Origin of the sequence: Mycobacterium sp. EPa45 (assembly GCF_001021385.1) — a bacterium.
Lineage (GTDB): Bacteria > Actinomycetota > Actinomycetes > Mycobacteriales > Mycobacteriaceae > Mycobacterium.
In genome coordinates, this window is record NZ_CP011773.1 from 5501178 (window position 1) to 5558301 (window position 57124).

The following is a 57124-nucleotide window of genomic DNA, read 5'->3' on the forward strand; positions in this document are numbered from 1 at the left end:
TTGCGCCCGCGGACTTTCGGCGCCGCGCCCGACGAGCACGTGCTGCGCCCGGCGATTGCCAGTTCGCTGTTCCCTCACCTGAGCCAGTTTTCGCGCACACCGTTCAACCTAGGGCTGATCCTCATCGTGGTCGCGATGGCGATCGGCATCCAGTTGGGTCTGCCCGGTGCGTTGGTCACCGTCTCGGCACTCGGGCTGCCCCTACTCTTCGTGATCTATCGTCAGCAATCCGGTGTCTACCAAGACATCCCCCGCAGTACCTTGGTGATCACCGTCTCGCTGGGTATCGCGCTCGGCCTAGGCTGGGTGTTGCTTACCGGCGATCTGGTGATCCGAGAAACGGGCGCACCGTTCGACGCCGGTATCGCCGGCCACCGGGTATTGCGCGAGGGCCTCGGTGTCGCCGAGGGCGGAGCCCTGCTGATGATGATCCCCGCAGCAGTGGTCCGGCTGATCAGACCGGGCACCCGAACATCGCTGAATGGTTTCGTGATCGGCGTGCTGTCAGCGCTGAGCTTCACCGCCGCGGCAACCTTCACCCGATTGGCGCCCCAATTCGCCGCGGCGACGGTGGCCAAGAATCGTCCCGTGGAGTGGCTGCTCGTCGAAGCCGGCATCCGTGGCCTGACCATACCGCTGACCGCCGCGTGCGCAGGCGGATTACTCGGTGCCGCACTGTGGTTCCGACGCCCGGCCGGTCGCGCCACTCTGCGCCGCTCGATGGTGAACACCGCTTTGGTGGTGTTTGGAATAGCGGTGCTCGGTGTCTACGCCATCGTCGGCATCACCGATGTTGCGGGGCTACGGCAGGAGGTCATGCTGGCCTGGCATGTCGCGATGGCTCTGGTGGCACTGCTGGCACTGCGAATGGGCTTGCAGCTCGCACTGCTGCATGAGGAACCGGACCCGACGCCCGCTGCCCCGCAGCTGTGCCTGCATTGCCGAAATGTGGTCCCCGAGATGACGTTTTGCCCGGCATGCGGTGGGGCGACGCGCGCATCGTCGACGAAGTCACGGGCCGAGCGCCGCCAAGTCGTCCCGCAAGCGTCATCGGATACCGAGTCCGCCGGGTGGCCCGGCTACGCGGTAGCGGCGCAAACATATTCGGCGCCACCGTTGTCGCGCGCGACCGGCATCCGCGTGCTGAGCATGTGGACGGGGGTGATCATCGCGGTGACGACGCCGCTCATCGCGTTCTCGGCCGGCATCTCCGAACCGGCGGTCGTCTACAACTGTCCACCCGATTGCGGTCGACCACCCAGCGGCACACCAGTGGCGGCGCTGCCCCGGTTCACCGCTGCCGACCGCGCCTTCTCGGTGTCCTACCCCGCTCCGGGGTCGGCCTACGAGATCGCCTTCGAGGGAGCCGGGGTCGAGGCGCGTTACACCGGCGGCGACGGCGGCACATTGAAGCTGTGGGGCCAGTCCGCCGGCGGGAAATCAGCCAAAGACGTGGCCGAGGCATTCCTGGCCGAGCGATACCCGGATGCCCGCACCGCTTATCAAATCCCGAACGCGATGGTCGGCTACCAGCCCGGCTATGGCGAAGTCGCCGACATCTGGCCTCAGGACGGCGACGCCACCTACCGACATCTGCGCGTCGTCATCCTGGTCGCAGTCAAGCACGACCTCGCGCTGATCGCGGGGGCGATCGGGCCTTACCGTGAGTTCAGCCCCACGTTCGGTCCCGGTCGTCCGTCCGGCACGAACCTGGAACTCGCGATGGACTTGGACAAGTACGTCAACAGCTTTGCCTGGCAAGGTGATCCGCCGCGGTGATGGGCCGATCAGTGGCACCTAGGACGACGGGCTGTTGTTGCTCGGCGGGCACGATAGGTCGACGTAGACCGTCTGGAACCGTCCGCCGGGCGACGGGCCCGACACCGTTGGATGGATCCCCGTCACCTGGCACGCCGACTTCTCGCGCTCGTCGAGGTAACCGGCGTCCTTGGCGATCCCGTTGAAAACCACGCCGTAGCCCCAAGCCTGCAACTGACTGACCGTGTCGCCGGCATACGGTCCGAAACTCGGGATATCGGCGTGCGCGGTATGGGATCCCAGCACAGCGACCGCGACACCGGGGCCGACCACACACACCTTGAGAATCGCCGCGATGACCATCGTTAGCCCCCTTAACGAAAACCGAACGTAAGGTGAACTACAGGTTAACTACAGGGACCTCGCAGGTGGCCTGTTTGACGAAAGACGCGTTCGTTCATGCCGCGGGCGTCAGCGGCCGAGAACTCCCGTCAGCAGCAGGACCGCGCCGATGACAACCAGCGCGACCGCACTGATCTCGGCTTGGCGCCGCTGTATCCAAGCCCGTAACCGCTCCAGTGATCGGTCGAACCGCTTGGCCGCAACGACATGAGCCAGTACCGGCAGCAGTGTTCCCGCACCCGCCACCACGACGAAGTACCCGACGGCGACACCCTGTCCGACCGGCCCCAGCGTAGCGGCATCGATCGCCAAACCCGCTGCGGCACAAGCCACAATGATTTTCGGGTTGAGAATCCCGAACATCAGCCCGATCGACGCGGTGCGGGCCGGGGACCACTTGCCGATGCATCGAGCCAGTGCGCCGATCGGGCTGCCTTCTTCCGCCGTACCCACAACCACACGCCGGTGACGATCAGCGCGGCGCCACCGAAGAGCCGTAGCCGCAACTGCCAGACCGACGACGTGTCGGCCGAGCCACCCAAGAGTCTGGGCACGTTGAGGAACAGCACCGTGAGCACCGTCAGCCCCGCCACCCACCCGGCGGCGAACGCCAGCCCCGCCGCGCGGGGTCGTGTCGAATAAAGCACCAGCAACAGGGCAGGCAGTATCGAGATCGGTGACAGTGCCACCACCAACGCCAGTGGAATCAGCTCGGCGGACACAGCCGCCCAGTCGCTCGACACCAACCACCTCCGCTCAGCAGCGCCAAGTTACGCAGTCCGGTCCGCCGGCGCCATCCTTGCGCGCAACAAGATTGGAGTGCTGTCAGTCCTCGGCGGCGGTGTCCGGCCGCGGACGCGGCTCACTCAGCGGTCGCTGGTCTCCGAGTAGGGGACGCCGCAGCGGCTGATGCCCGTGCACACCTTCGGCATACGCGGTTTCGGCATGCTGGGTGAAGTCCACTCCTGCGGTCTCGTCTTCGGGGCTGACGCGGAAGCCGACAGTTCGGTCGATCAGCTTGGCCAGGATGAACGACATGATGAACGCGTAGGCCGCCACTGCGACCATCGCGACCGCCTGCTTGCCCAACTGGGCCATGCCGCCGCCGTAGAACAACCCCTGTGGTCCGCCCGTCATCACCGCCGTGGCCAAGAAGCCGATCAGCAGCACGCCGACCACGCCACCGACGAAGTGCACGCCGACCACGTCCAGCGAGTCGTCGTAGCCGAACCGGAATTTGAGCCCGATCGCGAACGAACACACGACGCCCGCCGCCACCCCGACGATCGCGGCGCCGAGGGTGTTGACTGTCCCGCACGAGGGCGTGATCGCCACCAGGCCGGCGACCACACCGGAGGCCGCGCCGAACGTCGTCGGGCGCCCGTCGCGGATCTGCTCGACCGACAACCACCCGAGCATGCCCAGGCAGCCGGCCACCAGTGTGTTGAGGAAGATCGCCGCCGCCGTGCCGTTGGCGGCCAGCGCGGATCCGGCGTTGAAGCCGAACCAGCCGAACCACAGCAGCCCGACCCCGAGGAGGACGAAGGGCAGGTTGTGCGGACGCATCGCGTCCACCTTGAATCCGATACGCGGCCCCAGCACCAGCGCGAGCGCCAGCGCCGAGGAACCGGAGACGATCTCGACGACCAGTCCGCCGGCATAGTCGAGCACCCCGAGTTTGAACAACCAGCCGCCGGGAGCCCAAACCCAGTGGGCTACAACGGCATACACCACGATCGACCACACCGGCACGAAAATCATCCAGGCGGCGAACTTGGCGCGGTCGGCGATCGCGCCGCTGATGAGGGCGGCGGTGATGATCGCGAAGCTCAGCTGGAAAGTGGAGAAGAGCAGTTCGGGTACCGAGCCGTGGACGGTACCCGGGCCGATGCCGGCCATCCCGATGTGCGACAGATCGCCGATCACCCCACCCAGGCTGGTTCCGGAGAACGCCAGCGTGTAGCCGAACAGCAACCAGGCCACCGTGACCAGCGGGATCGCGATGAAACTCATCATGATCATGTTGAGCACGCCGGTGGTGCGGACCATGCCGCCGTAGAAGATCGCCAATCCGGGCGTCATCAACAAGACGAGCGCTGTACTGGCCAGCAGCCACGCGGTAGCGGCGGGATCGATCGCTTGCAAGTCCGGCTCCTTCGACGGTCCCGACGAGAATGTCGGCGCGGTGTTTCGTAGGTGCGGCGATCATGTTTCAGGCGTGTTTCGCGACCCGTCGGCCTCACCACCCCATCGAACCGGGCACCCCCTTGAACGGTCCGACCACTCGGCTGGTGATCCAGCCGCCGTAGAACCCGCCCGGCTGCGGTACCACCGTTTCGCCGTCGACGGTGCACCGGTCGACCAGGCTTGCCATCACGGCGATCGCTCCGGCGATCTCAGCGAACGCCGGTGTCGGCGACGGGTAGGTCCATGCCGCTCTGGACGCGACCGACGCGCCGGCCACGAGATCGTAGTAGCGCGCCTGCCCCTTCCATTCGCACATCGACGCTCCCGGCGCATCACGCAGCACACCCGCCTCGAACGCCGCCCGGGGCAGGTAATACGTCGGCGGGTGGCTGGTCTCGAGCACTCGCCAGCTTCGCGTCGTGGAGGCGATCACGCGACCACCGAGTTCGATGGTGATCGCTCCGGCGAAGGGCTCGAGGCGCGGTGGACGCGGGTAGTCCCACACCGACTCCTGGCCCGGGCCGGCTTGCTCTGGTGTTGGCCACGTACTCATGCCCCGACGATACGAAGATGGACGGTGTGTTCAGCGATTGGTGGTTGATTCTCGTCTCGCTCGCCGCCACGCTGGTCCTCGTCTGGCTGGCCCTGGCCATCACGTTATGGCTGATCAAACCCGACGATGTCGGCGTCGCAGACCTCTTGCGCCTGCTGCCCGACACGCTGCGCCTGCTCAAACGCCTGGCCGCCGACTCGCAGCTGCCGCGACGGATTCGCATTGCGCTGGCCCTGCTGCTCGCCTTCCTCGCCTCCCCGATCGACCTGATTCCCGACTTCGTCCCGGTGCTCGGCTACGCCGACGACGTCATCATCACCGCGGTGGTGCTGCGCTGGGTCACCCGTACCGCCGGTCCACAGGCGCTGACCGAGCACTGGCCGGGAACAGCGGACGGACTTGCCGCGCTGCGCCGGCTCTGCCGACTGCCCGAAGCGCTATGACGAACCCTTGGTGACGGCGCTCACAGGCTTCGGTACGCTCTGCTGAGCGACTGCTTAGCCCGTCGCGAGACCGCTCGTCGACAACGCATTGGAGCGAACGCCATGGCCGCACCTGTCACCCGTTACGCGGGAACGCGCGTCCCTCGGGTCGAGGACACTCGCTTGCTCACCGGACACGGGACCTACGTCGATGACATCGTCCGGCCGGGCATGTTGCACGCCTGCTTCGTCCGCAGCCCGTTCGCCCACGCCCGGATCAACAGCATCGACGCCTCCGCGGCGCTGGCGCTGCCCGGCGTGCATGCGGTGCTGACCGCCGCCGACTTGAACAATGACGTCCACGAGGCTTGGCACGCGGTGGCGGGCAAGGACGTCCCGGACACCCCGCGCCCGCCGCTGGCCGAGGGTGAGGTGAAGTTCGTCGGCGATCCCGTTGCGATCGTCATCGCCGAGAACCGCTACCTGGCCGAGGACGCCCTCGAGCTGGTCGACGTCGAGTACGACCCGCTGCCCGCGATCGCCGACTTCACCCAGGCAGTCGGTCACGCGGCCGTGGTCCATGAGGCCTACCCCGACAACGTCGCCGGCGGACTCGCCGGGGCACCACCGGACGAGGAGGCGTTCGCCGCGGCTGACTTTGTCGCCGACGAGCAGATCTATCAGCAGACCCACGTGCCGGTGCCGATCGAAACCCGCGGTCTGGTCGTCGAGTGGGTGGCCGCCACCGGAGAACTCACCCTGTGGGCGTCCACCCAGACCCCGCACGAATTGCGTGCATTCGCCGCGCGTCTGCTCGGTATCCCGGCCCAGGGCGTGCGCGTCATCACCCGCGACACCGGCGGTGGCTTCGGCCAGAAGGTCGTCCCGATGCGCGAGGACATGTGCATCATGCTGGCGGCCCGCAAGGTGCCCGCGCCGCTGAAGTGGATCGAGGACCGCCGCGAGAACCTGATGTCGGCCGGGCAGGCTCGCCACGTCGACGGCCGCGCACGGATGGCGTTCGACGCCGACGGGGCCATCACCGCCGTCGCGATCGACTTCCTCCAGGACATCGGGGCCTACCCGACCCCTTATCCGGTGCTGACCACCGCCGCGATCGGAATGTTCTTCCCGGGCCCCTACCGAGTGCCCAAGTCGAGCTTCAACTACAAGACGGTCTTCACCAACACCAGCGGGCTGGCCGCCTACCGCGGACCCTGGCAGTACGAAACCCTGACGCGGGAAATACTTCTCGACATCGCAGCCCGCAAGATGGGCATCGATCCGGTGGAACTGCGCCGCAAGAACCTGCTGCGCCGAGACGAGATGCCGTTCTTCAACCCCAATGGCATGCCGTATGACCACGTCGCGCCGATGGAGACCTTCGAGCAAGCGGTCAAAATCCTTGACCACGAAGGGTTCCGCAAAGAGCAGGCCGAAGCGCTGGCCCAGGGCCGCTACCTCGGCCTCGGGTTCTCGGCCTACATCGAGCCGACGGGTGCGGCGACCGGACACCTGGCCACCGAGGGCTGCACCATCCGGATGGAGCCCACCGGCAAGATCAATGTCTATGTCAACGGCGGCTCGAGCGGCAACAGCATCGAGACCACGGTCGTGCAACTGACCGCCGACGCACTGGGCGCCGACATCGCCGACGTGTCAACGATTCAGGGTGACACCGCGGTGACCCCCTACGGCGCAGGCACGCAGGGCAGCCGCAGCGGCCCGATGACCGCCGGGGCGGTCAATGAGGCCGGCACGATCCTGCGCCAGCAGCTGGTGGCGATGGCCGCCCACGTGCTCGGTGTCGATGAGTCGGACATCGAACTGGCCCACTCTCGGGCCACGTCACGCGAAGACTCCTCTAAGAGCGTCACTTTCGCCGATCTGGCCTACCGCTCCTACTACGAACCGCAGACTCTGGCGCCGGGGATGGCGGCGACACTCGAGGCGACCGCCCGGTTCACCTCGCAGACGATGATCCACTGGGCCAACGCAACTCACGCGTGCACCTGCGAGGTGGACATCACCACCGGCCGCGTCACGCTGACGCGCTACATCGTCAGCGAAGACGTCGGCCCGATGATCAATCCCACCATCGTCGAGGGGCAGATCGCCGGCGGGACCGTGCAGGGTATCGGTGGCGCACTCTTGGAGAACCTGGTGTACGACGATGAAGGAAACCCGTTGTCCACCACGTTCGTCGACTACCTGCTGCCCACCGCAACCGAGGTGCCGCCGATCGAGTACGGGCACGTCGAGGTGCCCAGCCCCGGGGTCGGCGGCTACAAGGGATGTGGTGAGGGCGGCGCCATCGGCTCCACCCCTGCGGTCATCAACGCGATCAACGACGCCCTGGCCCCGCTCGGGGTGACGGTCACAAAGCTGCCGGCAACACCCGCGCAGATCGTGGCCCTGATCGAGGCGGCCGCGGCCGGTTAGGTTGCGGCCGCGCCTCTTTCGGCGGCTTGGTGGACGGCATTGACGATGCCCTGATACCCCGTGCAGCGGCAGAAGTTGCCGGACAGACCCTCACGGATCTCTTCGTCGGTCGGATGCGGGTTGTCGCGCAGCAGCGCCGTGATCGACATGACGAAGCCCGGTGTGCAGAAACCACATTGCAGTCCGTGGCAGTCACGCAGCGCCGCCTGCACCGGCGACAGCTCGCCGTCGGCCGATGCCACACCCTCCACGGTCGAGACCTCGGCGTCCTCGGCCTGCACGGCGAACACCAGGCAGGAACGCACTGCCGCCCCGTCGAGCAGTACCGTGCATGCGCCGCACGAGCCGTGCTCGCACCCCAGGTGCGTGCCGGTCAGGCCGCAGCGCTCGCGCAGGAAGTCGGCCAGCGTCAGCCGCGGCTCGACGGTCGCCTCAAAGGGGATTCCGTTGACCGACACCCGGATCGAACGATCATGCATCGAATGCCTCCTTGACCGCAGCCCGCCATGCCTGTGCCGCCATGGCCGCCCCGACCTTTCGTCGATAGTCGGCCGAACCCTGAAGGTCGGCCGGAATGTCGTCGAGCCCCGTCATCGCGAGCTCACCGATTTCTTCCGCGGTGATGTCGCCGACCGGCCGGCCGGCGATCGCCTCCTCGGCCGCCGATGCGCGCCGCGGTGTGGCACTGAGCCCCAGCAACCCGACGGCGCTGCGCCGGACCTTGTCGTCGGCATCGAGTTCGACAGCAGCCACTGCACCGGCGATCGCGAAATCACCGTGGCGGCGCGCGAATTCCTCCACCGCGAAACCGCATCGACCGGACCAGACCGGGAACCGCACGCCGACCAAGATCTCGTCGGGTTCCATCGCGGTCTCCCACACGCCGGCGAAGAACTCGCCGGCCGGGATCTCACGCCGCCCGGACACCGACACCGTCTCGATCGTGGCGTCCAGCGCCAACGCGACAGCACCATATTCGGCCGCGGGATCGGCGTGGGCGATCGAACCACCGATGGTGCCCCGGCTGCGGATCTGGAAGTGCCCGATCAGCGGCGTGGCCTTGGTCAGCAGCGGGACGCTGGTGCGCACCTGCTCATCGGCCCCCACCGCGGCATGGGTGGTGCCACCACCGATCCGCAGCGTGTCGCCGTTGGCCTCGATGCCCTTCATCTCGTCGAGTCGCGAGATGTCGATCAGATGGTCGAAGAACGCCAGGCGCATCGACAGCATCGGGACCAGGCTTTGGCCACCGCCGAGCAGTTTGGCGTCGTCACCCAGTTCGGTGAGCATCTGCGCCGCCGCGGCGACACTGTCAGGCCGGTGGTAGTCGAACGGAGCCGGCTTCATCGGGGGCCGCCGCAACGCGTCATGCTAAGCACGTGCTCAGCATAGCGTGCCTCCGTCGGGGCCTCTCGGAGTTGGGCGACTAGACCCGGCCGCACGCGCACGGGGCCACCGACTGTGAGAATCACCGCTGTCCAGCACCTGCAAGGGTGGCTGCCCGACGGTGGACTTCCGGCCGCCGCAAAGCTTTGATCTGCACGGGAGGTTATTTGTACGGCCCCGGGGTATCCAGCCACTTCACCGGAAGGAGACCTGGTCAGCTGGGTCGTCGCCAGCATAAGCCCGCATACTGTCGATCATGGATCCGTCGCCGCCCCCGCGAGCGGCCGCCACGGGCAACCGCCGCGGCCGCCATCGAGAGCGGTCCGCTACCGGGCGCCGGGTGGTGCGAGCGGTCACCCGAACCGCGATCGGCTTGGTCTCGGTCGTGGTGGTGACGCTGACCGGGCTGGCGTATTCACAGGCGCACGGCTTGCTCAGCGGGATCACGGTATCCCAGGCGCTGGGCTCAGACGAGCCGCGGTCCAGCGGTGGCGCGATGAACATTCTGCTGGTCGGACTGGATTCCCGGAAAGATCAGGACGGCAACGAACTCCCTGACGACCTGCTGGACAAGTTGCACGCGGGAGACTCGGACGCCGGCGGCTACAACACCAACACCCTGATCTTGGTGCACATCAGCGCCGACGACCGCGTGGTCGCGTTCTCGATACCGCGCGACGACTATGTGGCCGTCAATGGGATCAAGGGCTATAGCCATATCAAGATCAAGGAAGCGTACGGGCTGACCAAGGCGCAGACCGAACAGAAGCTGGCCGATGGGGGCATCTCCGATCGCAAGGAACTCGAACGTGCGGGGCGAGAGGCCGGGCGCAAGGCGACCCTTCGCGCCGTGCGAAATCTGACCGGCCAGCCGATCGACTACTTCGCCGAGGTCAATCTGGCGAGCTTCTATCACCTGGCCGAAAGCCTTGGTGGAGTGGACGTCTGCCTCAACCATGCCGTACACGACGACTACTCCGGAGCGGACTTTCCAGCCGGGCGCCAAACCCTGAACGCGGCACAGGCTCTGGCGTTCGTGCGGCAGCGGCACGGGCTGGAGAACGGCGACCTCGATCGCACCCACCGCCAGCAGGCGTTCCTGCTTTCGGTCATGCATCAGTTGCAGCAGTCGGGCTCGTTCACCGACCTGGACAAGTTCAAGCAGCTGATGTCGGTCGCCCGTCAGGACATCGTGCTGTCGGAGGGCTGGGGCGAGGATCAATTCCGCAGGATGGCCGCACTGGCCGGCGGCAGCGTCGAGTTCCGGACGCTGCCGGTGGTGCGCTACGACAACATCAACGGCCAGGACGTCAACATCGTGGACCCGGCCAAGATTCGTGCCGAGATCGCGCACGCCATCGGGGGTGATTCGGCGTCATTGACGACTACCGCTGCGCCACAACCACTTCCGCCACCCAATCCGCACACGAAAGTCAGCATCGTCAACGCCAGCGACACCTCGGGCCTGGCCTCGCAGGCGGCGGCCGTGCTGGGCAAGCACGAGTTCACCGTCAGCGAGGTCCGTGACCGGGAGTCGGGCGAGCCCATCGACACCGTGATCACCTACGGCGACGGCGCACAGACCGATGCGCAGTCGGTGGCAACCCTGCTCGGTGTGGAGAACGCGCCGCAAGCCACCGGCACGGTCGCCGCCGACCACATCCGGGTGGTGCTCGGCCAGGGCTACGACCTTCCACTGGAGCAACCGCAGACGCAGGACGCTGTCGCGACATCGACGACCACCCACAAGTGGTCGGAGTTGACGATCACGCCCACGCCCGACCAGGGAGCTCCCATCGACGGCGGCAAGGTGCCCTGCGTCAACTAACCTGAGAGCCGTGCGCATCGGAGTCATCGGGCTGGGCAACATGGGCGCGGGTATCGCCGCGAATCTGATCAAGGCCGGCCACGATGTGACCGTCTACAACCGATCCCGGCCGAAGGTGGATGCGTTGGCGGCGCAGGGCGCTCGCCCGGCCGACTCCGTAGCCGATGCGTGCGCGGGGGACGCCGTGTTGACGATGCTCGCCAACGACGACGCGGTGGCGGGCGTGACGTTCGGTGACGGCGGCATCATCTCCTCAGCCGGGCCCGACACCGTCCACATCTCGTCCAGCACGATCAGCGTCGAGCTGTCGAAACGCCTGGCCGAGGCGCACGCCGCCGCCGGCCAGAAGTTCGTGGCGGCTCCGGTGTTCGGCCGGCCCGAGGCCGCCGCCGCCGCTGCGCTGTTCGTTGTCGCCGCCGGGCCCGCCGACTCCGTGAATTCGGTGACATCGGTCTTCGACGCCATCGGCCAACGAACTTTCGTGGTGGCCGAGGACCCGTCGGCCGCAAACCTGGTCAAGCTCAGCGGCAACTTCCTGATCGGCTCGGTGATCGAATCACTCGGCGAGGCGATGGCTTTGGTGGTCAAGGGCGGCGTGGACCGCCACCAGTACCTGGACATCCTGACCTCGACGTTGTTCTCGGCCCCGGTGTACAAGACCTACGGTGGGCTCATCGCCGACGAGCAGTTCGAACCCGCCGGATTCGCAGCGCCGTTGGGGCACAAGGACATCGGGCTGGTCTTGGCCGCTGCCGAAGAACTGCGGGTGCCGTTGCCGATCGCCAGCCTGCTGCGTGATCGGTTCCTGCGCCTGCTCGCCGAGGGCGGCGAGCGGCTGGATTGGTCGGCGATCAGCAGCCTGGCGGCCGCTGACGCGGGATCCTCAGACCACTCCGCGTAGGCCGTCGGCGCCGTAGGCCGGCTCCAGCATCGCCGAGTAGTCCGGCCCCCTGCGCAGATTCTGTCCACCGTCGACGCCGATGATCTGTCCGGTGATCCACTGGGCGGCATCGCTGAGCAGGAACAGCGTCGCGTTGGCGACGTCGTCGACCTCACCGGGGCGCGGCAGCGGGGTGCATTCGGCGTAGTCCCCGCTGATTTCGGGTGAGTCCAGAACCATCTGCACCAGCTCGGTTCGGATCAGCCCGGGCCGGATGCCGTTGACCCGCACCCACGATGCTCCGAGTTCGTCGGCGGCCAGCTTGATGAGGTGGTCCAGACCCGACTTGGTGACGCCGTACGGCCCGAACCACCGGTGGGTGTTGGTCGAGGCGATCGAAGAGATGCCGACGAAGGAACCGCCACCACCGCGCACCATCTGACGGGCCGAGTGCTTGAGCACGTACATCGAGCCGTTGATGTTGAGATCGACCGTCGCGCGCCATGCTTCGGAGTCCATCTGCGTGATGGGGCCGATGGTCTGCGAACCGCCGGCGCAGTGCACCACGCCGTGCAGCCGCCCGTTCCATGCGGTGGCGGCGTCGACGACCGCCGCGACCTGATCCTCGTTGATGACGTCGGCGGGTTCGTACCTGACGCTGCCCGACGGCGCGGCGGCATTGATCTCATCGGCGGTCGCGGCCAGCCGGTCGGCGCCACGCCCGACGATCAAAACGTTTGCACCCGCCTTGGCCAGCCCTTCCGCCACGCCCTTGCCGATACCACTGCCACCACCGGTGACCAGGTACGTCCGATCATCGAACGAGAGCTGCACGCCGCACTCCTCACACAAAACTGAAACAGGTTCCACGTATAGAACCACGGCCCCGCCCCCCGGCATAGTGCCCGTCCCACCGCCGCGCCCAGCGAATATTCAGGCGCAGCCGAACGGCGTTTAGGCGGCCCGCGAGGATTGGGGATCGGCCGCCTTTGCAACGTGTCGACTAAGGGATTCAATTCGCCCCTCGCCGGGGCGGTTATTCCGACGCTCCTATTTGCGGGCGCCCCAATGCACCCTTGTGAACAGCGGTTGTGCGAGGAGATAATTTTTCCGCGACAGATATTGACCCGGGCGTAACACGCGGTCATTGAATGTCGATAAAACCGCCGAACCACCGCGGAACTCCGCAGGCAGCCATACACTGCCCCACACGGCACTCAGCAAACTACAGAGAAGGCTCCATCATGGCAAACTTCAAAGAATCAACGCGGCGCGTGGCTCTCGCAGGCAGCTTCGCGCTCGCCCTGGCGGCAGCGCCCGCGCTGGCCGTCGTCGCCATCCCGTCAGCCGGACCTGTCGCGGCCTGCCCGCCCGGACAAGTCGTGAATGCGGCGACCGGCGGCTGCGAGGTCCAGCCCGCCACCGGCCCGCAGGGCGGCCTGCCGGAAGTTCAGGGGATTCCTTGCACAGGCGCAAACACTGGTCAGTGCATAGGATTGCAGCAAGAGCAGCAAGCTCCTGTGGTGCAACCCCGCTCAACCGTCAGTCCGTAGAACGGAGGGCCGACCCTCGGAACTCCGTCAACTTCTCGAGAAAGTGTGAAGTATGGCGATTTCCTCCTCAGTCGGCCGCCGCGTCCTCCTCGCCGGTGGTTTCAGCGTCGCCATCGCCACCGCGCCGGCCGTTGCGTTCTTCGCAGCTCCGTCGGGCGCCCCGGCGAGCCCGGCCATCGCGTGTCCAGCCGGCGAGTCCGAGGATCTCTACACCGATCAGTGCATTCCCGAGTTGGTGCCCAACCAGCCGGGCGGCACGTACCCGACGACGTCGAGCGGCGGCGGGAACATCACGTTCTCGACGCCGGGTGATTCCAGCAGCCTGCCCGAGGTTCAGGGGGTCCCGTGCACGGGCCGCAACACCGGCCAGTGCATCGGGCTGCAGGAGGACCAGGTTCCCGCCGTCAGCCCGCACTCAAGCATCTCGTCGAGCCCGTAGCAGGGAGTAGATCAGAGAGGGCAACGATGCCGTTCCTCGTCATCCGAGTGACAAAGCTGGCGACCGCGGGCGTGTTCGCGCTCGCGGTTGTGGCAGCTCCCCTGGCGCATGCCGAGGGTGCGGGCGGGATTCCCGCGCCGCAGCCGGTACCGGGACCCCAGCCAGTGGATTCGCAGCCGGGTGGATCGGCCGGCTGCCAGGCGGGTGAGTCGCTGGACCCGACAACGGGCAACTGCACACCCACCATGACCCCCATCGCCACCACCAACGGGGACCAGGCATTCGACGATCTGCAGCCGCGGACCACCCAGGACCTGACGTCCACCGCCTACACCGGCGTGGGAGCCGACCTCGTCCCCAATATCAACGGAACTCCCTGCACCGGTTATTGGGAGTCGGCGGCCTGCTACGAGACCAGCCAGGACAACGTGGCAGTCCAGCCCAAGTCGACGATTTCCTCGAGCCCGTAGCGGCTCACCGCCCCTTCGCTAAGGTTGAGACATGCCTCCAAAAGCAAATCCCACGGACATCGACGACGTCGAGCCGTTGGCCGACAGCACCGCGCGTCAGGCCCGCCGCGTCGTCGCCGCCTACGCGAATGATGCCGACGAGTGCCGGGTCTTCCTCTCGATGCTCGGCATTGGACCCTCAAAGCTCGAGGCGTAGCCGGTGCCCGGGGGCAACGACGCCGCCCGTTCCGGGAATTCTGACTTCGTGGTGGTCGCCAACCGGCTGCCGATCGACATGGAGCGGTTGCCGGACGGCAGCCTGACCTGGAAGCGCAGTCCGGGCGGTCTGGTCACCGCGCTGGAACCGTTGCTGCGCCGTCAGCGCGGCGCGTGGATCGGCTGGCCGGGCGTCGTCGACGGGCCCGAGGAGCCCATCATCGAAGACGACATGCAGATGGTGCCGGTCCGCCTGTCGGCCGAGGATGTCGCCGAGTACTACGAGGGTTTCTCCAATGCCACGCTGTGGCCGCTGTATCACGATGTTATCGTCAAGCCGATCTACCACCGGGAGTGGTGGGACCGCTACGTCGAGGTCAATCGCCGTTTCGCCGAGGCGACGTCGCGCGTGGCCGCCGAAGGCGCCACCGTATGGGTGCAGGACTACCAGCTGCAACTGGTGCCCAAGATGCTGCGGATGCTGCGGCCCGATCTGACCATCGGATTCTTCCTGCACATTCCGTTCCCGCCGGTGGAACTGTTCATGCAGATGCCGTGGCGCACCGAGATCATCGAAGGCCTGTTGGGCGCCGACCTGGTCGGATTCCACCTCGCCGGCGGCGCCCAGAACTTCCTGTTCCTGTCTCGAAGGTTGGTGGGCGCCAACACATCTCGTGCGTCGGTCGGTGTGCGATCCCGGTTCGGCGAGGTCCAGCTGGGCTTCCGCTCGGTGAAGGTCGGCGCCTTCCCGATCTCCATCGATTCCGCCGACCTCGACACTCAGGCCCGCAATCGTGACGTGCGCCGGCGGGCGAAAGAACTTCGCGCCGAACTCGGCAACCCACGCAAGATCCTGCTCGGGGTCGACCGGCTGGACTACACCAAGGGCATCGACGTTCGGCTCAAAGCGTTTTCGGAGCTGCTCGCCGAGGGACGCGCCAAGCGCGACGACACCGTTCTGGTACAGCTGGCCACTCCCAGCCGCGAGCGGGTGGAGAGCTATCGCGTGCTGCGGGGGGAGATCGAGCAGCAGGTCGGTCACATCAACGGCGAATACGGTGAAGTCGGACACCCGGTGGTGCACTACATCCACCGACCGGTGCCCCGGGACGAGTTGATCGCCTTCTTCGTGGCGGCGGACGTGATGTTGGTGACGCCCCTGCGCGACGGCATGAACCTGGTCGCAAAGGAGTACGTCGCCTGCCGCAGTGACCTCGGGGGTGCCCTGGTCTTGAGCGAATTCACCGGTGCCGCAGCCGAATTGCGTCAGGCGTACCTGGCGAACCCGCACGACCTCGAGGGTGTCAAGGACACCATCGAGGCAGCACTCAACCAGACGCCCGAGGAGGGGCGCCGGCGGATGCGGGCGCTGCGGCGCCAGGTCCTCGCACACGACGTCGACCGCTGGGCCCGGTCATTCCTCGACGCCCTGGCCGGCAAACCCGCCGTCGAAGGCGACTAGATCGGCGTGATGTAGTTGATCAGCCAGCGGCCGTCGATCTTCTGGTAGTCCACCCGCAGCCGGCTGCCGTCGTAAAGGGGCTGGCGGCTCTTATCGGTCACCGTGCGATTCAGATACACCAGCACCGACGCCGAATCACGGCGTGCGTCCATCACGCCCACCCCGACGACATTGGCCTGACTGACGACCTGTCGCTGCCGGGCCTGCGGGATGATGTCGGCGTTGGCGCGCTGCTCGAACTCCTTGCGGTACCCCGGGGTGAGAAGCAGGTAGGCGTCGGTCAGGCTGCGCTCCACGGTCTGGTAGTCGTAGCCGAACACTTCAGGTATCTGCTGCTTGGCGATGCCGGGCAACTCGGCGCGGGTCGACTGCTCGGCGCGACTCTGCACGCGATCCCAGTACAGTGCGCCTGCGACACCGGCACCGCCGATGAACACCGCGGCCAACACCGCCGCGATGCCGCTGATGAGCCAACGCATCAGTTGCCTCCGTCGGGATACTTCAAGTCGTATCCGGTCATCCGGCCGCTGTCGTCCTCGTGGACGATGACCCGCATCCGGTAGGGCGCCGAGGGCTTGTTGACCCCCTGCATGTCGGTGACCGTGACCCGAACCGCGACCAGCACCGAGGCGTTGTTGCTGACGTTGTCGACGCCTTCGAGTGCGGCGCCGTTGATCACCGCTTCGGAACTGGCGTTGGTGTCTCGGAACATCGCCTTGAGGTTGTCGACGTTGTTGTTCTGGCTGAGCATGTCGCGCAGCGGGCCGCTGGTGTCGCCGACAAACCTGTTCACGCTTTGATCGATGTTGTCCTGCGTGAAGCTGAACATGTTGATCACGGTCTGCTTGGCGGTGTCGATGAAGCGTTGATCGCGGTCCTGGGTGGCCGCAATATCTCTGTGCTGCACGGCAAGCCACGCGACCGCCCCGACGGTGCCCGCTGCCAGGAGGACCCCGACGAGCACGCCGATGATTGCGACGCGACGCGCGTTGGCCCTCCGCCGCGGTGGCGGCCCGACCGGCGTGACGGATGTCGGCACCGTCCGAGGTGCGGACTTCAGAGCCACCGTGGTGACCGCAGCGGCGGTGTCGGCAGTGGGTCCAGCGGCCCGTGATGCGCGCCGGCGCACGGGCCGTTCGGTCGTGGTCGTATCTGAGGTCATCACACCTGCCTTGGGTCGAGCATGAGGTCCACCCAGTTCTCGGCCGGACGAAGATTCGGGTCCGCCGGGGCGAACACGCCGGTACCGCCCGCCGGGTCGACGAAGGTTCCGTTGTGCTGATCGTAGATCCCATACCGGGCACCGGCCTGCGGCTGCGGGGCGGCGTCGGCCGGGCCGGTGCCGACCGGCGGTGGCGGCGGCGGGATCGTGGCCGGGTACGGCAGCATGGGGTTCTGCGGCGGGTAGGGACCCGGCGGCAGATACGGCAACGGCACCGGAAGCTGACCCGGGTCGTTGGGCGGCGGCTGCACAGGCCATGGCTGATGGGGCGCGGGCCCCGGCCCTTCGGGGACGCCGGGCGGCAACGGCCCCACCACCGGCGGTCCCGGATCCGGGTCATTCTCCGGCGGGATGTAGGGATACTTGTTGGGCGGCAGTATGTTCCGGCCGTCCGTCACCGGTGTCCCGGCCGGGATCGGCGGACCGCGCCAAGGATTGTTGCCGATCGGGATGTAGCCCTTCGGGTCCCGGCAGAGCTGCACGGTCGGTGCGCGCTTACCCGGGAACTCCTGGCACGGGTAGTTCCGCGCACCGCGGACCGCGCTCGGATCATTCTGCGGGACTTTGCAATACAGGTCAGTAGGCAGATCCCGCACCGTGGTGTCCGATGGCGAACGGATGAACGGTGCCGGGATGAACCCGGTCACACACGGCGGCGGATCACCGAGGTCGACCTTGAAGTCGAGCTTGCCGCCCTCGTCGAGCGGCTCACCACCGGCGACCGTGATCAACGCGGCGAACAACGCAGGCAGGATCACCAGGGCCTGTTCGATCGACTTGTGGTAGATCACCCCGACCCGGCCGAGGTTGGCCAGGTTGGCGGCCAGCACCGGGAAGGACGGCCGGATGCCGGTGAACGCGGTATCGGCCTCCGACGCCGCACCCGGGACCGTCGCCAGCGTCTGGCGCAACTGCGGATCCGCTTGGGCGACATGGCCGGTGAAGCGGGCCAGCCCGTCGGCCAGCTCACGGATGTCGTCACCGCTGCGGATCTGCGCGTCCAGGAACGGTCCGGCCTGATCGATCAGCTGGTTGGTCTGCGGCCAGTTCGCGTTGGCCTCGTCGACCAGCTGGCGCGACGACTGGATCAGCCGGGCAAGTTCCGGGCCCGAGCCGTTGAAGGCCTTGAAGGTCTCCTTGAGCAGCTGCTGGAGTTTGGTGTTTCCGATGCTGCTGACCAGATTGTCGGCATCGCGCAGCAGTTCGGCGATGTCCTGACCCACGGCGGTGCGGTCCGGGCCGATTCGGGAGCCGTTCGTCAGTGCATCTTTCGACGGCTGGCCGGGCGGCACCAGGTCGATGTACTGCTCGCCCACCGCCGACACACTCTTGACCGTCGCGGTGACATTGGCTGGAATCTTGACGTCGCTGTTGAGCCGCATGTTTGCGTCGACGCCGTCACCGGTCAACTGGACCGACTCGACCCGCCCGACCGTCACGCCGCGGTAGGTCACGTTGGCGTTCTGGTAAAGCCCTCCGCCGGTGACGAAGTCGGCGGTGATGCGATACGAGCCGAGCCCGAGCTTGGCAGGCAGGTGTAGATAGAACAGCGTGATCGCGGTGACGGTGAGCACTGTGACAACCGCGAAGACGCTCAACTGAATTTTGGTCAGGCGATCCAGCATTACTTCGGCGCCTCCTGTCCGGACGCCGTCCCGGGCGGGATCTTGAACGGATCGGCTGCCTGCCCGGAAAGGTTGGCGGTCTCGCCCAGCAGCCAGTCCGGGGCGTTGACGACCTCGTCGAGGTGCCGCATGTTCGGATCCAGCCCGAACGACGTGGTGAAAATCGACTCGCCGAGGCGTCGCAGCGTCAGATCGAAGGTGACGAACACGTTGAGGTAGTCACCCCGGACCGCGCGCCGCAGATACTTCGTGGTGAACGGGAACGTGGGCAGCAGGTCCAACGACGAGACCACGTCGCCACGATTGTCGTTGAGCGCCTTGATGACCGGGTAGAGGTCCTTGAGGTCCGCGGCGAAGTCCTGTTTGGTCTCCGAGAGCATCTTGGCCGCGACCGTACCGAACCTCTGCAGAGCGGCGAAGGCGTCGACGATATTGGCCCGGTTGTTGTTGAGGACCTTCAGCGCCTGCGGCAGACTGTCCAGCGTCCGGCCCAGGCTGTCCTTGTTCTGCGCCAGGATCGAGGCGAATCGGTCGAGACCGTCGGCGGCGGCCAGGATGTCGTTGGTCTGCGAGTTGAGCGCCGACGTCAGCTCGGCCAGGCGCGGAATGAGGTCGACAAACGTTTCGGTTCGACCGGCCACCGCGGCGTACGCGGCGTCGGTGATGTCCTGGATCGCGCCGAGGTTGCCCTTATTCACCACCACGCCGAGCGAGGACAACACCTCCTCGGTGGTCGGGTAGCGGCCGGTCTGTGCGATCCGGATCACCGAACCCTCAGTGAGCCGGCCTTTCGCCGAATGGTCTGCGGGCGGCGCTAATTCGATGTGCTGCGAGCCCAGCAACGATGTCTGCGCGACCTTGGCGGTCGAGTTCGCGGGCAGGTCGACCGAGCTGTCCAGCGAGAGTTTGACCGCGGCGTAGAACGAGCCGTCGGGACGCTGCACGGCTTGCAGACCCGAGACGCTGCCGACCGTCACGTCATCGACCATCACCGGGGAGTTCTGCGGAAGCGTTGCGACATCGGGCAATTCGACAGAAATGGTGTATGCGCCCCGGCCATGGCCGGCGGTGCCGGGCATATCCAGCGAGTTCAGCCCACCGAACTGGCAACCCGCCAGCAGCGCCGCGCCGGAACCCATTGCGGTGAGCCGATATACGCGATGCCGCCACTTCGCTGCGATCATCCCCCACCTCCGGCGGGCGGCGGTGAAGGCGCTTCGGCAGGGAGCGGCGTCGCGGGCGCGCCCTGTGCCGACGGGTCTGCGGCCGGCGGCGTCGGGGGCACCATGAACGCGCTCAGGTCACCGCTCTGCGGCGGCTGGGGCGGCTTCACACCGGGGGCGGGCTGCCAGTGCAGATCCGGAATCGGCGTGTGTGCCTTGGCCTGCGTTTCCGGGGTGTCGTAGATGATCTGGCCCTTATAAGCCGTGATGCTGTTGATCGGGTGAAACAGCAACGGCGGGAAGTTCATCGTCAAGCGGCGCAACACCGGCGCCATCCGCTCCCGGCAGATTTCGGCGCGCTTGTAGTTGTCCACCGTTGCACCGGCATCGAACGATCCGCCGCAGATGAACTGCACCGGGTTCTGGAAGTTGGGCAGTGACAGCAGCCCTGCCCAGCGTGCCTTGGGCCGGGTTGTAGATGTTGTAGAAGTTGGCCAGCCCGTTGGGCGTCACGTGCAGCAACTGTTCGAGATCGTCGTGCTGGTCGGACAGGATCTTGGTGAAGTCGGTGAGTTTGTTGACCTGGCTGATCAGCGTGTCGTTGTTGTCGTGCAGGAAGCCCCGCACGTCCTCCAAGGCCTGGTTCAGTGTGCCCAGCGTGCTGTCCAGACCTTGCGAGCTGTCGGCCAGCACCTGGGTCACCGAGGCGAGATGTCCGGAGAACTGCACGATCTGCTCATTGCTGTTCGACAGCGCGTTGACGAGCACCTGCAGGTTACGCACGGTGCCGAACAGATCGGTTCGCGAATCACCAAGGCGGCCCGCGGTTTGCGACAGTTCACGCATCGCCTGGCGGAACGAGTCACCGTTGCCGTCGAAAGTGTCGGCGGCCTGGTTGACGAACTCCGACAACGGGCCCTGGGTTCCGGCCTGCGGCCCCAGCGTGCGGCTCAGTTTGGTCAGCTCTTCCTTGACCTCGTCCCACTCCACCGGAACCCCGGTGCGGTCGGGCCCGATGGTTGCCCCATCGGCCATCGCCTGGCCACCGGTGTAAGCGGGGGTCAGCGCAATGAAGCGGGCGGACACCAGGTTCGGCGCGACGATGATGGCGTGGGCGTCCGCCGGGACACGAATCCCGTTGTTCAGGGACATGGTGACCTTCACCGCTTGCGGTTGCGGCTCGATCGAGGAGATGGTTCCGATCGGGACGCCGACGATGCGGACGTCGTCACCCGGGTAGAGCCCCACCGCCGAGGTGAAGTAGCCGACAACGGTCGTTGACTTGGCGCCGGGCCACACCAGGTAGATACCGCCGACCAGCGCGGCCACCAACAATGCGACCGCGCCTGCGCGCCAGAGTTTCTTCGATCCGGTCATGGCGACTTCGGCCTGAAAATGAGGCGCTCCGAGATCAGACCACGCAGGTAGTCGGACAGGCTGTCCGGCAGCTTGCCGGGCTGGAAATAGGTGTCGAACAGCACCTCGGCGATCGGTGCCGGCGGCAGGCCGTAGAGGTTGATGTGGAACCCGGGTCCGGACGCCACGACCTCGCCGAGCGCGGTGGCGTACGGCGGCAGCCGCTTGAGCGCCAGGCTGATTTGATCGCGCCGCGATAGCAGGTTGTCCAGCACCAGATTCAGTTTCTGCAACGCTGGGCCGAACTCGCGCCGGTTGTCGGCGACGAAGCCCGAAAGCTGTTGGGCCACACCTTGGATACCGGCAATCAGGTTGCTGAGCGCGGCGCGCTTTTCGTCGAGCGCGGCGAACAACTGGTTGCCGTCGACGACGAGTTGGTTGACCTGGTTGGCCCGATCGGCCAAAGTCTGGCTGACTGCGCGGGCATGAGAGAGCAGCTCGGCCAGCGCCTGGTCGTTGCCATTGATGCTGCGCGACAACGCCGCCACACCGTCGAGCGCCCCACGCAACTGGGGGGTGGCATCCCGCAGGGAGTCGGTGAGCACAGTCAACGCCTCGGTGAACTGGTCGTTGTCCAGCTCCGCGGTGTTGCGACCGAGGTCCTGCAGCGCTGTGTTGAGCGTGTAGGGCGCGGTGGTGCGGCCCAGCGGGATGACCGTGGATTCGCCTGCACCCTTGGGGGTGACATCCAATGACTTCTGGCCCAGCACGGTATCGGTTTTGATCGCGACCAATGATTGGTCGCCGACGCGGACCTTGCGGTCGACGGTGAATGTCACCTTGGCCTTGTCACCCGCCAGCGCCACCGAGGTCACCTTGCCGACATTGATGCCGGACACGTTGACATCGTTGCCGGGCGTGATGCCGCCCGCATCGCTGAAGTACGCCTCATACGGCTTGCCCTGCGGCCAGAACGGCAACTTGCTGTAGCCGAACGACACCAGCACGACACACACCACCAGGACGATGCCGAAGATGCCGGTGCGGAGCGGATCGCGCTCCGTAACGGGGGCTAGCCATTCTCTGAACACCTGCCCTTCGACGGGTCGGGCGGACCGCCGAACGGTATCAGGATGTCGCTGCCGGCGGGGCCGTTGATCTTGATGCGCACCGAGCAGTAGAAGATGTTGAAGAACGCTCCGTAGGCGCCAAGTGCGTTGAGCCGCAAGTAGTTTTCGGCCAGCGGGTCGAGCACCGTGTTGACCTCGGTCTTGCGGTTGTCGATCTCGGTGGCCAGTGGCCGGACGTTCTCGATGACACCCTGCAGCGGCCGTCGGGAATTCTGCAGCATCTCGGTCAGGTCGTTCTCCGCCGATGCCAGCGGCGGGATGGCTCCCGCGATCGGATCCTTGTTCTGGGCGAGCCCGGTGATCAGCTTCTGCAGTTCGTCGACGCTGGCGTTGAACTGCGCGCTCTTGGAATCGACGGTGGCCAGCACGGTGTTGAGATGGTTGATCACGTCCGAGACCACCTGGTACCGGGCAGACAAGTTCTGGGTGAAGGCGCCGGTATTGGCGAGCAGGTCCGACAGCGCACCACCCTGGCCCTGCAGCAGCTGGATGATCGCGTTGCTGATCTCGTTGATCTTGTTGCCGTCCAAGCCCTTCAGCACCGGCCGCAGGCCGCCGAGCAGCGCATCGAGATCGAGCGCGGGCTGGGTGTTGGCCTGCGGAATCGTCGCACCCGGGCCGATCTTGCGCAGATCGCCCGGGCCGGACGCGATTTCGAGGAATCGGTCGCCGACGAGGTTCTGGTAGCGGATCAGCGCGCGTGTCGAGGTGTAAAGCTGGTAGCGCTTGTCGACGTTGAAGGAGACGTCGACGGTGTTGTCCGGATTCAGCGCGACGCCGGTGACCGAACCGACCGGCACACCGGCGATGCGCACGTCGTTGCCGGACTTCAACCGTGACGCGTTGGCGAAGGTGGCGTGGAAGTCCCGAGTGGAACTGAACCGGAACTGGCCGAAGACGACCACCAGTCCGGCGGCCACCAGAATCATCACCACAGCGAAGATGCTGACTTTGACCACGTTCGATCGATGGGTGTTCATCAGAAATCATCCCGCTCGGCGAACGCCCCGTTGAACAGGAATTGCAGTGTGGAAGGTGCGTCGACCTGCAGCTCGGTGAAGGGCTCGTAGGGGATGTAGGCGTTGTCGGTGACCAGGAACGGCGAGTGATACCACGATCCGCCGAGCTGTTTGCTCGGCATATGTGGCAGACCACGGCAATTCGGTCCGCCGGTGGCATTCACCATCGGCAGGCTCTCCGGGTAGGTGTAGTTCGGTGCGCCGAGAATGAAGTTCGACGACGTGAACAGGCCGGGCTTGGTACCACCGAGGACGGGCGCGAAGTCATGGATCGCCTTGGTGACGGCCTGCAGCAGGCAACCCAGTTCCGGAGAGTAGTCGCCGAGTACCTTCAGTGGCGCCCGCAGGCGTTGGATCGCCGCGATGTAATCGTCCTGCGCCGGAGCGAAGGTGTCGTATCCGTTGTCGGCCAACCCGATCGTCGACAGCAGCGTGGCGTTCAGATCGTCCTGCTCGTCGACAACGGTCTTGGCGATCGTCGGGGCGTTGTTGAATACCGTCACGAGATCCGGGGCGGCACTGGCGTAGATGTTGCCCAACGTCGCGGTCTGGCGCAGGTCCGCCTGCAGTGCCGCCATCTTCGGGTTGAGCTCAGCGGCAAGCTGATTGGTGCCGGTGAGCAGCGCGCCCAGGTCCTCGCCGTGACCGCGCAGTCCCTCGCCCAGCGCGCTCAAGGTGGCGTTGAGATCAACGGGATCGACCTTGTGCAGCACATCGGTCAGCGTCTGGAACAACGTGTTCACCTCCAGCTGGACCGACGAGGCCTGCACGGTGGCGCCGGGGCGCATCGAGGAGCCAATCGGCTGAGCGGGGGTCATGAACTCGACGGACTTCGATCCGAAGATCGTGTTGCCGGCGATGCGAACACCGGCGTTGGAGGGGACATAACGCAGCTGATTGCTGTCGATCGCCAGAGTCAGTTTGGCCTGATCACCCACGTAGGCAATGTCTTTGACCTTGCCGATCTGGATGCCCCGGTACTTGACCTTGGCGTCTTTCTCCATCACCAGGCCGGCGCGTGGGGAAGTGACCGTCACCTTGTCGGTGGAGGTGAATGCCGCGGTATAGGCCAGATAGGTGAACACGACGAACACCAGAAGCAACACCGCCAGCACGGCGGCGGCGATGCGCACGTAGGTGGTTCTGGTCCAGTCAGCCATCGCGCTACCCGGAGAGGTTGAAGTTGCCGGACGCGCCGTAGACGGCGAGCGAGATGAACAGAGTGATCACGACGACGACGATCAGCGAGGTGCGAACCGCTTGTCCCACCGCGATTCCCACACCGACCGGGCCGCCGGACGCGGTGTAGCCGTAGTAGGTGTGCACCAGCATCACGGCCACCGACATCGCGATCGCCTGTAGGAACGACCACAGCAGGTCGGTGGGATTCAGGAACGTGTTGAAGTAGTGGTCGTACAGACCCGCGGACTGGCCGTTGATGTAGACGGTGGTGAACCGCGCCGCGAAGAACGCCGCCAGCACGGACAGCGAGTACAGCGGAATGATCGCGATCAGTCCGGCGATCAATCGGGTGGACACCAGATACGACATCGAGTGCACGGCCATCGATTCGACGGCATCGATCTCCTCGGCAACGCGCATGGCGCCCAGTTGCGCGGTGGTACCCGCGCCGATGGTCGCGGCCAGCGCGATGCCAGCGATCACCGGCGCAACGATGCGGACGTTGAGGAACGCCGACAGGAAGCCGGTGAGCGCCTCGATTCCGATATCGCCCAGCGACGAGTAGCCCTGGACCGCGATCACACCACCGGAGGCCAACGTGAGGAACGCGGCCACGCCGACCGTCCCGCCGATCATCACCAACGCACCGGTGCCCAGGGTCATCTCGGCGATCAACCGGATGGTCTCCTTGCGATACCGCGTGAGCGCATTGGGGATGTAGCGCATGGTCTGGCCGTAAAACAGCGCCTGCTCGCCAAACGTGTCCACCACACGAGGCAAACCGCGAAAGAAACGCCGAACGCGAAGCGTCGCGTCGTAACTCACTTCGCCAGCACCCGAACACCGATGGCCGTGGTGACGACGTTGATGACGAAGAGACAGATGAACGCGTAGACCACGGTCTCGTTCACCGCCACCCCGACACCCTTCGGGCCGCCCTTGACCGTCAGGCCGCGATAGCACCCGACAAGCCCGGCCATCACGCCGAACAGCAGCGCCTTGATCTCGGCCAGGATGAGTTCAGGCAGCCCGGTCAGCACGGTCAGCCCGTTGATGAAGGCGCCCGGGTTGACTCCCTGCAGCAAGACCGAGAAGACGTAACCGCCGGAAATGCCTATGGCGCAGACCAAACCGTTGAGCAGGAGTGCCACGAACGTCGACGCCAGCACGCGGGGAACGACCAGGCGGTGGATCGGGTCGATTCCCAGCACGCGCATCGCGTCGATCTCTTCGCGGATCGTGCGCGCCCCTAGATCGGCACAAATGGCCGTCGCGCCCGCGCCGGCCACCACGAGCACGGTGACGACCGGACCCAACTGGGTGATGGTGCCGAACGCGGTGCCCGCCCCGGAAAGGTCAGCCGCGCCGATTTCGCGGAGCAGGATGTTGAGCGTGAAGGCAACCAGGACGGTGAACGGGATCGCCACCAAGAGAGTCGGGATCAGCGAAACCCGGGCGATCATCCACGTCTGGTCGAGGAATTCACGGAATTGAAAGGGACGTCGAAACGTCGCCGCCAGGGTTTCGCGTGACATCTCGAAGAACCCGCCCACGGCCCGCGCGGGGACTGTGAGCTGATCGATTACGATCGAATCTCCTCCTCGCCAGGCTCACCGCTGACGCGCAGCATTAGCGAAGCCGATCGACTTTCTGACGCTGTCGCGCTGTTCGTCCCCCGACCCGGGCGTCACGCTTTTGAACGCGACTGTGGAATTTTAACTAGAACAAGTTCGGGGTGTCAAAGACCAAAAAATAAGCGCGCTTACGCTCATTTCCGCAGGTCAAAGCCAATGTGATCCAGCTCATTCTAGAACGTGTTCTAGCGTATGGCCGCCCGCGCGGCCTGTGCAAGCGATCAGTCGCCCATCAGACCCATGACGCCGAACGTGCGCTCCGGATCCCGGTCAGCAAAGTACGACTGCAAGGCGGTGCCCAGTGTCGAGGGATCCCAGGCGGCGCCGTCGGCATCGAAGCGGTGCTCGGCAGTGGGAGCGGCCACCAGCGTGACCCTCGGTCCGTACACGACAAAGACCTGACCGCTGACCTTGTCCGAGGCCGGGGAGGCCAGGAAGCGCACCAGCGTCACGACATGTTCCGGCGACAGCGGGTCGACCTCGCCCTCTGCGAGTTCGGGAACGTCGCCGAAGACGTCGGCGGTCATCGCGGTCCTCGCCCGCGGAGCGATCGCGTTGGCTCGCACGCCGTAGCGGCCAAGTGCGCGCGAGGCCGTCAGCGTCAGTGCTGTGATTCCAGCCTTGGCGGCACCGTAGTTGGCCTGGCCGATCGGCCCGGATAAGCCGGCTTCCGACGTGGTGTTGATGATCCGCCCGTAGACCGAGCCACCGTTGTCCTTGGCCTGGTTGCGCCAGTACGTGGCGGCATTGCGGGTCAGCAGGAAATGCCCGCGCAGGTGTACCGCGATCACCGCGTCCCAGTCCTCGTCGGACATGTTGAACAGCATCCGGTCGCGGGTGATCCCGGCGTTGTTGACGACGATGCTCAGTCCGCCGAGCGAGTCGGCACAGGACACCAGTTCGTCGGCCGTCGAGCGCTGGCTGATGTCACCGGCGACCGCGACACCTTTCGACCCCGCACTGCTGATCTCGTCGAGCACGTCGGATTCGTCCAGCGCCTTGGCCATGTCGTTGACGACGACAGTCGCCCCGGAGCGAGCCAATCCGATGGCTTCGGCCCGTCCGAGGCCGGAGGCAGCACCGGTCACCACGGCGACGCGTCCGGACAAATCGGTGGCGTCGCCAGTCATATCTGCAGTCAACTTACTAATACCTCTAGTCTTTGCGGGTCAGGGCAGCACGAGGACACTCGGCGATGGACTGCTCGGCCGCGTCCTCCCGGTCGGCGGGGATCGGATCCTTGGTCACGATCACGTAGTCCTCGTCGTCCAGTTCGAACAGGTCCGGCGCGATTCCCACACAGACGGCGTTACCTTCACAACGATCACGGTCGACTTCGACTCGCACGAGAACCTCCTTGACTGACTGACCCCGGCGGCGGGGGCGTTTTGCAGCACCACGATACGACCAGATCGATCGATAGCTGGGCCTAACGGGCGCTGGACCACAAGACTAGAACGTGTTACAACCAGGAGTGTCGGCGGGTCGCCGGCCGCAAGCAACTTTCAGCGAAGGATCGAGCGGATGCGGATCAGTTACACCCCTGAACAAGAGGAGCTGCGCCGCGAGCTGCGCACGTACTTCGGCAGGCTGATGACCCCGGAGCGTCAGGAAGCGCTCTCCTCGAGTTCGGGCGGCGAGATCGGTACCGGCAACGTCTACCGCGAGACCGTCTCGCAGATGGGCAAGGACGGCTGGCTCACCCTGAACTGGCCCGAGGAGTACGGCGGCCAGAATCGCGACCCGATGGACTCCCTGATCTTCACCGACGAGGCCGCCATCGCCGGCGCGCCGGTGCCCTTCCTGACGATCAACAGCGTGGCGCCGACGATCATGGCGTTCGGCACCGACGAGCAGAAGAACTTCTATCTGCCCAAGATCGCCTCCGGTGATCTGCATTTCGCGATCGGCTACTCCGAGCCCGGTGCCGGCACCGACCTCGCGGCGTTGCGGACGGCGGCGGTACGCGACGGCGACGATTACGTGGTCAACGGGCAGAAGATGTGGACGAGCCTCATCCAGTACGCCGACTACGTCTGGCTCGCGGTGCGGACGAACCCCGAGGCCAAGAAGCACCGCGGCATCTCGGTGTTGATCGTGCCGACCACCGCCGACGGCTTCTCATTCACTCCGGTGCACACGATGGCCGGCGTCGGCACCAGCGCCACCTACTACCAGGATGTCCGTGTCCCGGTGTCCAGCCGGGTCGGCGAGGAGAACGGCGGCTGGAAGCTGGTCACCAACCAGCTCAACCACGAGCGCGTCGCGCTGGTGTCCGCCCAGCCGATCTTCCTGGCGCTCAATCAGGTTCGCGAGTGGGCGCAGAACACCAAGGACGCTCACGGCAATCGGTTGATCGACTCCGAATGGGTGCAGCTCAACCTCGCCCGCGTTCTGGCCAAGGCCGAATACCTCAAGCTGATCAACTGGGAGCTGGCCTCCGCCAAGAGCGGGACCCTCAGCCCCGCCGACGCCTCGGCGGCCAAGGTCTTCGGCACCGAGCTGGCCACCGAGGCCTACCGGCTGCTGATGGAGATCCTCGGACCGTCAGCCACGCTGCGCCAGGATTCCCCTGGCGCACTGCTGCGCGGCCGCGTCGAGCGGATGCACCGCGCCGCCCTGATCCTCACCTTCGGCGGCGGTACCAACGAGATCCAGCGCGACATCATCGGCATGGTCGCGCTGGGCCTGCCCCGAGTCAACCGCTGACGACCGACAGATAGAGACTAGGACTGAAATGGACTTCACCAGAACAGAAGCCGCGCAGGATCTCTCGGGGTTGGTCGGCACCATCGTCGACGCGGTGTGCACGCCGCAGCACCAGCGTGAACTCGACGCCCTCGAGCAGCGCTTCGACACCGAGCTGTGGCGAAAGCTCATCGACGCCGACATCCTGTCCACCGCCGCACCGGAGTCGGTGGGCGGTGCGGGATTCGGCGTGCTCGAGCAGACCGCGATCCTCGCGGCGCTGGGCCGCCAGCTGGCCGCGGTGCCGTACCTGGAGTCGGTCGTCCTGGGTGCGGGGGTGCTTGGTCGGGTCGGCACGCCGGAACTGCGCGAGCAGTGGGGCGCCCCGGCAGTGGCCGGCGAGAAAGTCCTGACGGTGGCCCTCGACGGGGAGTTCGGTCAGGGCCCGGTGCAGGCGACCGCCTCCGGTGACGGATTCCGGCTCACCGGCACCCGCACCCAGGTCGCGTTCGGGCCGGTCGCCGATGCCTTCCTCGTTCCCGCCGAAACCGATTCCGGCACAAGGGTGTTCCTGGTGGCCAAAGACGACGCCGGGGTGTCGGTGACAGCGTTGCTGACCACCGGCCTGAGCAGCGCCGGTGAGCTCGACCTCGCCGGTGTCGAGGTCGGCGCCGACCGGATCGTCGGCGACGCCGAGGTCCTGGCGTGGCTGTCCACGCACAGGACGCTGGGGTACACCGCATTCCAGCTCGGTGTGCTCGAACGCGCACTGGAGCTGACCGCCGAATACGCCCGCACCCGCGAGCAATTCGACCGGCCGATCGGCAGTTTCCAGGCGGTCTCCGCGCGGCTGGCCGACGACTACATCGACGTCAAGGGCTTGGGACTGGCACTGGTGCAGGCATCCTGGCGACTGTCGGAGGACCTGCCCGCCGACCCCGAAGTGGCCACCGCCGCGTTCTGGGCGGCCGAGGCCGGACACCGCGTCGCCCATACCACCGTGCACGTTCACGGCGGTGTCGGCATCGATGTGGACCACCAGGTGCACCGCTACTTCCTCACCGCCAAGCAGATCGAGTTCGCACTCGGCGGCGCCACCGCCCAGCTGCGGCAGATCGGTCGTGAGCTGGCTGACACGCCGGCTTGAGCGGGCCTGTGAGCGGCCAACCGACCGTCACCGACCTGTTGGTGCGGCTGGCCGACGTCGACGATCGCGGCATCCACGCCGACGATGGCTCGTATTCGACTTGGCGCCAACATATTCAGGATGCCGCCGACCTCGCGGCTGCGCTGAAGGCCCGGCTCGATACGGCTCGTCCCCCGCATATCGGCGTGCTGCTCGGCAACACGCCGTTCTTCTCCTCGCTGCTCGTGGCGGGGGCCATGACCGGACTGGTTCCGGTCGGGTTGAACCCCACCCGCCGCGGCGAAGCGCTGCGGCGGGATATCGAGACGGCCGACTGCCAGCTGGTGCTCGCCGATGGTGACGACGTCGGGCCGCAGACCTACGGCGCCGGGTTCGTTCCCGAGGGCATGGCCGTCATCGATGTGGGTGCCCCCGAGTGGGCCGATGAGCTCGCACGGTTCCGCGGGTCGCCAGCCTCCTTCGCGCCCAGCAACTTCGACGATCTGTTCATGCTGATCTTCACCTCGGGCACCAGCGGCGACCCCAAGGCGGTGCGGTGCACCCATGAGAAGGTGGCCGTCCCGGGTGTGATGCTGTCCGAACGGTTCGGGTTGGGACCGACCGACACCTGCTACCTGTCGATGCCGCTATTCCACTCCAACGCGGTGATGGCAGGCTGGGCCGTCGCGGTGGCGGCGGGCGCCTCGATTGCGTTGCGGCGCAAGTTCTCTGCCTCCCAGTTCATCCCCGACGTGCGGCGGTTCAACGCTACCTACGCCAACTACGTCGGTAAGCCGATGTCCTATATCCTGGCCACCCCGCCGCGCCCCGACGACGCCGACAACCCGCTGCGGGTCGTCTACGGCAACGAGGCAGCACCCCGCGACATCGACCGATTCGCCGCACGTTTCGGGGTGACGGTGGTCGACGGGTTCGGGTCCACCGAAGGTGGGGTGAACATCGCCCGCACCCCGGACACCCCGGAAGGCGCACTGGGTCCGCTGCCCGAGGGCCTCGAAATCATCGACGTCGACACCGGCGAACCGTGCCCGCCCGGGGTGATCGGCGAACTGGTGAACCTCAACGGGCCCGGCAACTTCCGCGGCTATTACAACGCGCCCGACGCCGAGTCCGAACGCATGACCGGCGGTGTGTACCACAGCGGCGACCTCGCCTACCGCGACGACGCCGGCTATGTGCATTTCGCCGGGCGGCTGGGCGACTGGATGCGGGTCGACGGCGAGAACCTGGGCACCGCACCGATCGAACGCGTCCTGATGCGCTACCCGGACGTGACCGAGGCGGCGGTGTACGCCATCCCAGACCCCGCGGTCGGCGACCGGGTGATGGCTGCGCTGGTGCTGCCCGAGGGTGCGGCTTTCGATGCGAGGAACTTCCGCGAATTCCTGACCGCCCAGGATGACCTCGGGCCCAAGCAGTGGCCCGCATTTGTACGGGTCAGCACCGCTCTGCCGCGCACCGAGACGTTCAAGATCATCAAGCGCCGCCTCTCGGCCGAAGCACTGGAGTGCACCGACCCGGTGTTTGAGATACCGCGCTGACCGGGAACCGTTCCCACGATGAAGTGCGCCCATTTGGTCCTCGCGATTCTCGCGCCCGCCGCCGGTCTTCTCGGAGCCTCGCCGCCCGCACCGGCCGCGACCTGCCCCGATGTCGAGGTGGTCTTTGCCCGCGGCACGACGGAACCACCGGGCATCGGCCGGACCGGTCAGGCCTTCGTCGACGCATTGCGCGATGATCTGGGCACGAAGACCGTCGGCGTATATGCGGTCAACTACCCGGCCAGCACCGACTTCCCCACCGGTGTCCAAGGGGTGGTGGACGGCAGCACGCACGTCGCGACCACGGCCGCGAACTGTCCGAACACCAAGCTGGTCCTAGGCGGGTATTCGCAGGGGGCCGCCGTCGTCGGCTTCGTCACCGCTGATGCGATTCCGGCCGGGTATGCCGTCCCGCCCGGTACGCCACTACCGCTACCTGCCGGTGTCGCCGATCGTGTTGCCGCGGTCGCGCTGTTCGGCAAGCCGTCACAGAAGTTCATGGCCGCCATCGACGAGCCGGTGGTGTCCCTCGGGCCGGCCTACGCCGGTAAGACGATCGACCTGTGCGCCGGGGGCGATCCGATCTGCTCGCAGGAGGGCGGAAACACCGCCGCACATTCGATGTACGCGGGCAACGGCATGGTCCAGCAGGCAGCGTCCTACGTGGCCAAGCGGATCTGACGGTGTGCCGATCGCGTTGATTCAGAACTGTGGGCGAGTTTTCCGGCCAGAAATTCGCTCTCAGTTCTGGTTCGACTGCAGGCTAGCCCGTGATCGACGGCATGACCGCCTCGATGAGGTGCGGGCCGGGTTCGTCGAACGCCCACCGCAGCGCGTCGGCGAACTCCTCGGCGGTGCCGACCCGGCGGGCCGGCACCCCCATACCCTTCGCGATGCGCACGAAATCCAAAGTGGGACTGGTCAAGTCGAGGAGAGCCTCAGCCTTCGGTCCCGGCCCCTCCCCCACGGCCTCGGCGCCGACCCGCTGCAACTCGATACGCAGGATGTCGTAGGCGCGGTTGGCGTAGAGGACAGTGGTGATGTCGAGCTGTTCGCGGGCCTGGGTCCACAACGCCGAAATGGTGTACATCGCCGAACCGTCGGACTCCAGGCACACCACCGGGCGATCCGGTGCGGCGATCGCGGCCCCGACCGATACCGGCAGCGCATAGCCGATCGCGCCGCCGGTCAGCGTGAGCCAGTCATGCGCCGGGGCACCGGCTGTCGCCTGCGCCAGAAGGACTCCCGACGTGTTCGACTCGTCGACGACGACGGCACGTTCGGGCAGCAGCGCCCCGATGACGTCGGCTGAGGTCATGACATTCAAGGGACCACTCGGCAAGGTCGGCCGCGACAGCGCCGCCGTGGTGGCGGTCTCGTCCGGCGCGATCCGGTCTGCCAGCGTGGTCAGCGCGGCCGCGGCGCCGACGGGTCCGGCCAAGGTGTGCACCGTGGCGCCGTCGGGCGCCAGATCGCTGGGCTTGCCGGGGTAGGCGAAGAACGACACCGGGTGCGGCGCACCGGCCAGTACCAGATGCCGTGTCCCGGCGAGCTGCGCGGTGGCCGCCTCGGCGAAATATGCAAGCCGCTCGACGGCCGGTATTCCGGCGCCGCGCTCCAGACGTGTCGGGAAGGTTTCACACAGCACCCGCGCCCCGCACGCCTGCGCGAGCCTGACCGCCGCGGACAGACCGCCCGCGCCGGTGGCGTCACCGCCGACCATGATCACCGTCGGCTCGCCCGAACGCAGCACGGACTCGATCTGCCCGGAATCGAAGTCAATGGCTGTCGGTTGTGCCGCAACCTCTTTCACCGGTGAGGCGCCCTCATCCCACGAGACATCAGCGGGCAGGATCAGCGTCGCAATGTGCCGTTGGGCGCGGGCGGACGCGATGGCCTCGGCGGTGTCGGCGGCCACATCAGCGACCGCCATGGTGCGCCGCACCCAGCCCGATACGGTCTGAGCCACCGAGTCGATATCGGACTCCAGCGGTGCGTCGTACTTCTTGTGATACGTAGCGTGGTCGCCGACGACCACGACCGCAGGCACGTGCGCGCGCCGCGCGTTGTGGAGATTGGCCAGCCCGTTGCCCAACCCGGGGCCGAGGTGCAGCAGCACCGCGGCGGGCTCACCCGCGATGCGGGCGTAACCGTCGGCCGCGCCGGTGGCCACACCCTCGAAAAGCGTGAGCACGCCACGCATCTGCGGCACGGCGTCCAGCGCGGCGACGAAGTGCATCTCCGATGTGCCTGGATTGGCGAAACACACCCGCACGCCGTGGTCCACCAGGGTGGCGATCAGCGCCTGTGCGCCATTCATGCGGCCTGGGCCCCGAGCTTGGTGAACACCCGCGCGGCGTTGTCGTGCAGATATGCCGAACGGGCCGGCTCGGACAGCCCGAGTTCGTCGAGACCGTCCAGGGCGTGTGCGTGCCCGATCATCGGATAATTGGTGCCGAACAACACTTTCCGCGCGCCGGTGCCTGTCTTCATGAATGCCACCAGCTCCTTGGGTAGGCGCCGGGAGGTATAGGCCGAGGTGTCGATGTAGACATTCTCGTGCTTGCGGCAGACCGCGACCATCTCCTCGGTCCAGGGATATCCGACATGCCCGCACACGATGGTGAGTTCGGGAAAGTCCAAGGCAACCTCATCGATGTAGGGAATCGGCCGCCCGAGTTCCGAGGGTCGCAATGGACCCGTATGACCCACCTGGGTGCAGAACGGCACGCCGAGCTCGACGCATTCGGCGAACAGCGGGTAATAGCGACGATCGGTCGGCGGCGCACCCCACAGCCACGGCACCACCCTCAAACCGACGAAGCCGTCGTCCCGGACCCGCCTGCGCAATTCGCGTACCGCGACCATTGGTCGGTCGAGATCGACGGTTGCCAGCGCCGCGAACCGGGTCGGGTGCCGGCCAACCCAAGCGGCGACCTCGTCGTTGGACACCAGGTCCTGGCCGTGGGGACCCAGCCAGGCGCTCAGCACGCCGACGTCGACACCAGCGGCGTCCATCGATTGCAGAGTCAGATCGATGGGCAGGTCGCCCTCGGGAATCCGCCCGCCGGTCCAGCGGCGCAGCGATACGAGGAAGTCGCTTGCCATAAACCGCTGAGTGGGATGCTGCATCCACACGTCGATCGTCATCGCGTTCGACTGTAGACGCGAAACCTGCTCAGCTGTCGCGGATCGCGTCCAGTTTCCGGGTCGCCGCCTCGAACCCGGTGACCAGTTCGGCGATGATGTCGGCGACCGGGCGGATCTCGTTCATCCGGCCCACGATCTGGCCGACCGGCATCGCGACGGTCGTGGGATCGGCCGAGGCGCTCATGCGCTGATGTGCCTCGGACACCAGGATGTTCTGCAGCGGCATGGGCAGCGGCTCGGGTGCGCCCTCGGCGTCCCACGCCTCGGTCCATCGGCTCTTGAGCAGACGGGCCGGCTTGCCGGTGTAGATGCGGCGGCGCACGGTGTCGCTCGAGCCGGCGGCCAGCAGCGCCTCCTGGATCACCGACGCGCCCCCTTCGGTGCGAACACCGAGGTCGTACTCGGCGGCGGTCAGGAACGCCGACCCCATCCAAACACCCTGTGCGCCAAGCGCGAGCGCGGCAGCCACCTGACGGCCGGAGCCGATCCCACCCGCCGCGAGCACCGCGGTCTGTCCACCGAGTCCAGCCAACCCATCCACGACCTCCGGCACGAGCACCATCGAGGCGATCTCGCCGGTGTGTCCGCCGGCCTCGTGGCCCTGGGCGATCACGATGTCGACGCCGTTCTCGGCGTGCCGCTGCGCGTGCTTGGCGCTTCCGGCGAGCGCCGCCACCGGAACGCCGGCTTCGTGCACCTGGTCGATGACGTCCTTGGGCGGCGAGCCGAGCGCGTTGGCGATGAGCTTGATCGGGTGCCGCAGGGCGACATCGACGTGGCTGCGGGCCACCGAGTGCAGCCAGCCCAGCACGCCCTCGGACTTCTCCTCGTCCTCGGGCAGCGGCGGCACTCCGAGATCCGCCAGCGTCTTGGCGACGAAATCCCGGTGTGTCTGCGGGATCAGCTTGTTGATGTCGATCGACGAGCCCTCGGTGGGAACCTTCGCCGGCATCACCACGTCGACGCCGTACGGCTTACCGCCGGTGTTGGAGTCCATCCATTGCAGGACGGCTTCCAGGTCGTCGGGATCGTTGAACCGCACGCATCCCAGGACGCCCATGCCGCCGGCGCGGCTGACCGCGGCGGCCACCTTCTCCGACGGGGTGAAAACGAAGATCGGGTACTGGATGCCGAACCGATCGCAGAGTTCGGTGTGCATCAGCTCGCTGCGCCCGCGTGCTTGGCGTGCACCTCGTCAGCCGGGCGGATCTCGGTCTGGTCCTTGGCCCACTTGTAGTCGGGCTTACCGGCCGGCGAGCGCTTCACCTCGTCGACGATCCAGAGGCTGCGTGGCACCTTGTAGCCGGCAATCTCTTTGCGCACGAACGTATCCAGGTCTGCCAGCGTCGGGCGGGCTCCCTTGCGGGGCGCGACGACCGCGGCGACATGGTTGCCGAAGCGCGGGTCGGGCACACCGACGACCAGGGCATCGAACACGTCGGGATGACCCTTGAGTGCGGCCTCGACCTCCTCGGGGTAGATCTTCTCGCCGCCACTGTTGATCGACACCGAGCCGCGGCCCAGCATCGTCACGGTGCCGTCTGCTTCGACCTCGGCATAGTCGCCAGGGATCGCGTAGCGCACGCCGTTGTATACGCGGAAGGTCTGCCGGGTTTTCTCTTCGTCCTTGTAGTAGCCGACCGGGATATTGCCCTTCTTGGCGATCACACCGCGGACCCCGGAGCCGGGCTTGACCTCGTTGCCGTTCTCGTCGAGCACGACGGTTCGGTGGTCGATGGTGACTCGCGGGCCACCATTGTGGTGCTCGCCCTTGGCCACGATGCTGGTGCCACCGAAGCCGGTCTCCGAAGACCCGATCGAGTCGGTGATCACTCGGTTGGGCAGTAGTTCGAGCAGCTTCTCCTTGAGGCTGGTGGAGAACAGCGCAGCGGTGCTGGCCAGCAGGAATAGCGAGGAGAGGTCGTACTCCTCACCACTGTCCAGGGCGGCCTGCAGTGCATCGAGCAGCGGGCGCGCCATCGCGTCACCGGTGAAGAACAACAGATTGACCTTGTGCTCGTGGATGGTGCGCCACACTTCGTCGGCGTCGAATTCCGGTGACAGCACGGTGGTTTGGCCTGAGAAGATGGACATCCAGGTCGCCGACTGGGTGGCGCCGTGGATCATCGGCGGGATGGCGTAGCGAACCATCGGCGGGTTCTCCGCCGCAGCGCGGGACAGGTCGTACTCGTCTTTGACGAACTCGCCCGTGGCGAAGTCGGTGCCGCCGAACAGAACCCGGTAGATGTCCTCGTGGCGCCACATCACGCCCTTGGGGAACCCGGTGGTGCCGCCGGTGTAAAGCAGATAGATGTCATCCTCGCTGCGCTGTCCGAAGTTTCGCTCGGGTGAGCTCTCGGCGAGGGCGGAGTAGAACTCCACGCCGCCGTAGCGCTGGAAGTCGTTGTCGCTGCCATCCTCGATGACCAGGATCGTCTTGACGTCCGGGGTGTCCGGCAGCACGTTGGCGACGCGGTCGGAGTACTGGCGCTCGTGCACCAGGGCCACCATGTCGGAGTTCTCGAACAGGTAGCGCAGTTCGCCCTCGACGTACCTGAAGTTGACGTTGACCAGGATCGCGCCGGCCTTGATCGTGCCGAGCATCGCGATCACGATCTCGATGCGGTTGCGGCAGTACAACCCAACCTTGTCGTCCTTCTTCACGCCGTGATCGAGGAGGTAGTGGGCGAAGCGGTTCGCCTTGTCCTCGAGCTCGGCGAAGGTGATTTTCTCGTCGCCACATATGAAGGCGACGCGGTCAGGCACGGCGTCGATGGCGTGTTCGGCTAGGTCGGCTATGTTCAGGGCCACGGACCCAAACTAGAACGTGTTACATTTCAGTTCAAGTCCCCAGCATCGACGCAGGAAGGCGGTCTGTTTGTGAGCGAGACCGAGAAGGGCCCCGACGCCCTTATTGAGCAGCGCGGACACACTCTCATAGTCACGCTCAACCGGCCGGAGGCCCGCAACGCACTGTCGGGCGAGATGATGTCGATCATGGTCGAGGCCTGGGATCGGGTCGATGAGGATCCGGAGATCCGCACCTGCATCCTGACCGGTGCGGGCGGGTATTTCTGCGCGGGCATGGACCTCAAAGGCGCCACCAAGACGCCCCCCGGCGAGTCGTTCAAGAGCGGATACGACCCGACGAAGATCGAAGCGCTCTTGAAAGGCCGTAGGCTCACCAAGCCGCTCATCGCGGCCGTCGAAGGCCCGGCCATCGCGGGCGGCACCGAGATCCTGCAGGGCACCGACATCCGCGTCGCGGGCGAAAGCGCGAAATTCGGCATCTCCGAAGCCAAGTGGAGCCTGTATCCGATGGGCGGCTCCGCGGTGCGGCTGCCGAGACAGATTCCGTACACGATCGCGTGCGACCTGCTGCTGACCGGGCGTCACATCACCGCCGCCGAGGCACTGTCCTACGGGCTGATCGGCTATGTCGTGCCCGACGGGACGGCACTGGACAAGGCGCTCGAGATCGCCGAGGTCATCAACAACAACGGGCCCCTCGCCGTCCAGGCGATCCTCAAAACCATCCGCGAGACGGAGGGCATGCACGAACTCGAGGCGTTCAAGCCCGACACCGCCAACGGCATTCCGGTGTTCCTGTCCGAGGACGCCAAGGAAGGCCCGCTGGCGTTCAAGGAGAAGCGCGCACCTCAGTTCAAGATGCGTTAGTCGGCTTCGGGGCCATCGCCATCGCCGCCACCACCTTGTCCGCGGCGAAGCCGGCCGCTTGAGCCGTCATCCCGTTCATCACGTATGCCTGGTGCGCACCGTTGTCCGCGCCCGTCGGAGAGCAGATCGGGTCATCGGGAATGCACTGGTCTATGGTCTTCGCCGCGTACAGGCTGCCCACTGTGATCGGCGGCGCCGTGCGGTCGATGCTGTTCAAGAATCCGTTGGACGGCTTCCCGAACAGCGCGACGGCCGCGACGTGCTTGGCGATCTCGGGCGCCATCGGCCCGGTGATTCCGTTCGGCGGGACGTAGCCGTCCGGAATCTTGTCGGCGGTGACGTAGCCGGCGACCGCGGCGCCCTGCGAGTAGCCACCGAGCACCATCTTGGTGTTGGGGCATCGCGCCGCCATGTCGCGGACCCGCGTGCTGGCATCGATCACCCCATCCGCCGCGGTCGGAAAGTTGAGCGAGGCGGGGTAATTGACCGCGTAGACGTCGACCGACTTTCCGGTGAGCTGTGGCTGCGCCCGCAGCTCGTCGGCGAACGCCTGCCCGATGCCGCCGACACCCGGCGGTTCGAACGTGCCGCGGGCGAAGATCACCTCGACGTCGGGACACCCCTCGTCCGCTCCCGCTCTCGGGACGCCGCGCGGCGACAGCAACAACGCCATCGCAAGCAGCAGCGCGACAAACAATAGTGCGCAGACGTATCGAACCTGGTCGGATTTGATGCCGTTCATCTCGCCCCACATCTACTACTACTACGGTTTTGCCCCGGCCCGGTCAGCGGCACCGCTTCCCCCGAGGTGGGGACGTGGTTCCCGTAATTGACGCCCCCCAAACACACGCCGGGCCGCCGAAGCGCCGATCGAAAGCATCAGGCCAGCACGGGCCGCGACGGGGTGAATACCACCGGCATCTCCTCCAGGCCGCTGACGAAGTTCGCCGGCCGCAGCGGTAGGGCCGACTCGTCGGCGAGCCGCAGGTCCGGCAGCCGCTCGAGGACCTTGCGCACCATCGTGCTCAACTCGAGCCGGGCCAGCTGATTACCCAGACAGAAGTGCGTTCCGAAGCCGAAGGCCAAGTGGCTGTTCGGGTTTCGGTCGATGCGAAAATTCTCCGGATCACCGAACACCGATTCGTCGAAGTTGGCGCCCTCGAACATCAACAGCATCTTCTCCCCCTGACGCAGCTGGGTGCCGTGGAACTCAACGTCGCGCATGGCGGTTCGGGCCATGTTCTTCACCGGGGAGGTCCAGCGCAGCATCTCCTCGATCGCGCCGGGCAGCAGGCTGTGGTCGGCCACCAGGCGCTGCCACTGATCGTGGTGACGCACAAGCTGTTCGGTGCCGCCGGACAGCGTGTGCCGGGTGGTCTCGTCCCCGCCGATGAGAATCAGTAGGGTCTCCATGATGATTTCCTGGTCGTCGAGGCGCGAACCTTCGACTTCGGAGTTGACCAGGATCGAGAACAGGTCGTCGGTCGGTTCGGCGCGGCGCTTGGCGATCGTTTCGGTGGCGTAGGCCGAGTATCCGGCGAACGCGTCCATCACCGCCTGGAGAGTTTCGGCGTCGGCGGCGGAGTTCAGGCCGCACACCAGGTCATCGGACCACTTCAACAGCGTCGACCGCTCTTCCGGCAGCACGCCGAGCATGTCGCCGATGACGGCCATCGGCAGCGGCGCGGCGATGTCGCGGACGAAATCACACTCCCCCCGCTCGCAGACCGCGTCGATCAACGTGTCGCACAAGGTGTCGATCCCGGCGACTTTGTCCATCACCCGCTTACGGGTGAAGCCGGCGTTGACGAGCTTGCGCCGCAACAGATGTCCCGGGTCGTCCATGTCGATCATGTAGGGCATGCCGGGGTTGTCGGGACGAATTCCCCCGGTGTTGGAGAAGGTTTCGGGATCACGCTCGGCGTCGATCACCGCCTGGTAGCTCGCCGCCGCGGCCAGGCCGTTGCGGTCGCGAAACACCGGTTCGTTGGCCCGCATCCAGCGATAGGCTTCGCGCGCACCCCCGTCGGCATAGAAGTTGCCATCGGTCAGATCAACATCCGGCTTGGCCGGTGCCAGGGTGCCTGTCATCTCGTTCCCTCCACTACCTTTCGTCCACGCGGGATGTCGAAGCGGTTTACAGTGACCGCATGTCTGAGTCGCAGCACACGATTGCCGGCACGGTACTCACCATGCCGGTGCGAATTCGCAAGGCCGACGTCCATACGGCTATGTTCTCGGTTCCGGCCGATGCCGCGCAGCGACTTGTCGATTACAGCGGATTGGAAATCTGCGAATTCCGTCCCGGCCGAGCGGTGGTGAACCTGATGCTGGCCCGCTACCTCGACGGCGATCTGGGCAAGTACCACGAATTCGGCACCTGCGTGATGGTCAATCCGCCCGGCTCGAATGCTCGCGGGCTCAAGGCACTCGGCGACGCCGCGGCGTTCATCCATCACCTGCCCGTCGACCAGTCCTTCACGTTGGAGGCCGGCCGCACCATCTGGGGCTTCCCCAAGATCATGGCGGACTTCAACGTTCGTGAGTCCAACCCGTTCACCTTCGATGTCAGCGAGAACGGGTCGCTGATCGCCGGCATCGAATTCCGCCGCGGCCTGCCGATCCCGTCGCTGCGGCCACGGACCCAGGTGCTCAAGACCTACACCTTCGCCGACGGCACGACCCGCGAGGTGCCCTGGGAGATGAAGAACTCTGGAGTCCGCTTCCGGCCGGGCGGCGCGACTCTCCGTCTCGGCGACCATCCGTACGCAAAGGAGCTCGCCACCCTGGGGCTGCCGAAGCGCGCGATGGTGTCGGGATCGGTCGCCCACGTCGAGATGACCTTCGGCGACGCCCACATCCTGCGCTGAGCGCCCAAAGGTCATCCGGTCAATCTAGAGCGAGGACTAGACAACTCGCAAGAAGTGTCTACAACAGGTCGGCGGCTTCGCGGATCTGTTCGGGGGTGCGCGCGCCGATGACCATCATCGTCACGCCGGCTGCTTCCCACGCGACGATCTGTTTGCGCACGTAGTCGATGTCGCCGACGATAGCCGAGTCGTCGACGAGTTCGTCGGGAACGGCCTTGGCGGCGTCATCCTTGCGATCGCTGCGGAACAGTCGGGTGACCTCGTCGACGACCTCCGAATAACCCATTCGCCGATAGACGTCGGCGTGGAAGTTGGTGTCCTCAGCGCCCATTCCGCCCATGTAGAGCGCCAGGTGCGGCTTGATCAGATCCATGACCGAAGACCGGTCGTCGGTGATGACAACCTGCGCGGTCGCGCAGATCTCGAAGTCTTCGCGGCTGCGCCGGGCACCCGGACGGGCGAAGCCCTCGTCGAGCCACTCGTTGTACATCGGCGCCAGCCGCGGCGAGTAGAAGATCGGCAGCCACCCGTCGCAGATCTCGGCGGCCAGCGCAACGTTCTTCGGGCCCTCGGCGCCCAGCATGATCGGGATATCAGCCCGCAACGGGTGCACGATCGGCTTGAGCGGCTTACCCAACCCGGTGGTGCCCTCACCGGACAGCGGTAGCGGGTAATGCGGGCCGGCACTGGTGACCGGGGCCTCGCGGGCCCAGACCTGCCGGATGATGTCGATGTACTCGCGGGTGCGCGCCAACGGCTTCGGGAACTTCTGCCCGTACCAGCCCTCGACGACCTGGGGTCCGGAGACACCCAGGCCGAGGATGTGGCGACCCCCGGAAAGATGGTCCAGCGTCAGCGACGCCATCGCACACGCGGTCGGGGTACGCGCCGACAGTTGCACCACCGACGTGCCCAACCGCATCCGGCTGGTTTCGCGCCCCCACCACGCCAACGGGGTGAACGCATCCGAGCCCCACGCCTCCGCCGTGAAGACCGTGTCGTACCCGACCTCCTCGGCCACGGCCACCAGTTCGGCGTGATTCGCCGGAGGTTGAGCGCTCCAATATCCGAGTTGCAGACCCAGCTTCATCGGTGCCGCCTTTCTGGCCGGGACACGGTCCTTGCCACTATTCTTAGAACCTGTTCTACTCGATGATGTGACCACCAGCCAAAGCAGCCCGGTGCAGATCGACGCGCATCAGAAGCCCCTTTCGGCACCGCTGAAGCTGTCATTCGACTACACCCGTTCAGTCGGACCACTCCTCGGCCAGTTCTTCACCGCATTGCGTGAGCGACGCATCCTCGGTGTCCGCGGTTCGGACGGGCGAGTGCTCGTACCACCCGCTGAGTATGACCCCGTGACGTACGCGCCGTTGACGGAGGTGGTACCGGTCGCCAGTGTCGGGACCATCGAGTCGTGGACGTGGCAGTCCCACCCCCTCGAGGGCCAGCCGCTGGACAAGCCGTTCGCCTGGGCGTTGATCAAGCTCGACGGTGCGGACACCACCCTGCTGCACGCGGTCGCCGCGGACTCGTCCGACGCGATCAGCACCGGGGCGCGGGTACACGCGCACTGGATCGACGAGCCGGTCGGCGCGATCACCGACATCGCCTATTTCGAGCTGGGGGACACCGAGGAGACGGTGCCGTCCGGTGGTGACGACCGCGAGCCGGTGACCATCCAGGTCTCGCCAAGCAGCATCGAGATCCAGCACACGGCATCACTGCCCGAGACGACATTCCTGCGCGGCCTCGAGGATGGCAAGCTCCTGGGCGCCCGTACCGGGGAAAACGGCAAGGTCTACTTCCCGCCCAAGGAAGCCGATCCCGCGACCGGGTTGGAGCTCGACAACTTCATCGAGCTGCCCGACAAGGGCACGGTGACGACGTTCGCGATCATCAACATCCCGTTCGCCGGACAGCGCATCAAGCCGCCGTACGTCGCGGCCTACGTGTTGCTCGACGGCGCTGATATCCCGTTCCTGCACTTGATTCAGGAGATCGAGGTTTCCGAGGTGCGAATGGGCATGCGGGTGCAGGCGGTGTGGAAGCCCCGCGAGGAGTGGGGTCTGGGCATCGACAACATCGAGTACTTCAAACCGACCGGCGAACCCGACGCCGAGTACGACACCTACAAGCACCACCTCTAAAGGGAATCGCCACATGACATTTCGCGATGTAGCGGTCGTCGGCTTCGAACATGCCCCGCACGTGCGGCGCACCGACGGCACCACCAACGGCGTAGAGATGCTGATGCCGTGTTTCCACCGGCTGTACGAAGAGCTCGGCCTGAAGCAGACCGACATTGGCTTCTGGTGCTCCGGGTCGTCGGATTACCTTGCCGGACGCGCCTTTTCGTTCATCTCAGCGATCGACTCGATCGGGGCGGTGCCCCCGATCAACGAGTCGCACGTGGAGATGGACGCAGCGTGGGCGCTCTACGAGGCGTACATCAAGATCCTGACCGGTGAGGTCGACACCGCGCTGGTGTACGGCTTCGGCAAGTCGTCGGCGGGCACGCTGCGCCGGGTGCTTGCATTGCAGACCGACCCGTACACCGTTGCGCCGCTGTGGCCCGACTCGGTGTCGATGGCCGGCCTGCAGGCGCGGTTCGGGCTGGATTCCGGCAAGTGGACCGAAGAGCAGATGGCTCAGGTCGCGCTCGACGCGCTGGCAGTCGGACGCACCGACTCCGAGAAGCCGGCCACGAGCATCGACGAACTGCTGTCCCGGCCGTACTTCGCAGATCCGTTGCGGCGCCACGACATCGCTCCGATCACCGACGGGGCGTCGGCCATAGTGCTGGCGGCCGGTGACCGGGCGCGCGAACTGCGGGAAAACCCGGCCTGGATCACCGGTTTCGAGCATCGCATCGAGACGCCGGTGCTTGGCGCACGCGACCTGACCACGTCGCCGTCGACCGCGGCCTCGGCCAAGCTGGCCACCGGCGGGGACGCCGGTTCGATCGAGGTCGCCGAGATCTACGCGCCGTTCAGCCACCAGCAGCTGATCCTCACCGAGGCGATCGGGCTGCCGGAGTCGACGAAGATCAACCCGTCGGGCGGCGCGTTGGCGGCCAACCCGATGTTCTCGGCCGGCCTGGAGCGGATCGGCTTCGCCGCCCAGCACATTTTCGATGGTTCGGCGGGCCGCGTGTTGGCGCACGCCACCAGCGGCCCTGCGTTGCAACAGAATCTGGTCGCCGTGCTGGAGGGGAAGTAGTCATGGCTAAAAAGCTGGCCGCGGTTCTCGGAACGGGGCAGACAAAGTACGTCGCCAAGCGCAAAGACGTCTCGATGAACGGTCTGGTGCGCGAGGCAATCGACCGGGCGCTCGAGGACTCGGGGTCGACGTTCGACGACATCGACGCCGTCGTCGTCGGCAAGGCTCCCGACTTCTTCGAGGGCGTGATGATGCCCGAGCTGTTCATGGCCGACGCCGTCGGAGCGACCGGCAAGCCGCTGATCCGCGTGCACACCGCGGGTTCGGTGGGCGGGTCGACCGCGATCGTCGCCGCGAGCCTGGTGCAGTCGGGCAAGTACAAGCGCGTGCTCACCATGGCGTGGGAGAAGCAGTCCGAGTCGAATGCCATGTGGGCGTTGAGCATCCCGGTGCCGTTCACCAAGCCGGTGGGCGCGGGCGCGGGTGGCTACTTCGCACCGCACGTGCGCGCCTACATCCGCCGCTCCGGTGCGCCGCTCAACATCGGCGCTATTGTCGCGGTCAAGGACCGGCACAACGGCGCCAAGAATCCGCTGGCGCATCTGCATCAGCCGGATATCACCGTGGAGAAGGTGATGGAGTCCCCGATGCTGTGGGATCCCATCCGCTACGACGAGACCTGCCCGTCATCCGACGGTGCGGCGGCAATGGTGATCGGTGACGAGGAAAGCGCCGACGCCAGGGTGGCCGCCGGCCATCCGGTCGCCTGGATCCACGCGACCGCGCTGCGCACCGAGCCGCTGGCGTACGCGGGGCGTGACCAGGTCAATCCACAGGCAAGCCGTGATGCGGCCGCCGCACTGTGGAAGGCGGCCGGAATCACCAGCCCGATCGACGAGATCGACGTGGCCGAGGTGTACGTCCCGTTCTCCTGGTACGAACCGATGTGGCTGGAAAGCCTTGGCTTCGCCGCCGAGGGCGACGGGTGGAAGCTCACCGAGGCCGGCGAGACGGCGATCGGCGGCCGGATTCCGTTCAATCCCTCCGGCGGCGTGCTCAGCTCCAATCCCATTGGCGCATCCGGCATGATCCGGTTCGCCGAGTCGGCGATCCAGGTGATGGGCAAAGCGGGCGAGCATCAGGTCGAAGGCGCACGCAAGGCGCTGGGCCACGCGTACGGCGGCGGCGCGCAGTACTACTCGATGTGGGTGGTCAGCTCCGACAAACCAGCCGCACAATGACCCGCATGCAGTACACGGTCAGCATCGCGTTCAGCCCGCTCGATCAGCTCATCGAAATCGCGAAGGCGGCAGAAGAACTCGGCTTCGACAACATCGCGTTGCCGGACTCTATCTTCTACTTCGAGAAGCAGTCGGTCGACTATCCCTATACCGCCGACGGCAAGCGGATGTTCGACGAGAACTCGCCCTGGGTCGATCCCTTGATCCTCGCGGGTGCACTGGGTGCGGTGACGTCGAAGCTGCGCTTCTACACAAACGTGATGAAGCTCGGCTCGCGCAACCCGCTGCTGCTGGCCCGCCAGGTCGGATCGGTGGCGAACTTGACCAACAACCGGTTCGGGTTCGGCGTCGGAATCGGCTGGGCGCCTGAGGAATTCGAGTGGTGCGGGGTGCCCTATGCGAAGCGGGGCAAGCGCGTCGATGAGATGATCGACGTCATCAAGCTGGTGCTTGCCGGCGGCATGGTCGAGTTCCACGGCGATTTCTACGATTTCGATCGGCTGCAGATGAGCCCGGCACCCTCGAAGCCGGTGCCGTTCTACGTCGGCGGCCACACCGATGTGGCGCTGAGACGCGCCGTCCGGATCGGTGACGGCTGGACCAGCGCCATGATGACCTGCGACCAGTTGGCCGAAACGATCTCGACGCTCAAGAAGATGCTCGCCGAGAACGGCCGTGCCGACGACCCCTTCGAATACCAGGCCGTCTGCATCGACAAATTCGGCGTCGACGGTCACCGCGACCTCGTGCAGGCAGGTGTCACCGACTACATCGGCATCCCGTGGGTGTTCGAAGGACTTCCGTTCGACGCGCCGGTCGACAAGAAGATCGACTCGATGAAGCGGTTCGCCGAAACCTACATCCACTCTGGCTGGCAGGAGCAATGAGCACGCCGGCCCACGAGGCGGGACGGCGGTCCCGTGAAGCGGCCATGGCACGCAACAAGGAAGCGTGGCTTGCGGTGTTCGCCGACGACGCGATTGTCGAAGACCCGATCGGGCCATCGCATTTCGACCCCGAGGGCAAGGGCCACCGCGGCAAGGACGCGATCGCGAAGTTCTACGACATGGCGATCGCGCCGAGCAGGCTCACGTTCCATTTCGAGAAGACCTACCAGTGCGGCGACGAGGAAGCCAACGTGGGTCATATCGTTATCGAATCGAGTGGCTATCGGGTGATCGCCGAGGGCGTGTTCACCTACCGCGTCAATGACTACGGCAAAATCGTTGCGCTGCGGGCGTATTGGGAGCTCGACAAGGCCACGGCGAGCGCCCAGAAGATCTAGGGCCCTGACAACGGCCCTACGCGTGACGCGTTTCGGACGTCCAGACCCGGCCGTCGTAGTACCGCACCAACCGGTGATCATTCTGATCCGGGTACCACCCCGGCGTCAAACCACCCGATTGAACCGGCTCATGGCGGACGGGTTGTTGCTGCACGACCGTCCGCTCGCGATACGGCCGCTCACGTGGTGCCAAGGCGAAACGTACCGCCCACACGACCACCGCGATGATGACGATGACGAACACGATCCAGATCAACGAGTTGAGCGACCCGACGACGTTGGACATGGTGAACCCCTATTGGCTAGGCAGCGGGCGCGGCGGCTTCTTGGAAGTCGATGCGCCATTCACTTAATGCGGGCGTAGCTAATGAGCAGGCCGCGCATACTGCGGCGTTGATCGTGGGATAACCACATGCCGGGCAAATATCGAGTGCCATGGTCTCCTCCACGCGCCGCAACTTGTATTCAACTAGCGGGGCAATACCCTGGGCGGTCGGCAGCCAAACGCGCCGGCGCCGCCGGCGCGAAGAAAGCCCGGGCCGTCTGGTCCACCACAAACAGCCGAAAGGCGAGGTCAGACCTCTTCGAAGCCGTCCCGGTAGCGCTGCGCCAGGTCCTGGTACGCCTTGGGGTTGATGTTCACCCAGACCTCGGCGCGGGTGCCGGCGATCGGGCCCTTCACCTTCGCCGGTGAACCCGTGACCAGCACCTCGTCGGGGATGTGTGTGCCACCGACCACCAGCGAGTGCGCGGCGATCATGCTGCGCGCCCCGATCACCGCTCCGTCGAGCACCGTGCAGTGGTTGGCGATCAGTGCCTCGGCGCCGACGTGCACGCCGTGGATCGTGCACATGTGCGCGATCGTGGCCCCCGGACCGATGTCGACCGGGATGCCAGGTGGGGCGTGCAGCACCGACCCGTCCTGCACGTTGGCACCCTCGCGGATGACGATCGGCGCGTAGTCGCCGCGCAGTATCGCGTTGAACCAGACCGATGCGCCGGCCTCCACGGTGACGTCCCCGATGAGCACGGCCGTCGGTGCGACGAAGGCGGTCGGATCCACCCGGGGTGATCGGCCTTCGAACGAATACATCGGCATCGTTCAGATATACCGCACTTCAGGTGGGTAATCCGCAGGCAGCATGGCACTCATTGCGCGATCAGACGTCAAAACTGTAACGTGTTCTAGTTAGAACCTACGAGTTGGAGGGGCGCGAGGTGACAAGCGGCATTCGCGAGATCGACACCGGAACCCTGCCGGACCGGTACGCCCGGGGTTGGCACTGCCTGGGCCCGGTGAACGACTACCTGGACGGAAAGCCGCACCCGATCAATGCGTTCGGCTCCAAATTGGTCGTCTTCGCCGATTCCCACGGCGATGTGCACGTCCTTGACGCCTACTGCCGTCACATGGGCGGGGACCTGTCCCAGGGCACCATCAAAGACGACACGTTGGCCTGCCCGTTCCACGACTGGCGCTGGGGCGGCGACGGCCGCTGCCGGCTCGTGCCCTACGCCAAGCGCACCCCCAAGTTGGCCCGTACCCGGTCCTGGGAGACCGACGTGCGCAACGGGCTGCTGTTCGTCTGGCACGACCACGAGGGCAATCCCCCGCAGCCCGAGGTGCGTATCCCGGAGATCCCGGAGTACACCAGCGGCGAGTGGACCGAGTGGAAGTGGAACTCGATGCTGATCGAGGGCTCCAACTGCCGTGAGATCGTCGACAACGTGACCGATATGGCGCACTTCTTCTACATCCACTTCGGTCTGCCGACTTACTTCAAGAACGTCTTCGAGGGCCACATCGCCTCGCAGTACCTGCACAACGTGGGGCGCCCCGACGTCACGCTGGGCGGCTCGGCCTACACCGAATCGCATCTGGATTCCGAGGCGTCGTACTTCGGACCGTCGTTCATGATCAACTGGCTGCACAACAACTACGGCGGCTACAAAGCCGAGTCGATCCTGATCAATTGCCACTACCCGGTGACGCAGGACTCGTTCATGCTGCAGTGGGGTGTGATCGTCGAGAAGCCCAAGGGCATGGATGACGCCATGAGCGACAAGCTGTCCGATGCGATGGTCGTCGGCGTCAGCAAGGGCTTCCTGCAGGACGTCGAGATCTGGAAGCACAAGACCCGCATCGACAATCCGCTGCTCGTCGAGGAAGACGGCGCTGTCTACCAGATGCGCCGCTGGTATCAGCAGTTCTACGTCGACGTCGCCGACGTGACGCCGGACATGACCGACCGCTTCGAGCTCGAGGTGGACACCGCGCCGGCCAACGAGAAGTGGCAGGTTGAGGTTCAGGAGAACCTCAAGAAGCAGGCCGAGTCTGAAGGACAGCCGACCCAGGTGTGAATATGAGCCCCGAGGAAACGCCCGACGTCGACGATCTGGCGCGGTCCATGCTCGAGCTGCTCGGCGTACACGAGCACGACGAGCCGCACGAGCAGAGCGACGATGCGGCCGGATCATGGTCCAAGGCAGCGACTTTCGCTGCGGATCCAGAACGCATGGCCGCCGTTCAGGAGGCGACCCGCCGGGACAAGGAACGCTACCTGTCGTCCGGTCTGGTGGAGATCGACTGCCGGTTCTGCCACATCGCGGTGAAGGTCAAGAAGCTCGGTGCAGCCCACACCGCCGTGCAGTGGAGCAACGAAGCCCAGCAACGCTGCGCCTACTTCGCCGAGATTCGCCAGGCGGGCGGTAGCAGTGCCCGCACCCGGTCCTGCCCCAGGTTATCGGACAGCATCAAACACGCCGTGGCAGAAGGATGTCTGGAGGAGTACTCCAGCGCACCCGCGCCCGGGGACGGCTGATCCGGCTAGCCGCATTTCGCCCAAACCGACGTTTGGCAGCGAAAATACGGGTGGACTCCCGCATTTCGTCAATCTCGACGGCGGGTTTACAGCCCCTTGAAGCGCTCCTTGACCTGTTCCTCGGTCAACCCGTAGTCGGCCAGCGAGTAGGTGTGCTTCGGTGCCCTCGGGCCCTGCTTGCTCTCCTCGTCGGTGCGCTGGATCGCCGCCCGCGCATCGTCGGTCATGTCAATGTCGAAGTGCGAGTAGATCTTCTCCACGGTGCGGATCGGTTCGCGGATGAGCTCGAAGTAATCGAGATCGAAGAACTGCGCCGGATTCTGCTTGGCGCGTTCGGCATTGAACAGCTCCAGCCCACGTGACCAGGTCTCGAGCGAGTCGGCGCCGATGACCTTGCCGGTGAAGGTGTTCGACCAGCCCTCCGTCGTGTGCTGAGCCAGTGAGCACATCGACGCCATGATCGTCTCGGCCGGCCGGTGACATTGCACGATCAGCGCATCCGGGTAGACGGCGAACACTGCGTCCAGCGCGAACAAGTGGCTGGGATTCTTGAGCACCCACCGCTTCTCGGGATCGTTGAGCCCGATCAGCTGAAGATTCTTGCGGTGCCGCGCATACGGTTTCGTCCAGTCCTGCCGAGAAAGCCATCGCGAATACGTTGGCACGTGCGCGAGCGTCTCGTAAGACACCGAGTGCAGTGATTGCCGCAGCAGCTGCCAGCACTCCTCCACCTCATCCGCCGTCATGTAGTGCAAGCCGGTGTAATCCGGGTTCTCCTCATGGGCCTTGGCGAATTGCGCATCGATCTGCTGGAAGACCGGGTTGTCTTTCCATGACTCCCGCGGCGGCCGGGGTTGCGGGAACTCGGCGAGCCACAGCTCCAATCCCTGGTGCCGCGGGTCGGCGGTCAGTAGCCGATGAATCGCAGTGGTGCCCGTGCGGGGCAGGCCGGTGACGAAGATCGGTCGTTCGATCGCGACGTCGACGTGCTGCGGATACTGTTTGAAAGCAGCTTCCGAAACCAGCCTGGCCACCAACGCATTTCGTACGAAGAACCGATGCATCTTGCTGCCGAGCTCGGTGAGGTCCGCCTCATTGCGAAACGATTCGAGCAGCACACTCAGTGCTTCCTGATAGTTGTCGTCGTCGACGCCGAAGTCGTCCATTCCCGAGGCCTTGATGGCAGAGGCCTTCAGGCTCTCGACGGTAAGGAAATCAGCGCTCATCAGAGTTCCACCTCGTTCGCTCCGGCCCTCGCCCGTACCTCACTCGTTCCCACCATCAGTTGTGGTACTCCCCGCAGTTCACGTCCAGGGTCTGGCCGGTGATCCCGCTGGACAGATCACTGGCCATGAACAAGATGGCCGAGGCCACCTCGTCCTCGGTGGGCAGCCGCTTGAGATCGCTGTTGACCGCGGCGGCCTTGTAGATCTCGTCGACGGTCGTTCCGTACTTGCCGGCCTGGTGCTCGAAATAGCCCTGCAGCGTCCCGCCCCAGATATAGCCCGGCAGAACGGAATTCACGCGAACGCCCTGCGGTCCGAGCTCACTGGCCAACGACTGCGACATCGACAACAACGCCGCCTTGGCCAACTTGTAGGCACCCTGCTTGGGGTCGGAATGCCGCAACACCATCGAGTTCACGTTGACCACCGACCCGTTGGCCTCGACCAAAGCCGGGGTGAAGCCCTGGATCAACCGCAGTGCGCCGAGCACCGTGAGCTCGACCGTCTCGCGGATGTGGTCGAACGAGGTGTTGGCGAACGGCTTCATCGACGGGACCTTGAACGCGTTGTTGATCAACACGTCGACCTTGCCGTATGCGGCAAGGGTCTCCTTGACCAGATTGTCCACCTGGGCCTCGTCGGTGATATCGGTGCCCACCGACAGCGCACGCCGGCCGAGGTCGGTGACCTGCTTGGCCACATCCTCGAGGCGGCCGACCGTTCGAGCGGCCAACACCAGGTCGGCACCTTCCTCGGCACATCGGCGCGCCAGCGTCGTACCCAGCGCCGGACCAACGCCACTGATCACGACGACCTTGTTCTCGAGCAAGCCGGCCATGTGTTAACCCACCATCCTGTTGCCAATTAGTTTCTGGCGCAGCGCGATCCGCTCCCGCCAATCGTCCTCGGAGATCTTGTTCTGCTCGTAGTAGGGCAGCTTGCCCGCCACCGCGTCGAGATCGACGACCTCCATGGTGGGGCCGTCAGCCTCGGTCAGTTCACGCGATACCCGCTGCCAGCGGAACTGCAGGTAGCCCTTGTCATGTCCAAGCGTCTCAACCCAGTTGGTGACGCCGGGGTTCTTGTCGGAGACGACGATGCGGATTTTGCCGTCCGGATCAGCCTGCGCCTGCGTGCCGTTGAGCGAGGTCTGATGATTGATGTAGTCCAGCGAGATGTACCAGAGACTGCCGAGCTGGAAACCGAGATACGGGGCGTCACTGACCGGCAACGTGATGACGATCGCCTGATCGGAGGTGATGTCGTAATGGCCCACCGATGAGTACTGGGTAGCCAGTCCTCCCGGAGTGAGGCGGGGCGCGGTCAGCGTGTTGACCGGCAGGTTGTCGTAGAACCACTTCGGGAACTGAAGCCAGGTCTTGACGCGCTGGACCAGCTGTTTGCCCGCCGTCGCCCAGCGCCTTTCGATCAATTCCTTGGTCAACGCCGGCGGTGCGGTGCCGGCTGTGTCGGTGCGTGCGATGGCGAAGCTTCCCCGCTGCGCCGACCAGTCGTTGTACACCTCGCGAATTACCAACTGCGCGTTGCTGTCCGGGGTGAACCGCCATTCGAAGGTGCCGTCGGCGGCGATGTCGAGCTTGCGGTCGTCGAACGCGGTTTCGCTGTCCGGGACAACTTCGTCGGTGTACTCCCCACCGAGCAGCTGGAAGCTGACGTCAGTGGTGGTCCCACGCTTGCCGGTGACGACGTACTCGTGGCCGGCCGCGACCCTGGTGCCGAAGTACATCGTGTCCGGGTTGTCCAGGCCCATCTTGGTGAACGGCCCAGTGCCCGAATGCAGGAACGGATGGTCGCGGTCGTAGTCGAACGCGACGTGCGTGCACGCGGCAACGCAGCCCGCCAGATATTGCAGCCCCTCCAGCAGATCGGCCTCGCTCTCGATGAACGGAGCGTCTTTGACCAGACGTTCGGACTCGGCAATGGCGTCCACCAAGGGCTGTGTGTACATGACCGCCTCGCGTTTCAAAATTGGACCGCACTGGTACGTTGTCGGAACTGAGACTAGAACGCGTTCTAATCTCCGTCAACCAGTCATACGGTCCATATATGGAACGCAGAGGTAGGATTTTGCAATGCCAGACGGTTCCACTTCCAGTCGATCATCGCCCCCCACGCAGCGCGTTGTGGCGATCCTGGATTTCCTGGCCAAGCATCCGCAGGACAAGTTCGGACTGTCAGAACTCGCCCGCCGCCTGGACCTGGCCAAGCCCACCTGCCTCGGCATCGTCACGACGTTGACCGAGTCGGGCTACCTGGTCCGCGATTCGGCCGACAAGACCTACCGGCTCGGGCCCAGCCTGATCACACTGGGACATCTGGCTCAGGAGTCGCTGCGGGTCAATCCGGCGGCGCGCGCCGAACTCACCCGCCTGTCGAGGACCTTCGAGACCACTGCCGCGCTGGCCGGTGTCGTCGATGACCGGATCACGCTGCTGGAGTTGGTCGGCCCCCCCGGCTCCGACGTCGGGGTGCGGGTCGGGCAGAGCTACCCGTTCGCACCGCCGGTGGGTCTGATGTTCGTGCTGTGGGACGACGAAGCACTGCGGGGCTGGCTCGGCCGCACACCGACCATCCCGCTGCGGACGGCCACCGCGCGGCTGGACCGGGTGATCGCCGAATGCCGGACGGCGGGATACCTCGTCGAGCAACTCACCCCCGGCGGCCGGCGGCTCTATGCGCTGATGGCGGGCATGTCGAGCGCGATGCCCGACGAGCTGCGTGCGCTGTTGGGCGAGTTGATCTCCGATATCGGCGAGCGGGTGTACCTGAGGACCGAGTCCGAGGGGCCGGGATCGCGCCAGCGCCACGACGTCAGCGTGATCTCCGCTCCCGTCTACGACCACCACCACCGGCAGGCGATGGTCGTATCGCTTCAAATCGGTCGGGCCCTCACTGATTCCGAAATCGCCAAGCACGCAAAGGGTTTGGTGGCCACCGCCGACGCACTCACCGCGCAGCTCGGCGGGACCAAACCACAGTGGTGATCTCGCGGGGCCAAGCCCCGACGGCGGCGATTACAGCTCGCCGATGACGACCAGCGCCTCGGCGGGCTCGACCTGCAGGCCGCACCGGTTCTGAAAATCGTTCAGGGGCGCCTTGATGGCCCGGATGTCGTTGGCCTGGTCGGGGTGGTCGTTGAAATAGGTGTTGAACGCACCGATCGCACTGAAGGCCGACTGCCGCGTGGCATCCAGCAGCGCCTGGTTGGCGTCGGGGTGCACGGCGAAGTAGTCGGAGAGGTTCTTGGTCACCGAACTGATGGTCGCCGACAGACCCGCGGCCGAACAGTCGGACGCCGCCGCAGGGGCGGGCGCAGGTGTCGGGTCAGCGACAGCAGCCGGAATCGACAGGACCGCACCGGCCGCACCTGCGGCCAGCCCTGCAAGAACAGCACGACGGACGAACATTGTATTTCTCCCTTCACGGCGCGCGGTAGTACGGCCGCACAGCACTGAAGTGAATGTCGTGTGCCCTCGGACCGGTGTTACCCAGACGGGGATGTCAGCTGGTGGCCGCAAGCACCAACGGCAGCACGGCGGGCGCACCGGCTTGCCTGACCACCCGCGCGGCCATTGTCAGCGTCCACCCGGTATCAGTCAGATCATCGATCAGCAAGACGGGTCCACCCGATGCAGCGATCGCCGAAGAATCCGGCGGCACCCACGAATCATCCAGTGCGGCCACCCGATAGGCGGAGTTGGTGGCCGTGACGGGCCGGCGCCCCGGCGTATACCGCAGAACTCCGAGGTCGGTCAGCCTGCCGATGCTTGCCAGTTCACGCGCCAGCGACGAGATCAGGATCGGATGGGTGTCGGCATCCATCGCGAGCACGGCGGTGGGTCGGTCCGCCCAGGTCCATGAGGCCAGTACCTTCACCGCGGCCCGCACGATGTCGGGCGGCACATCACCGTCGGGTTCGTCCAACAGCCTGCGCAGTCGCGGACCCCAACCCAGGTCGGTCAGTCGACCGATCGACCGTCCCTCCGCCGGGCCGTCGACGATGCGACCGCTCAGTGCGACGCCGAGTTTGGCGAGCCCGGAAGGCCACTGCTTGCGCGGTGTGATCTGAAGGCCCGGCCGCATGAGTCGGTCCTGGGTGAGCGCCGCAGTTCCCTCGTCCACCACCGCGCTGAAGTCCGAACCCGCGCAGTTGTCGCAGCGGCCGCACCGTTCCCCTTCGGTGAGCTCGGGATCGTCGAGTTGTCTGCGCAGGAACGTCATTCGGCATTCGTCGGTGCTCTGGTAGTCGAGCATCGCCTGCTGCTCGCGGCGGCGGGCCTCGTCGAGCTGGCGGTAGCGAGCCTCGTCGTAGTCCCACGGTTGGCCGGTGGCCAGCCAGCCGCCTTTGACGCGCCGCACCGCACCGTCGACGTCGAGCACCTTCAGCACCATCTCCAGCCGGGTGCGGCCCAGATCCACCAATGGCTCCAAGGCGGGTGTCGACTGTGGGCGGTCGGTCTCCAGAGCATGAATCACATTGCGCACCATGGCTTCCGATGGGAACGCCACCGACGCGAAATACCGCCAGACGTCCTGATCCTCACGTCCGGGCAACAGCACCACCTCGGCACTGTCCGTGGAGCGGCCAGCACGACCGACCTGCTGGTAGTACGCGATGGGTGAGGAGGGCGCTCCGAGATGCACGACGAAACCGAGATCCGGTTTGTCGAACCCCATTCCGAGCGCGGACGTGGCGATCAAAGCCTTCACCCGATTGGCCAACAGATCGGCTTCGAGTTGTTCGCGCTCGGCGGTTTCCGTGGATCCGGTGTAGGCGGCCACTTCGTGTCCACGCTCGCGCAGCAGTGCGGCCACGTCGTTCGCCTGGGCGACGGTCAGCGTGTAGACGATTCCGGAACCTGGCAACGACCCCAGGTGGTCGGCCAGCCACGCCATGCGCTGCGCGCCACCACCGGCCTGAACCACGGACAATCGCAACGACTCACGATCCAGCCCACCGCGCAGCACGAGCGTGTCCCGGCCGCCACCCGGCACATCGTCGGCACGGCCGACGCCCAACTGAGCCGCGACATCGGTGACGACACGGTCATTGGCCGTGGCGGTGGTCGCCAAAACCGGTACGTCCGAGCCGAGTTCGGCGATCAATGTTCGGATGCGCCGATAGTCGGGCCGAAAGTCGTGACCCCAGTCCGACACGCAGTGCGCCTCGTCGACCACCACCAGTCCGGCGTCGGCCGCCAGGGCGGGCAATACGGTGTCGCGAAACTCGGGATTGTTCAGCCGCTCCGGGCTCACCAACAAGACATCGAGGTCGCCGTTTCGGACCCGCCGGTGGATCTCATCCCATTCGGTGACGTTGCCCGAGTTGATGGTGGCCGCACGAACACCCGCGCGCCCCGCGGCCGCTACCTGGTTGCGCATCAACGCCAGCAAGGGCGACACGATGACCGTCGCACCGAGGCCCTGCTCGCGCAGCAGCTTCGCGGCGATGAAATACACCGCCGACTTGCCCCACCCGGTCCGCTGGACGACCAGAGCCTGGCGGCGCTGCACCACCAGCGCTTCGATGGCCGTCCACTGGTCGTCACGCAGCACGGCGGTCGGCCCCGCCAGCTGTTGGAGGAGAACCTGTGCGGCCTCGCGCGTTGTCATGCGCCCCATCGTGCCCCGGGGCAACGACACGCTAGGAGGTGGGCGTGGCCGCCTGCTCCCGCTGGATCTCCAACGCGATGTCGATCAGCTGGTCCTCCTGGCCGCCGATCAGCTTGCGCTGGCCGGCCCGGTGCAGCAACTGGTGCGCCGGCACACCGTAGCGCTCGGACTGGCGAATGGCGTGCTTGAGGAAGCTGGAGTACACCCCGGAGTAGCCCATGATCAGCGCGTTGCGGTCCAGCAGGCACTCGGCCGGCATAGCCGGCGCGACGACCTCCTCGGCGGCGTCGGCGATGTCGAAGAAGTCGATGCCGGTCTTGACGCCGATCTTGTCGAAGACCCCGATCAGCGCTTCGACCGGAGCGTTGCCGG

At 65.9% G+C, this 57124-nt stretch carries 55 protein-coding genes and 2 pseudogenes (2 of these 57 only partly in view); 23 read left to right on the forward strand and 34 right to left on the reverse strand.

Annotated elements, in window-relative coordinates; genetic code table 11:
• Positions 1-1779: the 3' portion of a zinc ribbon domain-containing protein gene (locus AB431_RS26075; protein WP_369802947.1), read on the forward strand. Its footprint begins 39 nt before the window's first position; 1779 of the gene's 1818 nt are visible here — the last part of the coding sequence; its start codon lies beyond the left edge, outside the window; its stop codon occupies positions 1777-1779.
• An 18-nt stretch (positions 1780-1797) separates the two neighbouring features.
• On the opposite strand, the gene AB431_RS26080 is transcribed toward AB431_RS26075, so the two are convergent.
• The 4 genes and pseudogenes from AB431_RS26080 to AB431_RS26095 all read right to left on the reverse strand — a co-directional run bounded on the left by AB431_RS26080 (position 1798) and on the right by AB431_RS26095 (position 4900).
• A complete protein-coding gene (locus AB431_RS26080; RefSeq protein WP_047332380.1) occupies positions 1798-2121 on the reverse strand; it encodes a hypothetical protein in 324 nt (107 codons plus the stop codon).
• A 108-nt stretch (positions 2122-2229) separates the two neighbouring features.
• Positions 2230-2903 (reverse strand): annotated as a pseudogene (locus tag AB431_RS30200) (GAP family protein).
• A gap of 82 nt (positions 2904-2985) precedes the next feature.
• On the reverse strand, positions 2986-4305 hold the full coding sequence (locus tag AB431_RS26090; RefSeq protein WP_047332381.1) for an ammonium transporter: 1320 nt from the start codon (positions 4303-4305) through the stop codon (positions 2986-2988).
• Positions 4306-4399: 94 nt separating this feature from the next.
• Positions 4400-4900 carry a DUF427 domain-containing protein gene (locus tag AB431_RS26095; protein ID WP_047332382.1) on the reverse strand — a complete coding sequence of 167 codons (501 nt, stop codon included), beginning with the start codon at positions 4898-4900 and terminating at the stop codon, positions 4400-4402.
• A 17-nt stretch (positions 4901-4917) separates the two neighbouring features.
• Between AB431_RS26095 and AB431_RS26100 the strand changes: the two genes are divergently transcribed.
• Both AB431_RS26100 and AB431_RS26105 read left to right on the forward strand, forming a co-directional pair.
• On the forward strand, positions 4918-5343 hold the full coding sequence (locus AB431_RS26100) for a YkvA family protein (protein ID WP_047332383.1): 426 nt from the start codon (positions 4918-4920) through the stop codon (positions 5341-5343).
• 102 nt (positions 5344-5445) lie between these two features.
• Positions 5446-7764 carry a xanthine dehydrogenase family protein molybdopterin-binding subunit gene (locus AB431_RS26105; RefSeq protein WP_047332384.1) on the forward strand — a complete coding sequence of 773 codons (2319 nt, stop codon included), beginning with the start codon at positions 5446-5448 and terminating at the stop codon, positions 7762-7764.
• Here the strand turns inward: AB431_RS26105 and AB431_RS26110 are convergent.
• Together AB431_RS26110 and AB431_RS26115 are read right to left on the reverse strand one after the other, a co-directional pair.
• A complete protein-coding gene (locus tag AB431_RS26110) occupies positions 7761-8243 on the reverse strand; it encodes a (2Fe-2S)-binding protein (RefSeq protein ID WP_047332385.1) in 483 nt (160 codons plus the stop codon). The two genes, AB431_RS26105 and AB431_RS26110, sit on opposite strands and share 4 nt — an antisense overlap.
• Positions 8236-9111: a xanthine dehydrogenase family protein subunit M gene (locus AB431_RS26115; RefSeq protein ID WP_047332386.1), complete on the reverse strand. Its 876-nt coding sequence runs from the start codon at positions 9109-9111 to the stop codon at positions 8236-8238. The genes AB431_RS26110 and AB431_RS26115 overlap by 8 nt, the downstream gene beginning before the upstream one ends.
• Positions 9112-9406: 295 nt before the next feature.
• Between AB431_RS26115 and AB431_RS26120 the strand changes: the two genes are divergently transcribed.
• Positions 9407-10978, forward strand: a complete 1572-nt coding sequence (locus AB431_RS26120; RefSeq protein WP_052960403.1) for an LCP family protein — start codon at positions 9407-9409, stop codon at positions 10976-10978.
• Between the two features lie 10 nt (positions 10979-10988).
• Entirely contained in the window at positions 10989-11879 is an 891-nt protein-coding gene (locus tag AB431_RS26125) for an NAD(P)-dependent oxidoreductase (protein ID WP_047332388.1), read from the forward strand.
• On the opposite strand, the gene AB431_RS26130 is transcribed toward AB431_RS26125, so the two are convergent.
• Positions 11862-12692 carry an SDR family oxidoreductase gene (locus tag AB431_RS26130; protein ID WP_047332389.1) on the reverse strand — a complete coding sequence of 277 codons (831 nt, stop codon included), beginning with the start codon at positions 12690-12692 and terminating at the stop codon, positions 11862-11864. The two genes, AB431_RS26125 and AB431_RS26130, sit on opposite strands and share 18 nt — an antisense overlap.
• A 771-nt stretch (positions 12693-13463) precedes the next feature.
• On the opposite strand from AB431_RS26130, the gene AB431_RS26135 reads away from it, so the two are divergent.
• Genes AB431_RS26135 through AB431_RS26145 form a run of 4 tightly spaced genes read left to right on the forward strand, consistent with a single transcriptional unit; the run spans position 13464 to position 15977 of the window.
• The gene (locus AB431_RS26135) at positions 13464-13850 is read left to right on the forward strand and encodes a hypothetical protein (protein WP_047332390.1); all 387 of its coding nucleotides are present in this window, start codon (positions 13464-13466) and stop codon (positions 13848-13850) included.
• 26 nt (positions 13851-13876) lie between these two features.
• On the forward strand, positions 13877-14320 hold the full coding sequence (locus AB431_RS26140; RefSeq protein WP_047332391.1) for a hypothetical protein: 444 nt from the start codon (positions 13877-13879) through the stop codon (positions 14318-14320).
• A 31-nt stretch (positions 14321-14351) separates the two neighbouring features.
• A complete protein-coding gene (locus AB431_RS30935) occupies positions 14352-14516 on the forward strand; it encodes a hypothetical protein (protein ID WP_162489422.1) in 165 nt (54 codons plus the stop codon).
• A 3-nt stretch (positions 14517-14519) separates the two neighbouring features.
• Positions 14520-15977, forward strand: coding sequence for a trehalose-6-phosphate synthase (locus AB431_RS26145; RefSeq protein WP_047332392.1), 1458 nt, complete (start codon positions 14520-14522; stop codon positions 15975-15977).
• Here the strand turns inward: AB431_RS26145 and AB431_RS26150 are convergent.
• From AB431_RS26150 to AB431_RS26205, 12 genes and pseudogenes are all read right to left on the reverse strand, one after another.
• Positions 15974-16456 carry a mammalian cell entry protein gene (locus AB431_RS26150; RefSeq protein ID WP_082135810.1) on the reverse strand — a complete coding sequence of 161 codons (483 nt, stop codon included), beginning with the start codon at positions 16454-16456 and terminating at the stop codon, positions 15974-15976. The two genes, AB431_RS26145 and AB431_RS26150, sit on opposite strands and share 4 nt — an antisense overlap.
• Positions 16456-17139 (reverse strand): hypothetical protein, encoded by a 684-nt coding sequence (locus tag AB431_RS26155; protein WP_047332393.1) that lies wholly within the window; start codon positions 17137-17139, stop codon positions 16456-16458. The genes AB431_RS26150 and AB431_RS26155 overlap by 1 nt, the downstream gene beginning before the upstream one ends.
• Positions 17139-18824, reverse strand: coding sequence for a virulence factor Mce family protein (locus AB431_RS26160; protein WP_047332394.1), 1686 nt, complete (start codon positions 18822-18824; stop codon positions 17139-17141). The genes AB431_RS26155 and AB431_RS26160 overlap by 1 nt, the downstream gene beginning before the upstream one ends.
• Positions 18824-20008, reverse strand: coding sequence for an MCE family protein (locus AB431_RS26165; RefSeq protein ID WP_047332395.1), 1185 nt, complete (start codon positions 20006-20008; stop codon positions 18824-18826). The genes AB431_RS26160 and AB431_RS26165 overlap by 1 nt, the downstream gene beginning before the upstream one ends.
• A pseudogene (locus tag AB431_RS26170) lies at positions 20005-21364 on the reverse strand (virulence factor Mce family protein). Before AB431_RS26170 ends, AB431_RS26165 begins: the two are co-directional and overlap by 4 nt.
• Complete coding sequence (locus AB431_RS26175) at positions 21361-22434, reverse strand: MCE family protein (RefSeq protein WP_047332396.1); 1074 nt, start codon at positions 22432-22434, stop codon at positions 21361-21363. The pseudogene AB431_RS26170 and the gene AB431_RS26175 overlap by 4 nt, the downstream one beginning before the upstream one ends.
• Positions 22416-23453: an MCE family protein gene (locus AB431_RS26180; protein ID WP_047332397.1), complete on the reverse strand. Its 1038-nt coding sequence runs from the start codon at positions 23451-23453 to the stop codon at positions 22416-22418. The genes AB431_RS26175 and AB431_RS26180 overlap by 19 nt, the downstream gene beginning before the upstream one ends.
• Complete coding sequence (locus AB431_RS26185; protein ID WP_047332398.1) at positions 23453-24652, reverse strand: MCE family protein; 1200 nt, start codon at positions 24650-24652, stop codon at positions 23453-23455. Before AB431_RS26185 ends, AB431_RS26180 begins: the two co-directional genes overlap by 1 nt.
• 4 nt (positions 24653-24656) lie before the next feature.
• The gene (locus tag AB431_RS26190) at positions 24657-25499 is read right to left on the reverse strand and encodes an ABC transporter permease (RefSeq protein ID WP_047332399.1); all 843 of its coding nucleotides are present in this window, start codon (positions 25497-25499) and stop codon (positions 24657-24659) included.
• Entirely contained in the window at positions 25496-26209 is a 714-nt protein-coding gene (locus AB431_RS26195) for an ABC transporter permease (protein WP_047333820.1), read from the reverse strand. The genes AB431_RS26190 and AB431_RS26195 overlap by 4 nt, the downstream gene beginning before the upstream one ends.
• Before the next feature lie 320 nt (positions 26210-26529).
• The gene (locus AB431_RS26200; protein ID WP_047332400.1) at positions 26530-27438 is read right to left on the reverse strand and encodes a 3-oxoacyl-ACP reductase; all 909 of its coding nucleotides are present in this window, start codon (positions 27436-27438) and stop codon (positions 26530-26532) included.
• A gap of 25 nt (positions 27439-27463) precedes the next feature.
• The gene (locus AB431_RS26205) at positions 27464-27655 is read right to left on the reverse strand and encodes a ferredoxin (RefSeq protein ID WP_005139047.1); all 192 of its coding nucleotides are present in this window, start codon (positions 27653-27655) and stop codon (positions 27464-27466) included.
• 177 nt (positions 27656-27832) lie between these two features.
• On the opposite strand from AB431_RS26205, the gene AB431_RS26210 reads away from it, so the two are divergent.
• From AB431_RS26210 to AB431_RS26225, 4 genes are read left to right on the forward strand one after another with little or no spacing between them, the layout of a single operon-like run.
• A complete protein-coding gene (locus AB431_RS26210) occupies positions 27833-29017 on the forward strand; it encodes an acyl-CoA dehydrogenase (RefSeq protein WP_047332401.1) in 1185 nt (394 codons plus the stop codon).
• A gap of 28 nt (positions 29018-29045) precedes the next feature.
• The gene (locus AB431_RS26215; protein ID WP_047332402.1) at positions 29046-30143 is read left to right on the forward strand and encodes an acyl-CoA dehydrogenase family protein; all 1098 of its coding nucleotides are present in this window, start codon (positions 29046-29048) and stop codon (positions 30141-30143) included.
• A gap of 8 nt (positions 30144-30151) precedes the next feature.
• Positions 30152-31684 carry a long-chain-fatty-acid--CoA ligase FadD17 gene (gene fadD17 / locus AB431_RS26220; protein ID WP_047332403.1) on the forward strand — a complete coding sequence of 511 codons (1533 nt, stop codon included), beginning with the start codon at positions 30152-30154 and terminating at the stop codon, positions 31682-31684.
• Positions 31685-31702: 18 nt separating this feature from the next.
• The gene (locus tag AB431_RS26225) at positions 31703-32365 is read left to right on the forward strand and encodes a cutinase family protein (RefSeq protein WP_047332404.1); all 663 of its coding nucleotides are present in this window, start codon (positions 31703-31705) and stop codon (positions 32363-32365) included.
• Between the two features lie 82 nt (positions 32366-32447).
• Here the strand turns inward: AB431_RS26225 and AB431_RS26230 are convergent, their stop codons facing one another.
• Genes AB431_RS26230 through AB431_RS26245 form a run of 4 tightly spaced genes read right to left on the reverse strand, consistent with a single transcriptional unit; the run spans position 32448 to position 37645 of the window.
• Positions 32448-34004 carry an acetolactate synthase large subunit gene (locus tag AB431_RS26230; protein WP_047332405.1) on the reverse strand — a complete coding sequence of 519 codons (1557 nt, stop codon included), beginning with the start codon at positions 34002-34004 and terminating at the stop codon, positions 32448-32450.
• Positions 34001-34834, reverse strand: a complete 834-nt coding sequence (locus tag AB431_RS26235; protein WP_047332406.1) for an amidohydrolase family protein — start codon at positions 34832-34834, stop codon at positions 34001-34003. The genes AB431_RS26230 and AB431_RS26235 overlap by 4 nt, the downstream gene beginning before the upstream one ends.
• Positions 34835-34862: 28 nt before the next feature.
• On the reverse strand, positions 34863-35993 hold the full coding sequence (locus AB431_RS26240; protein ID WP_047332407.1) for a nitronate monooxygenase family protein: 1131 nt from the start codon (positions 35991-35993) through the stop codon (positions 34863-34865).
• A complete protein-coding gene (locus AB431_RS26245) occupies positions 35993-37645 on the reverse strand; it encodes an acyl-CoA synthetase (RefSeq protein ID WP_047332408.1) in 1653 nt (550 codons plus the stop codon). Before AB431_RS26245 ends, AB431_RS26240 begins: the two co-directional genes overlap by 1 nt.
• 69 nt (positions 37646-37714) lie before the next feature.
• Here AB431_RS26245 and AB431_RS26250 point away from each other — a divergent pair, with 69 nt between their 5' ends.
• A complete protein-coding gene (locus tag AB431_RS26250; RefSeq protein ID WP_047332409.1) occupies positions 37715-38512 on the forward strand; it encodes a crotonase/enoyl-CoA hydratase family protein in 798 nt (265 codons plus the stop codon).
• Here the strand turns inward: AB431_RS26250 and AB431_RS26255 are convergent.
• Positions 38499-39185: a cutinase family protein gene (locus AB431_RS26255; RefSeq protein ID WP_047333821.1), complete on the reverse strand. Its 687-nt coding sequence runs from the start codon at positions 39183-39185 to the stop codon at positions 38499-38501. The two genes, AB431_RS26250 and AB431_RS26255, sit on opposite strands and share 14 nt — an antisense overlap.
• Before the next feature lie 206 nt (positions 39186-39391).
• Entirely contained in the window at positions 39392-40603 is a 1212-nt protein-coding gene (locus AB431_RS26260; RefSeq protein ID WP_047332410.1) for a cytochrome P450, read from the reverse strand.
• A 59-nt stretch (positions 40604-40662) separates the two neighbouring features.
• Here AB431_RS26260 and AB431_RS26265 point away from each other — a divergent pair, with 59 nt between their 5' ends.
• Positions 40663-41382 carry an acetoacetate decarboxylase family protein gene (locus AB431_RS26265; RefSeq protein ID WP_047332411.1) on the forward strand — a complete coding sequence of 240 codons (720 nt, stop codon included), beginning with the start codon at positions 40663-40665 and terminating at the stop codon, positions 41380-41382.
• A 58-nt stretch (positions 41383-41440) separates the two neighbouring features.
• Here the strand turns inward: AB431_RS26265 and AB431_RS26270 are convergent, their stop codons facing one another.
• On the reverse strand, positions 41441-42472 hold the full coding sequence (locus AB431_RS26270) for an LLM class F420-dependent oxidoreductase (protein ID WP_047332412.1): 1032 nt from the start codon (positions 42470-42472) through the stop codon (positions 41441-41443).
• Positions 42473-42539: 67 nt separating this feature from the next.
• On the opposite strand from AB431_RS26270, the gene AB431_RS26275 reads away from it, so the two are divergent.
• The 5 genes from AB431_RS26275 to AB431_RS26295 are packed head-to-tail and all read left to right on the forward strand — an operon-like array spanning position 42540 to position 47070.
• Positions 42540-43532, forward strand: coding sequence for a Zn-ribbon domain-containing OB-fold protein (locus AB431_RS26275; RefSeq protein WP_235435768.1), 993 nt, complete (start codon positions 42540-42542; stop codon positions 43530-43532).
• A gap of 13 nt (positions 43533-43545) precedes the next feature.
• On the forward strand, positions 43546-44604 hold the full coding sequence (locus AB431_RS26280) for a thiolase domain-containing protein (protein ID WP_047332413.1): 1059 nt from the start codon (positions 43546-43548) through the stop codon (positions 44602-44604).
• A 2-nt stretch (positions 44605-44606) separates the two neighbouring features.
• Complete coding sequence (locus tag AB431_RS26285; protein ID WP_047332414.1) at positions 44607-45785, forward strand: thiolase domain-containing protein; 1179 nt, start codon at positions 44607-44609, stop codon at positions 45783-45785.
• A 5-nt stretch (positions 45786-45790) separates the two neighbouring features.
• Positions 45791-46672, forward strand: a complete 882-nt coding sequence (locus AB431_RS26290; protein ID WP_047333823.1) for a TIGR03619 family F420-dependent LLM class oxidoreductase — start codon at positions 45791-45793, stop codon at positions 46670-46672.
• Positions 46669-47070, forward strand: a complete 402-nt coding sequence (locus AB431_RS26295) for a nuclear transport factor 2 family protein (RefSeq protein ID WP_047332415.1) — start codon at positions 46669-46671, stop codon at positions 47068-47070. The genes AB431_RS26290 and AB431_RS26295 overlap by 4 nt, the downstream gene beginning before the upstream one ends.
• A 16-nt stretch (positions 47071-47086) precedes the next feature.
• On the opposite strand, the gene AB431_RS26300 is transcribed toward AB431_RS26295, so the two are convergent.
• Together AB431_RS26300 and AB431_RS26305 are read right to left on the reverse strand one after the other, a co-directional pair.
• Positions 47087-47356 carry a DUF2510 domain-containing protein gene (locus AB431_RS26300; RefSeq protein WP_047332416.1) on the reverse strand — a complete coding sequence of 90 codons (270 nt, stop codon included), beginning with the start codon at positions 47354-47356 and terminating at the stop codon, positions 47087-47089.
• Between the two features lie 288 nt (positions 47357-47644).
• A complete protein-coding gene (locus AB431_RS26305; protein WP_047332417.1) occupies positions 47645-48169 on the reverse strand; it encodes a gamma carbonic anhydrase family protein in 525 nt (174 codons plus the stop codon).
• A gap of 104 nt (positions 48170-48273) precedes the next feature.
• On the opposite strand from AB431_RS26305, the gene AB431_RS26310 reads away from it, so the two are divergent.
• Both AB431_RS26310 and AB431_RS26315 read left to right on the forward strand, forming a co-directional pair.
• On the forward strand, positions 48274-49431 hold the full coding sequence (locus AB431_RS26310; protein ID WP_162489423.1) for a Rieske 2Fe-2S domain-containing protein: 1158 nt from the start codon (positions 48274-48276) through the stop codon (positions 49429-49431).
• A gap of 2 nt (positions 49432-49433) precedes the next feature.
• Positions 49434-49892 carry a hypothetical protein gene (locus AB431_RS26315; protein ID WP_047332419.1) on the forward strand — a complete coding sequence of 153 codons (459 nt, stop codon included), beginning with the start codon at positions 49434-49436 and terminating at the stop codon, positions 49890-49892.
• Positions 49893-49978: 86 nt separating this feature from the next.
• On the opposite strand, the gene AB431_RS26320 is transcribed toward AB431_RS26315, so the two are convergent.
• Genes AB431_RS26320 through AB431_RS26330 form a run of 3 tightly spaced genes read right to left on the reverse strand, consistent with a single transcriptional unit; the run spans position 49979 to position 53087 of the window.
• On the reverse strand, positions 49979-51118 hold the full coding sequence (locus AB431_RS26320) for a sulfotransferase (protein WP_047332420.1): 1140 nt from the start codon (positions 51116-51118) through the stop codon (positions 49979-49981).
• Between the two features lie 55 nt (positions 51119-51173).
• Complete coding sequence (locus AB431_RS26325) at positions 51174-51956, reverse strand: SDR family oxidoreductase (protein ID WP_047332421.1); 783 nt, start codon at positions 51954-51956, stop codon at positions 51174-51176.
• 3 nt (positions 51957-51959) lie between these two features.
• A complete protein-coding gene (locus tag AB431_RS26330) occupies positions 51960-53087 on the reverse strand; it encodes a hypothetical protein (protein ID WP_047332422.1) in 1128 nt (375 codons plus the stop codon).
• A 124-nt stretch (positions 53088-53211) separates the two neighbouring features.
• On the opposite strand from AB431_RS26330, the gene AB431_RS26335 reads away from it, so the two are divergent.
• Entirely contained in the window at positions 53212-54123 is a 912-nt protein-coding gene (locus AB431_RS26335) for an IclR family transcriptional regulator (RefSeq protein ID WP_047332423.1), read from the forward strand.
• A 30-nt stretch (positions 54124-54153) separates the two neighbouring features.
• Here AB431_RS26335 and AB431_RS26340 read toward each other — a convergent pair whose 3' ends face one another.
• From AB431_RS26340 to dmpG, 3 genes are all read right to left on the reverse strand, one after another.
• Positions 54154-54546, reverse strand: a complete 393-nt coding sequence (locus tag AB431_RS26340; RefSeq protein WP_052960404.1) for a hemophore-related protein — start codon at positions 54544-54546, stop codon at positions 54154-54156.
• A 94-nt stretch (positions 54547-54640) separates the two neighbouring features.
• Positions 54641-56752, reverse strand: a complete 2112-nt coding sequence (locus AB431_RS26345; protein ID WP_047332424.1) for a RecQ family ATP-dependent DNA helicase — start codon at positions 56750-56752, stop codon at positions 54641-54643.
• 31 nt (positions 56753-56783) lie between these two features.
• Positions 56784-57124 carry the final stretch of a 4-hydroxy-2-oxovalerate aldolase gene (gene dmpG, locus AB431_RS26350; RefSeq protein WP_047332425.1) on the reverse strand. It continues 712 nt past the right edge of the window, so only the last 341 of its 1053 coding nucleotides appear in the window; the start codon falls outside the window, past its right edge; it ends in the stop codon at positions 56784-56786.

Coding starts and splice junctions, on each gene's coding strand:
- AB431_RS26080 (WP_047332380.1), bottom strand. CDS start 2,121: ATGGTCATCGCGGCGATTCTCAAGGTGTGTGTGGTCGGCCCCGGTGTC.
- AB431_RS26095 (WP_047332382.1), bottom strand. CDS start 4,900: ATGAGTACGTGGCCAACACCAGAGCAAGCCGGCCCGGGCCAGGAGTCG.
- AB431_RS26100 (WP_047332383.1), top strand. CDS start 4,918: ATGGACGGTGTGTTCAGCGATTGGTGGTTGATTCTCGTCTCGCTCGCC.
- AB431_RS26105 (WP_047332384.1), top strand. CDS start 5,446: ATGGCCGCACCTGTCACCCGTTACGCGGGAACGCGCGTCCCTCGGGTC.
- AB431_RS26110 (WP_047332385.1), bottom strand. CDS start 8,243: ATGCATGATCGTTCGATCCGGGTGTCGGTCAACGGAATCCCCTTTGAG.
- AB431_RS26115 (WP_047332386.1), bottom strand. CDS start 9,111: ATGAAGCCGGCTCCGTTCGACTACCACCGGCCTGACAGTGTCGCCGCG.
- AB431_RS26120 (WP_052960403.1), top strand. CDS start 9,407: ATGGATCCGTCGCCGCCCCCGCGAGCGGCCGCCACGGGCAACCGCCGC.
- AB431_RS26135 (WP_047332390.1), top strand. CDS start 13,464: ATGGCGATTTCCTCCTCAGTCGGCCGCCGCGTCCTCCTCGCCGGTGGT.
- AB431_RS26140 (WP_047332391.1), top strand. CDS start 13,877: ATGCCGTTCCTCGTCATCCGAGTGACAAAGCTGGCGACCGCGGGCGTG.
- AB431_RS30935 (WP_162489422.1), top strand. CDS start 14,352: ATGCCTCCAAAAGCAAATCCCACGGACATCGACGACGTCGAGCCGTTG.
- AB431_RS26150 (WP_082135810.1), bottom strand. CDS start 16,456: ATGCGTTGGCTCATCAGCGGCATCGCGGCGGTGTTGGCCGCGGTGTTC.
- AB431_RS26155 (WP_047332393.1), bottom strand. CDS start 17,139: ATGACCTCAGATACGACCACGACCGAACGGCCCGTGCGCCGGCGCGCA.
- AB431_RS26160 (WP_047332394.1), bottom strand. CDS start 18,824: ATGCTGGATCGCCTGACCAAAATTCAGTTGAGCGTCTTCGCGGTTGTC.
- AB431_RS26165 (WP_047332395.1), bottom strand. CDS start 20,008: ATGATCGCAGCGAAGTGGCGGCATCGCGTATATCGGCTCACCGCAATG.
- AB431_RS26180 (WP_047332397.1), bottom strand. CDS start 23,453: ATGAACACCCATCGATCGAACGTGGTCAAAGTCAGCATCTTCGCTGTG.
- AB431_RS26185 (WP_047332398.1), bottom strand. CDS start 24,652: ATGGCTGACTGGACCAGAACCACCTACGTGCGCATCGCCGCCGCCGTG.
- AB431_RS26195 (WP_047333820.1), bottom strand. CDS start 26,209: ATGTCACGCGAAACCCTGGCGGCGACGTTTCGACGTCCCTTTCAATTC.
- AB431_RS26200 (WP_047332400.1), bottom strand. CDS start 27,438: ATGACTGGCGACGCCACCGATTTGTCCGGACGCGTCGCCGTGGTGACC.
- AB431_RS26210 (WP_047332401.1), top strand. CDS start 27,833: ATGCGGATCAGTTACACCCCTGAACAAGAGGAGCTGCGCCGCGAGCTG.
- AB431_RS26215 (WP_047332402.1), top strand. CDS start 29,046: ATGGACTTCACCAGAACAGAAGCCGCGCAGGATCTCTCGGGGTTGGTC.
- AB431_RS26225 (WP_047332404.1), top strand. CDS start 31,703: ATGAAGTGCGCCCATTTGGTCCTCGCGATTCTCGCGCCCGCCGCCGGT.
- AB431_RS26230 (WP_047332405.1), bottom strand. CDS start 34,004: ATGAATGGCGCACAGGCGCTGATCGCCACCCTGGTGGACCACGGCGTG.
- AB431_RS26235 (WP_047332406.1), bottom strand. CDS start 34,834: ATGACGATCGACGTGTGGATGCAGCATCCCACTCAGCGGTTTATGGCA.
- AB431_RS26240 (WP_047332407.1), bottom strand. CDS start 35,993: ATGCACACCGAACTCTGCGATCGGTTCGGCATCCAGTACCCGATCTTC.
- AB431_RS26255 (WP_047333821.1), bottom strand. CDS start 39,185: ATGGCGTTGTTGCTGTCGCCGCGCGGCGTCCCGAGAGCGGGAGCGGAC.
- AB431_RS26260 (WP_047332410.1), bottom strand. CDS start 40,603: ATGACAGGCACCCTGGCACCGGCCAAGCCGGATGTTGATCTGACCGAT.
- AB431_RS26265 (WP_047332411.1), top strand. CDS start 40,663: ATGTCTGAGTCGCAGCACACGATTGCCGGCACGGTACTCACCATGCCG.
- AB431_RS26270 (WP_047332412.1), bottom strand. CDS start 42,472: ATGAAGCTGGGTCTGCAACTCGGATATTGGAGCGCTCAACCTCCGGCG.
- AB431_RS26280 (WP_047332413.1), top strand. CDS start 43,546: ATGACATTTCGCGATGTAGCGGTCGTCGGCTTCGAACATGCCCCGCAC.
- AB431_RS26285 (WP_047332414.1), top strand. CDS start 44,607: ATGGCTAAAAAGCTGGCCGCGGTTCTCGGAACGGGGCAGACAAAGTAC.
- AB431_RS26290 (WP_047333823.1), top strand. CDS start 45,791: ATGCAGTACACGGTCAGCATCGCGTTCAGCCCGCTCGATCAGCTCATC.
- AB431_RS26295 (WP_047332415.1), top strand. CDS start 46,669: ATGAGCACGCCGGCCCACGAGGCGGGACGGCGGTCCCGTGAAGCGGCC.
- AB431_RS26300 (WP_047332416.1), bottom strand. CDS start 47,356: ATGTCCAACGTCGTCGGGTCGCTCAACTCGTTGATCTGGATCGTGTTC.
- AB431_RS26305 (WP_047332417.1), bottom strand. CDS start 48,169: ATGCCGATGTATTCGTTCGAAGGCCGATCACCCCGGGTGGATCCGACC.
- AB431_RS26315 (WP_047332419.1), top strand. CDS start 49,434: ATGAGCCCCGAGGAAACGCCCGACGTCGACGATCTGGCGCGGTCCATG.
- AB431_RS26320 (WP_047332420.1), bottom strand. CDS start 51,118: ATGAGCGCTGATTTCCTTACCGTCGAGAGCCTGAAGGCCTCTGCCATC.
- AB431_RS26325 (WP_047332421.1), bottom strand. CDS start 51,956: ATGGCCGGCTTGCTCGAGAACAAGGTCGTCGTGATCAGTGGCGTTGGT.
- AB431_RS26330 (WP_047332422.1), bottom strand. CDS start 53,087: ATGTACACACAGCCCTTGGTGGACGCCATTGCCGAGTCCGAACGTCTG.
- AB431_RS26335 (WP_047332423.1), top strand. CDS start 53,212: ATGCCAGACGGTTCCACTTCCAGTCGATCATCGCCCCCCACGCAGCGC.
- AB431_RS26340 (WP_052960404.1), bottom strand. CDS start 54,546: ATGTTCGTCCGTCGTGCTGTTCTTGCAGGGCTGGCCGCAGGTGCGGCC.
- AB431_RS26345 (WP_047332424.1), bottom strand. CDS start 56,752: ATGACAACGCGCGAGGCCGCACAGGTTCTCCTCCAACAGCTGGCGGGG.